The 57671-nt window shown below is 27.8% G+C and carries 58 protein-coding genes and 1 pseudogene (2 of these 59 cut by a window edge); 20 read left to right on the top strand and 39 right to left on the bottom strand.

Annotated elements, in window-relative coordinates:
- Positions 1–776: the 5' portion of a hypothetical protein gene (locus ACTG45_RS03820; RefSeq protein ID WP_479919861.1), read on the bottom strand. Its footprint begins 100 nt before the window's first position; only the first 776 of its 876 coding nucleotides appear in the window; its start codon is at positions 774–776; its stop codon lies off the left edge, out of view.
- Positions 777–1017: 241 nt separating this feature from the next.
- On the opposite strand from ACTG45_RS03820, the gene ACTG45_RS03815 reads away from it, so the two are divergent.
- The gene (locus ACTG45_RS03815; protein ID WP_021383499.1) at positions 1018–1497 is read left to right on the top strand and encodes an RNA polymerase sigma factor; all 480 of its coding nucleotides are present in this window, start codon (positions 1018–1020) and stop codon (positions 1495–1497) included.
- Positions 1494–2258: a hypothetical protein gene (locus ACTG45_RS03810; RefSeq protein ID WP_479919860.1), complete on the top strand. Its 765-nt coding sequence runs from the start codon at positions 1494–1496 to the stop codon at positions 2256–2258. Before ACTG45_RS03815 ends, ACTG45_RS03810 begins: the two co-directional genes overlap by 4 nt.
- Positions 2259–2680: 422 nt before the next feature.
- On the opposite strand, the gene helD is transcribed toward ACTG45_RS03810, so the two are convergent.
- From helD to ACTG45_RS03765, 9 genes are all read right to left on the bottom strand, one after another.
- Positions 2681–4918 carry an RNA polymerase recycling motor HelD gene (gene helD, locus ACTG45_RS03805; RefSeq protein WP_479919859.1) on the bottom strand — a complete coding sequence of 746 codons (2238 nt, stop codon included), beginning with the start codon at positions 4916–4918 and terminating at the stop codon, positions 2681–2683.
- Positions 4919–5150: 232 nt separating this feature from the next.
- Positions 5151–5648, bottom strand: a complete 498-nt coding sequence (locus ACTG45_RS03800) for a GNAT family N-acetyltransferase (protein ID WP_479920279.1) — start codon at positions 5646–5648, stop codon at positions 5151–5153.
- A gap of 264 nt (positions 5649–5912) precedes the next feature.
- Positions 5913–6671, bottom strand: coding sequence for a MarR family winged helix-turn-helix transcriptional regulator (locus tag ACTG45_RS03795; protein WP_479919858.1), 759 nt, complete (start codon positions 6669–6671; stop codon positions 5913–5915).
- 428 nt (positions 6672–7099) lie between these two features.
- The gene (locus ACTG45_RS03790) at positions 7100–7765 is read right to left on the bottom strand and encodes an SAM-dependent methyltransferase (protein WP_021383492.1); all 666 of its coding nucleotides are present in this window, start codon (positions 7763–7765) and stop codon (positions 7100–7102) included.
- Positions 7766–8898: 1133 nt separating this feature from the next.
- Positions 8899–9768, bottom strand: a complete 870-nt coding sequence (locus ACTG45_RS03785) for a Nif3-like dinuclear metal center hexameric protein (protein ID WP_479919857.1) — start codon at positions 9766–9768, stop codon at positions 8899–8901.
- A gap of 366 nt (positions 9769–10134) precedes the next feature.
- Positions 10135–10602: a VOC family protein gene (locus ACTG45_RS03780; RefSeq protein ID WP_021383512.1), complete on the bottom strand. Its 468-nt coding sequence runs from the start codon at positions 10600–10602 to the stop codon at positions 10135–10137.
- 462 nt (positions 10603–11064) lie between these two features.
- Positions 11065–11454 carry a BlaI/MecI/CopY family transcriptional regulator gene (locus ACTG45_RS03775; protein WP_479918186.1) on the bottom strand — a complete coding sequence of 130 codons (390 nt, stop codon included), beginning with the start codon at positions 11452–11454 and terminating at the stop codon, positions 11065–11067.
- A 1026-nt stretch (positions 11455–12480) separates the two neighbouring features.
- The gene (locus ACTG45_RS03770) at positions 12481–13887 is read right to left on the bottom strand and encodes a sensor histidine kinase (protein WP_479919856.1); all 1407 of its coding nucleotides are present in this window, start codon (positions 13885–13887) and stop codon (positions 12481–12483) included.
- 42 nt (positions 13888–13929) lie between these two features.
- Positions 13930–14637 (bottom strand): response regulator transcription factor, encoded by a 708-nt coding sequence (locus ACTG45_RS03765; protein ID WP_479919855.1) that lies wholly within the window; start codon positions 14635–14637, stop codon positions 13930–13932.
- 171 nt (positions 14638–14808) lie between these two features.
- Here ACTG45_RS03765 and ACTG45_RS03760 point away from each other — a divergent pair, with 171 nt between their 5' ends.
- From ACTG45_RS03760 to ACTG45_RS03730, 7 genes are all read left to right on the top strand, one after another.
- The gene (locus ACTG45_RS03760; RefSeq protein WP_479919854.1) at positions 14809–15723 is read left to right on the top strand and encodes an ABC transporter ATP-binding protein; all 915 of its coding nucleotides are present in this window, start codon (positions 14809–14811) and stop codon (positions 15721–15723) included.
- Positions 15723–16484, top strand: coding sequence for an ABC transporter permease (locus ACTG45_RS03755; RefSeq protein WP_479919853.1), 762 nt, complete (start codon positions 15723–15725; stop codon positions 16482–16484). The genes ACTG45_RS03760 and ACTG45_RS03755 overlap by 1 nt, the downstream gene beginning before the upstream one ends.
- A gap of 11 nt (positions 16485–16495) precedes the next feature.
- Positions 16496–17233 carry an ABC transporter permease gene (locus ACTG45_RS03750; protein ID WP_479919852.1) on the top strand — a complete coding sequence of 246 codons (738 nt, stop codon included), beginning with the start codon at positions 16496–16498 and terminating at the stop codon, positions 17231–17233.
- A gap of 325 nt (positions 17234–17558) precedes the next feature.
- Positions 17559–17735, top strand: a complete 177-nt coding sequence (locus tag ACTG45_RS03745) for a hypothetical protein (RefSeq protein WP_021383324.1) — start codon at positions 17559–17561, stop codon at positions 17733–17735.
- Positions 17736–17828: 93 nt separating this feature from the next.
- Complete coding sequence (locus ACTG45_RS03740) at positions 17829–18530, top strand: hypothetical protein (RefSeq protein WP_479919851.1); 702 nt, start codon at positions 17829–17831, stop codon at positions 18528–18530.
- Positions 18531–18789: 259 nt separating this feature from the next.
- Positions 18790–19302, top strand: coding sequence for a GNAT family N-acetyltransferase (locus ACTG45_RS03735; protein ID WP_479919850.1), 513 nt, complete (start codon positions 18790–18792; stop codon positions 19300–19302).
- A gap of 132 nt (positions 19303–19434) precedes the next feature.
- A complete protein-coding gene (locus ACTG45_RS03730; protein WP_479919849.1) occupies positions 19435–19704 on the top strand; it encodes a DUF3795 domain-containing protein in 270 nt (89 codons plus the stop codon).
- Positions 19705–19856: 152 nt separating this feature from the next.
- Here ACTG45_RS03730 and ACTG45_RS03725 read toward each other — a convergent pair whose 3' ends face one another.
- Positions 19857–20102 carry a helix-hairpin-helix domain-containing protein gene (locus ACTG45_RS03725; protein WP_479919848.1) on the bottom strand — a complete coding sequence of 82 codons (246 nt, stop codon included), beginning with the start codon at positions 20100–20102 and terminating at the stop codon, positions 19857–19859.
- 420 nt (positions 20103–20522) lie between these two features.
- On the opposite strand from ACTG45_RS03725, the gene tcdC reads away from it, so the two are divergent.
- Positions 20523–21221 (top strand): glycosylating toxin anti-sigma factor TcdC, encoded by a 699-nt coding sequence (tcdC, locus tag ACTG45_RS03720; protein WP_479919847.1) that lies wholly within the window; start codon positions 20523–20525, stop codon positions 21219–21221.
- Positions 21222–22231: 1010 nt separating this feature from the next.
- Here tcdC and ACTG45_RS03715 read toward each other — a convergent pair.
- The gene (locus tag ACTG45_RS03715) at positions 22232–22612 is read right to left on the bottom strand and encodes a BlaI/MecI/CopY family transcriptional regulator (protein WP_021383312.1); all 381 of its coding nucleotides are present in this window, start codon (positions 22610–22612) and stop codon (positions 22232–22234) included.
- Positions 22613–22953: 341 nt separating this feature from the next.
- On the opposite strand from ACTG45_RS03715, the gene ACTG45_RS03710 reads away from it, so the two are divergent.
- From ACTG45_RS03710 to ACTG45_RS03695, 4 genes are all read left to right on the top strand, one after another.
- Complete coding sequence (locus tag ACTG45_RS03710; RefSeq protein ID WP_479919846.1) at positions 22954–23532, top strand: hypothetical protein; 579 nt, start codon at positions 22954–22956, stop codon at positions 23530–23532.
- Between the two features lie 71 nt (positions 23533–23603).
- Positions 23604–24281: a cysteine hydrolase family protein gene (locus ACTG45_RS03705; RefSeq protein WP_479919845.1), complete on the top strand. Its 678-nt coding sequence runs from the start codon at positions 23604–23606 to the stop codon at positions 24279–24281.
- Positions 24282–24632: 351 nt separating this feature from the next.
- On the top strand, positions 24633–24926 hold the full coding sequence (locus ACTG45_RS03700) for a YciI family protein (RefSeq protein WP_479919844.1): 294 nt from the start codon (positions 24633–24635) through the stop codon (positions 24924–24926).
- 214 nt (positions 24927–25140) lie between these two features.
- The gene (locus ACTG45_RS03695) at positions 25141–26112 is read left to right on the top strand and encodes an arsenic resistance protein (protein ID WP_479919843.1); all 972 of its coding nucleotides are present in this window, start codon (positions 25141–25143) and stop codon (positions 26110–26112) included.
- Positions 26113–26368: 256 nt separating this feature from the next.
- Here the strand turns inward: ACTG45_RS03695 and ACTG45_RS03690 are convergent, their stop codons facing one another.
- From ACTG45_RS03690 to ACTG45_RS03665, 6 genes are all read right to left on the bottom strand, one after another.
- On the bottom strand, positions 26369–27103 hold the full coding sequence (locus tag ACTG45_RS03690) for an MBL fold metallo-hydrolase (protein ID WP_479919842.1): 735 nt from the start codon (positions 27101–27103) through the stop codon (positions 26369–26371).
- Between the two features lie 415 nt (positions 27104–27518).
- Positions 27519–28220, bottom strand: a complete 702-nt coding sequence (locus tag ACTG45_RS03685) for a DUF4405 domain-containing protein (RefSeq protein WP_479919841.1) — start codon at positions 28218–28220, stop codon at positions 27519–27521.
- 29 nt (positions 28221–28249) lie between these two features.
- Positions 28250–28846 carry a cyclophilin-like fold protein gene (locus ACTG45_RS03680; RefSeq protein WP_479919840.1) on the bottom strand — a complete coding sequence of 199 codons (597 nt, stop codon included), beginning with the start codon at positions 28844–28846 and terminating at the stop codon, positions 28250–28252.
- A gap of 93 nt (positions 28847–28939) precedes the next feature.
- Positions 28940–29482, bottom strand: coding sequence for a flavodoxin family protein (locus ACTG45_RS03675; RefSeq protein ID WP_479919839.1), 543 nt, complete (start codon positions 29480–29482; stop codon positions 28940–28942).
- A 35-nt stretch (positions 29483–29517) separates the two neighbouring features.
- On the bottom strand, positions 29518–30237 hold the full coding sequence (locus tag ACTG45_RS03670; protein ID WP_479919838.1) for a flavodoxin: 720 nt from the start codon (positions 30235–30237) through the stop codon (positions 29518–29520).
- Positions 30238–30250: 13 nt separating this feature from the next.
- Entirely contained in the window at positions 30251–31429 is a 1179-nt protein-coding gene (locus tag ACTG45_RS03665; protein WP_479919837.1) for an iron-containing alcohol dehydrogenase, read from the bottom strand.
- 460 nt (positions 31430–31889) lie between these two features.
- Between ACTG45_RS03665 and ACTG45_RS03660 the strand changes: the two genes are divergently transcribed.
- Positions 31890–32486 carry a GNAT family N-acetyltransferase gene (locus ACTG45_RS03660; RefSeq protein ID WP_479919836.1) on the top strand — a complete coding sequence of 199 codons (597 nt, stop codon included), beginning with the start codon at positions 31890–31892 and terminating at the stop codon, positions 32484–32486.
- A 3-nt stretch (positions 32487–32489) separates the two neighbouring features.
- On the top strand, positions 32490–33002 hold the full coding sequence (locus ACTG45_RS03655) for a DEAD/DEAH box helicase family protein (protein WP_479919835.1): 513 nt from the start codon (positions 32490–32492) through the stop codon (positions 33000–33002).
- A gap of 230 nt (positions 33003–33232) precedes the next feature.
- Here ACTG45_RS03655 and ACTG45_RS03650 read toward each other — a convergent pair whose 3' ends face one another.
- The 4 genes from ACTG45_RS03650 to ACTG45_RS03635 form a co-directional block, all read right to left on the bottom strand.
- On the bottom strand, positions 33233–34423 hold the full coding sequence (locus ACTG45_RS03650) for a hypothetical protein (RefSeq protein ID WP_021383339.1): 1191 nt from the start codon (positions 34421–34423) through the stop codon (positions 33233–33235).
- 12 nt (positions 34424–34435) lie between these two features.
- Positions 34436–36391: an alpha/beta hydrolase family protein gene (locus ACTG45_RS03645; protein WP_479919834.1), complete on the bottom strand. Its 1956-nt coding sequence runs from the start codon at positions 36389–36391 to the stop codon at positions 34436–34438.
- A gap of 381 nt (positions 36392–36772) precedes the next feature.
- Positions 36773–38809, bottom strand: coding sequence for an alpha/beta hydrolase family protein (locus ACTG45_RS03640; protein WP_021383325.1), 2037 nt, complete (start codon positions 38807–38809; stop codon positions 36773–36775).
- Between the two features lie 161 nt (positions 38810–38970).
- Positions 38971–39621, bottom strand: a complete 651-nt coding sequence (locus ACTG45_RS03635) for a GntR family transcriptional regulator (protein ID WP_479918170.1) — start codon at positions 39619–39621, stop codon at positions 38971–38973.
- An 819-nt stretch (positions 39622–40440) separates the two neighbouring features.
- Between ACTG45_RS03635 and ACTG45_RS03630 the strand changes: the two genes are divergently transcribed.
- From ACTG45_RS03630 to ACTG45_RS03620, 3 genes and pseudogenes are all read left to right on the top strand, one after another.
- Complete coding sequence (locus ACTG45_RS03630) at positions 40441–40917, top strand: GNAT family N-acetyltransferase (RefSeq protein WP_021383321.1); 477 nt, start codon at positions 40441–40443, stop codon at positions 40915–40917.
- A 131-nt stretch (positions 40918–41048) separates the two neighbouring features.
- Positions 41049–41636, top strand: coding sequence for a hypothetical protein (locus ACTG45_RS03625; protein WP_021383329.1), 588 nt, complete (start codon positions 41049–41051; stop codon positions 41634–41636).
- Positions 41637–41648: 12 nt separating this feature from the next.
- Positions 41649–41867, top strand: a pseudogene (locus ACTG45_RS03620) (CPBP family intramembrane glutamic endopeptidase); the annotation flags it as partial.
- A 29-nt stretch (positions 41868–41896) separates the two neighbouring features.
- On the opposite strand, the gene ACTG45_RS03615 reads toward ACTG45_RS03620, so the two are convergent.
- From ACTG45_RS03615 to ACTG45_RS03535, 17 genes are all read right to left on the bottom strand, one after another.
- Positions 41897–42067: a hypothetical protein gene (locus ACTG45_RS03615; RefSeq protein ID WP_021383332.1), complete on the bottom strand. Its 171-nt coding sequence runs from the start codon at positions 42065–42067 to the stop codon at positions 41897–41899.
- 237 nt (positions 42068–42304) lie between these two features.
- On the bottom strand, positions 42305–43006 hold the full coding sequence (locus ACTG45_RS03610) for a Fic family protein (RefSeq protein WP_021383308.1): 702 nt from the start codon (positions 43004–43006) through the stop codon (positions 42305–42307).
- A gap of 293 nt (positions 43007–43299) precedes the next feature.
- On the bottom strand, positions 43300–44658 hold the full coding sequence (locus tag ACTG45_RS03605; protein WP_021383313.1) for an MATE family efflux transporter: 1359 nt from the start codon (positions 44656–44658) through the stop codon (positions 43300–43302).
- 289 nt (positions 44659–44947) lie between these two features.
- Entirely contained in the window at positions 44948–46132 is a 1185-nt protein-coding gene (locus tag ACTG45_RS03600) for a cation diffusion facilitator family transporter (protein WP_021383336.1), read from the bottom strand.
- Positions 46133–46783: 651 nt separating this feature from the next.
- Positions 46784–47242, bottom strand: coding sequence for a hypothetical protein (locus tag ACTG45_RS03595; protein WP_479918169.1), 459 nt, complete (start codon positions 47240–47242; stop codon positions 46784–46786).
- A gap of 387 nt (positions 47243–47629) precedes the next feature.
- Positions 47630–48313 carry a TetR/AcrR family transcriptional regulator gene (locus ACTG45_RS03590; RefSeq protein ID WP_479918168.1) on the bottom strand — a complete coding sequence of 228 codons (684 nt, stop codon included), beginning with the start codon at positions 48311–48313 and terminating at the stop codon, positions 47630–47632.
- A 305-nt stretch (positions 48314–48618) separates the two neighbouring features.
- Positions 48619–48924, bottom strand: coding sequence for a hypothetical protein (locus tag ACTG45_RS03585; RefSeq protein WP_479918167.1), 306 nt, complete (start codon positions 48922–48924; stop codon positions 48619–48621).
- Positions 48925–49163: 239 nt separating this feature from the next.
- A complete protein-coding gene (locus ACTG45_RS03580) occupies positions 49164–49376 on the bottom strand; it encodes a helix-turn-helix transcriptional regulator (protein ID WP_079746906.1) in 213 nt (70 codons plus the stop codon).
- The gene (locus ACTG45_RS03575; RefSeq protein WP_021383304.1) at positions 49377–49784 is read right to left on the bottom strand and encodes a DUF2178 domain-containing protein; all 408 of its coding nucleotides are present in this window, start codon (positions 49782–49784) and stop codon (positions 49377–49379) included.
- An 87-nt stretch (positions 49785–49871) separates the two neighbouring features.
- Positions 49872–50360 (bottom strand): DUF3841 domain-containing protein, encoded by a 489-nt coding sequence (locus ACTG45_RS03570; protein WP_021383333.1) that lies wholly within the window; start codon positions 50358–50360, stop codon positions 49872–49874.
- A gap of 237 nt (positions 50361–50597) precedes the next feature.
- On the bottom strand, positions 50598–50732 hold the full coding sequence (locus ACTG45_RS03565; protein ID WP_021383306.1) for a MerR family transcriptional regulator: 135 nt from the start codon (positions 50730–50732) through the stop codon (positions 50598–50600).
- Between the two features lie 377 nt (positions 50733–51109).
- Complete coding sequence (locus ACTG45_RS03560; protein ID WP_021383326.1) at positions 51110–51280, bottom strand: hypothetical protein; 171 nt, start codon at positions 51278–51280, stop codon at positions 51110–51112.
- 351 nt (positions 51281–51631) lie between these two features.
- Positions 51632–51895 (bottom strand): MATE family efflux transporter, encoded by a 264-nt coding sequence (locus tag ACTG45_RS03555; RefSeq protein ID WP_479918164.1) that lies wholly within the window; start codon positions 51893–51895, stop codon positions 51632–51634.
- A 431-nt stretch (positions 51896–52326) separates the two neighbouring features.
- The gene (locus ACTG45_RS03550) at positions 52327–52944 is read right to left on the bottom strand and encodes a class I SAM-dependent methyltransferase (RefSeq protein ID WP_479918163.1); all 618 of its coding nucleotides are present in this window, start codon (positions 52942–52944) and stop codon (positions 52327–52329) included.
- Between the two features lie 761 nt (positions 52945–53705).
- Positions 53706–54596 carry an SPL family radical SAM protein gene (locus tag ACTG45_RS03545; RefSeq protein WP_479918162.1) on the bottom strand — a complete coding sequence of 297 codons (891 nt, stop codon included), beginning with the start codon at positions 54594–54596 and terminating at the stop codon, positions 53706–53708.
- 144 nt (positions 54597–54740) lie between these two features.
- The gene (locus ACTG45_RS03540; protein ID WP_479918161.1) at positions 54741–55820 is read right to left on the bottom strand and encodes a DNA alkylation repair protein; all 1080 of its coding nucleotides are present in this window, start codon (positions 55818–55820) and stop codon (positions 54741–54743) included.
- Between the two features lie 655 nt (positions 55821–56475).
- On the bottom strand, positions 56476–57000 hold the full coding sequence (locus ACTG45_RS03535) for a PadR family transcriptional regulator (RefSeq protein WP_021383300.1): 525 nt from the start codon (positions 56998–57000) through the stop codon (positions 56476–56478).
- A 125-nt stretch (positions 57001–57125) separates the two neighbouring features.
- On the opposite strand from ACTG45_RS03535, the gene ACTG45_RS03530 reads away from it, so the two are divergent.
- On the top strand, positions 57126–57671 hold the 5' portion of the coding sequence (locus tag ACTG45_RS03530; protein ID WP_479919833.1) for an MATE family efflux transporter. Its footprint extends 819 nt past the window's final position; the window shows 546 of its 1365 coding nt (coding positions 1–546); the start codon lies at positions 57126–57128; its stop codon lies beyond the right edge, outside the window.

The raw sequence follows: 57671 nt of genomic DNA, 5'->3' as shown, positions 1-57671 counted from the left end.
TTTTCTTCTGTATTATTTTTCTTAGCATCTTCTTTGTTTTCAGCTTCTATTTTTTCACCTGCATTTTGATTTTCAAATCTTTCATGTTCTCTATATTCATTATCTATTTTACAATCTTTAGTACCAAATTCTTCATGCCCTTTGTGCTCCATATGGTTCCTTTCATCACCCCTTGGTTCAAATCCTTCATGACCTTTTCTGCAATCTCCTTGACCATATCCTCTTGGCTCATATCCTACATGCCCTCTAAATTCTCCTTGTTCATTGCCTCTTGACTCATATCCTTCATGACCTCTACACTCTCCATGTCCATGCTCTCTTGGGTCACATCCTCCATGACCTCTGAATTCTCCTTGTCCATATCCTCTTGACTCATATCCTTCATGACCTCTGAATTCTCCTTGTCCATATCCTCTTGGCTCATATCCTCCATGACCTCTGAATTCTCCTTGTCCATATCCTCTTGGCTCATATCCTACATGACATCTATACTCTCCATGACCATGTTCTCTTGGGTCACATCCTCCATGACCTCTATACTCTCCATGACCATGTTCTCTTGGGTCACCATGACCTCTATACTCTCCATGACCATACTCTCTTGGGTCACATCCTCCATGACCTCTGAATTCTCCTTGTCCATATCCTCTTGGTCCAAATCTTTCATGATACATCATTTCAAATAGTCTGCATCCTTCACACATATGATTCCATGGATTACTATGATGACCTTCAAATCCTCTAAAGTTTTCTTTTTTATCTCTGTAATAATTCATATTAACTCCTCCTAATTAATTCGATTTTTTTTAAATTTATTTGCTCATTTTTATTAAGGTACCTTATCTATTTCTAATTATAAAGGTACCTTAATAATTTGTCAACATTATTTTTAAGGTACCTTATTTTTATTTATTCAAATTTTTTTAAAAAAAGTGAACCATTTATAGTAAAATCTTATCTAATAAGTGAAAGGCAAAAAAGTAGCGCTACAATTTGCACAGAAAGGTAGGAATTCATTTGAATAAAACTACATTTATAAATAATATCCTTGAATCAGAACAGACTTTGTATCGTGTATCTAAATCTATTCTAGGAAACGACCAAGATTGTGAAGATGCCGTCAACAATGCTATTTTAAAAGCATATGAAAAGTTAGATTCTCTTAAGGAAGAACAATATTTTAAAACTTGGTTGATTAGAATAGTGATAAATGAATGTAATTCATTAAGACGTAAACAATTGAAGTTTCTATCATTTGAAGACGTATTTAAAAATAAAAAAATCGATGAAAAAGAAGATTATAATGATTTGTATATTGCTATTCAAAGTCTCCCTAAAAAAATTAAAGTTCCAATAGTACTTTACTATATTGAAGGTTATTCAGTAGATGAAATTAAGGAAATATTGGATATACCTCAAGGAACTGTGAAAAGTAGATTATCAAGAGGAAGAAAATTATTAAAAACTAAATTAGAAAATATGGAGGTAATCATATGAATAAAAATAGCTTAAATAATTCGTTTCCAAAAGCTCCAGAAAGCTTTCATAATAGTTTAAGTAAAACACTAAATAGTTTACCAGAAAGGGAGGAAAATTATAAAATGAATAATAAAACACATAAATTACCATTTAGAAGAGGTTTAGTCGCAACTTTAGCTATAACTTTAGTATTAGGTACAACAGCTCTTGCAGTGGGAGAAATATCTAGTATAGTTGGAAAATCAAGCACTAAAGCTACCTATACATCTATTCCAACTACTGAACAGGTAAAAAAAGACTTTAACTTTACCCCTAATCTAATTTCCGAATTTAGTAATGGATATAAATTTAAAGGGGCATATACTATAAATGAAAAAGCACTTGATAAAAAAGATAATGTTTTAGGAGAATTAAAAGTACTTGAGTTTGATTATAAAAATGGTAACGATGAAATATCTCTTGAAACAGCAAATAATAAACTTGGAAAAAATTCTGATAAAATGAAAGTTGTAGATACTTACAAAGATATAAATATTTCTTATGAAAAATCAATGTACAAGTTTGTGCCAGAAGGTTATAAAATGACAGAACAGGATAAACTTGATGAAAAATCAGGTAAATATACATTTAGTGAAGGAACAGATAAGGTAGAAGTTAATGAATCTAAATTCTTAACTTGGGAACAAGATGGAGTTTACTACTCTTTTACAATTCAAGATTCAAATTTATCTATGAATGACTTAGTTAAAATGGCTCATGAAGTAATAGATGTAAAATAAATATACTTAGCAATAAGTTGTTTATGAGTTTATTATACATGATTTTAGTTTTCTTATTTGTAAATATAGTTGTATCTTCCATCTTTATATTTTCTTTAAATTTAATATATGAAATTTTAGATATTTAACTGCTCTGCAAATTTAACTACTCGCAAAAGTTATTACTAATATAAAAGGCCCTTAAAAACCATTCATATGGAATTTTAAGGGCTTTTACTTTATTATAAATTATTATATAAATTTTAGTTGTAAAGACACAATAAACTCTTTAGTTTAGTTTTTAAAATATTTAACTTATCATAAATCATTATATTAATTTTAGTTGCAAATATATGAGTAAACCCATACAAAATAGATAAATAAAGTAGACTATAAATATCTGCTACACTTAAAATAAAAGTTAGATTATAATCAAAAACTTGTTATTTTAATAAAGGTGTTATCTCACCTAAATAGTATATATTTAACACATGAAGAGCTCTTGTACAACAAGTGTAAAGAAGTAACCTTTCATCTTCACTATTATACCTTTTATCACTTGCATCATATATTATAACTACATCAAATTCAAGTCCCTTAGATAAATATGACGGTATTACTAATACGCCATTCACATATTCATCATCATCTTTTACTATAGCCTCTACATCAATATTCTTTTCTTTTAAAAACTCATACACTTCCCTAGTCTCACGAGCTGTTTTTGTTATAATTCCGATAGACTTATAATTTTTCTGTTTATAAGTTTTTATATCTTCAATAAGCTTTTTATTCATATAATTTTTCTCTGTAAAACCAATTACCTTAGGCTCATCACCATGTCTCTCAACATACCCATCATCTATAGCTTTTGTAAGAAGTTGTCTTGAGAATCTAGTAATTTCCATTGTAGAACGATATGTTTTACTTAGATTTATTATACAAGTATCATTCTCCAATACATTAGGAATATTGTTATAATCTCCAACATTCATAAATGGGTTGATTGATTGGTTAATATCTCCTAATATAGTCATATTAGCAGACTTAAAAAGTTTATAAAATATTTCATACTGCAAAGGAGTATAGTCCTGTGCCTCGTCTATGATTACATATTTAATCTGTGATGTGTTTGGAATACCTCCAAGAGCTACCTTTAAATATAGAAGAATCACTTGGTCTTCATAATAAAGGTTCCTTACACTTAAGTTATCCATCGTATAAGTTTTTATATTATCTATAAGCTTTTTATCATACTCAATATTTGCCTTATCTAAAAATATTTCTAAATTCTTAAATAAATTTTTATAAGTATCTATTAAATCTAATTCTGTCATTCTTGAAATTTTAGAGTAAACTTCTTTTAGATGCTTTCTTACAATAAAAGTGCTTTTCTCCATCATTTCTTCTTTTTCTATATAATCTCCAGATGCTTGAAGTTTTTTAAATATTTCATCAATCCAAGATTTTTCATATGGCTCAATTAAAAATATTATCCTTGATTTTATTTTCTCTAATCTTTTCTTAATTGGTAAATTTGAATAGTCATTAGAAAACAGTGTTTGTAGCTCTTCAGATGAAATTATTAACTTCCCTCTTACAATAATATCTTCAAAACATCTATCATCTGTTTCTAAATAATTTAGATATTGTTTTAATATATTTGTGAACTCTAAAGAGGTTTTAAATTCTATATTTTCTATCCTATCCTTATATGTGATTTTCCCATTATTATTAAGAATGTACTCCATCATTTCAGTTGGGTTTTCTTTTTTAAAATCATCACCCAATTCTTTATACATATAGTCTTTAAATGTTGTCTGACAGATATTATCTTCCCCCAGTTTTGGCAATACATTTGAGATATAATCATTAAATATGTTATTTGGAGAAAATATCATTATATTTTCAGAAGTTATTTTATCTTTATGTTTATATAATAAATATGCTATCCTATGAAGTGCTATAGATGTCTTTCCGCTTCCAGCGGCACCTTGTACAATTAAGTTCTTGTATTTCTCATTACGAATTACTTGATTTTGCTCTCTTTGAATGGTAGTAACTATAGTTTTCATTTTTTCATCAGAGTTTTTACCTAAAAGCTCTTGTAATACATCATCATCTATATTCAGATTACTATCAAACATATACTCAATCTTTCCATCTTTTATCTTATACTGTCTTTTTTTAGTTATTTCTCCAGAGATTATGCCTTCTGGACACTCATAACTTGCTTGTCCAATTTCATAATCATAGAACATACTTGAAATAGGAGCTCTCCAGTCATATACAAGAAAATCATAATCATCATTAATAAGATTCGATAATCCAATATAATATTTTTGATACTCAGTTTCACAAGCTTCTGTAAAGTCAATTCTTCCAAAGTAAGGAGATTCAATCATTCTTTCATACTTATCTTTGAGTTTCTTAGTAAATTCATGGCTTCTTTTTTGATGTTTCATAGCATCCATAAATGACATAAATTCTGAAAGTTGCTCTAATCCATTTTCAATAGAAATAGAACCTAAGTCATTCCATAGTTCCCTTTGAGTCTCTATAGCATCTTTTTTTAGCTTATCTTCTTCATTACGCTTTTCCTCAAGTTGTCTATTAGCCTCTTTAAGAGTTTTTTGTAACCACTGATTTTCAAGATTTGACTCAAAATCATTTAGATTCATATTATAATCCTCCTCAATTGAAATTAACATTTAATCCACTATATCAATTATATAGAAATGAGGATATATTCACAGTCTTAAAAAAAATTTTTATTTATGATATAATTATAGTGGGAAGTAAAATAAAATTTTTTCTAAAACAGTATATTTAACTGAAAAACTTCTATTTTTAAACAATAAAATAGGATAGTATTTTTTACTACCATCCTATTAATTCCCAATAAACTTTATTTTATATTAGTGTAAGTTCCATTTGAATAACTTCTTCTTTTACAGGTCTATCGTTCCATGTAAATCCACTAGATATTGTATTTACCTCCACAAACCCTAAAGATTTATAAACATGAATAGCTCTACTATTACTTTTTAATACATCTAACTCAATTTTTTTATATCCATATTCTTTTGATAAATCAATAATTTGTTTTAAAAGGTTACTTCCAATACCTTTTTCTCTGTATTCCTTAAGAATACCCATACCCAAATAGCCAACTGTCTCAGCTTTAGGCAAAACGTCACACCAACCAATACAGATATCTGATTTTACGTCAATTATAAACAGTTGTGGAAATTTTTCAATCATAATATTCTTTATAAATTCAACTGTTTCTTCAAAAGGAAATGCTTCGTCCATAGCTAGATATTTCCTTTCTTTTGCAATATTATCAAAAGTCTTCCAATATGACCAAATATACTTTTCTTCTGGCTTTATAAATTTTATGCCCTCCATCAACTCAACATTTCCCCTTTTTTAATTTATGATTAAATCATGCTACATTATTCTAATTATAATAGTAGATAAATTACTATATATATTAACTTAAAATAGCTTTATATATTTCTATTTATATATGTCTCTATTAAAATAAATTTTTCAGTAGTTAAAATAATATAGATATCCTAGTCTTTTGATTCTATATTTCAACATCTCACAATTTAATTTGAAGTATAATAAAATATATAGAAAAACTTCTAAAATAATACTATAAAATTTTTAATCTTCATCAATATCTTGTTTGCTTTCATTAGTATCTTGTTTACTTTCATTCTTAAAGCTATTTTTTCTATCAAGTTCTTTTTCCGTAAAAAACTCTGGATGCTGTTTCATCAATTGTTCAATAAGCTCTGGATGTTGTTTGACCATCTGTTCAAATAGCTCTTCTCTATTAAAAAAATCTTGATATGCTTCACGTGAATTAAAGAAGTCTTGATTTCCTTCCCTACCAGCAAAACCACCTAGATATTGTCCATGATGAGGTCTTGGTGGTGGTTGCATAGGTATTCCATCAAAATTATTACCATCCTCACTTTTTATAGTTCTTTCCAGTTCATCAGTAATCTTTGTAAGAATATCACTTAAATTCCTTTTTTCTTCTGGCTCTAATACATTAAATATCTGATTAGTTGGGTCTTCTTTCTGTTCATTTTTATTAATTTCATCCATTCCCTTTGATGTCAATCTTACTACCATTACTCTACGGTCTTTTTCTGAGTGTGTACGAGTAATAAATTCTTGATTTTCCAATTTTGAAAGTAACTCACCTAAAGATTGAGGTCTCATATCAAGTAAGTATGATAGTTCTTTTTGAGTGATTTCTGGTTTTATTTTCAACATGGATAATACTCTACCTTGACCTCTGTGTGTTGCTCTAAAAAATCCATGTGATTTATGATTTTGAAGGTGAAATTTATGTAGCAATGATTGTACTTTATAAAATTGTTCTAATAAATTTTCTTCTTTTGTCTCATTCATTATTATACCTCCTAAGTTATTTATTTTATAATTTCATATTTTTATTCATTATATTATTTGATTTATAATTTCATATTTTGTTTATTTTGAATCCATAATTTAAAAGCTATTTTACTTGTATCGAGTATAAAAGTAAGCCTTTGATTTGTCAATGTTAGCTTATCATAGACATAATTCTCCTATAATTAATACCTCTTCTTTTATCTATATTATATCCTATTCAAAGTTTATATCCTATACTTATACTTTGTATCATACAGTTATATTTTACATTATGTATTTATTTCTTATATAATAGCGTTAGAAAATAAATAAAAAAACAGTTATATTTTTTAAATAAAAATACCCAATTGACATAAACAGTACAACTGGGCATAAACAATCTAAAAAATTATTTTAAATTTAAGTTTTTCATCTAAATTTTTCTCTTATTTAACTTTAGCTATCAAGGAAATTGTATTAAAGTACTTGCCATTCTCTACTTCCAGCATTTTTTTATCATTTTTAGCATAAGAATTATCGCAGTTTAGCCAATCATTCCAAGCTTCATCATGACAGCTTAAAGCCTCACATTTCTCTACAGTTACAGACTCAGATTCTGACCAAAGTTCATTCCACCATTTAATTGAATGGAAATTCATATTATCTTGCCAAAATGGAATAAGTTCATCTGGTATACAATTCACAAAATCTTGTTTTAATCCAGGCATTGCCATAGCAATTATTCCTCCCTCTTTTACAAGAGGTGATATGTGATTTTCTAAAAACCCTTCTTTATTTCCAAAATAATGGTAAGAATGTACACTTATTACTGCATCGAAAAAACCTTCTGCGTAAGGCAATTCATGTGCCTCAGCTTGTATAGGAAATATTTTATTATCCAATTTAAACTGTTTAAATCTTTCATAGTTTTCAGTTGGTTCTATCCACAAATCCGTTGCAAATACAGTAGCATCAAATTCATTAGCTAAAAATATAGAAGATATACCTCTTCCACATCCTAAATCTAAGATACGCATTCCTTTTTCTAGTTTTATCTTACTCGTTAATTCTTCCAATATTTTTATACAATTAGGTCCCATCATATTTTCCATGAGAAATCCCTTATCGTATTTATTGCTCCTTGTAAATATCATTCTATCTTTCCTTTCCATGTCAATTATTATTTATTAAATTTCATATATCTGATTTTCTATTTTTTAGATGATTAATAAGAAGTCATCTTTTTGTCCATTTTGAGATAGTTACTTGAATGAGCAATTATCTTTTTTATGTCTTTTTAGATAATTCTCTTTTTATATGTTTTAGATAATTACTTTTTGTGTTTTTAAATAACTACTTTTTTATGTCTTTTTAAACAACTACTTTTATAAGTGGTCATTTTTTGATATTTAATAAGTTCTAATTATTTCTACTTTAATCTATATACTAATTAACTTATTTAATTTAGTGCATATTTGACACTTTACCTTTTATTATACCATTTATTCTCATAAATATAATAATTCTATTTTTTTAAAATAAATACTTATAATAATTCGAAATAAATATTTATAAAATCTAATCAAGTATAAATAATATCAGAAAAAATATCGAAAAATAAACCTAATAAATAACAATCATAAGTTCATTTGTAAATGCAAAATATGATTATATACTTACTTATGAACCTCTTTTATCTTGGTAAAAGCATTATATTTCATTTCTATATGGTATAACTTTATTGATTAAAACATAAATTTACAAATATATAAAATACAGAAAGGCACTGTAAACAGAATCTTCCACACATCATACATCTTTGCAGTAATCAGTGGGCATTACATGGTAAGAGAATAAGAAAAGAACTTTTCAAACAATTAACTGGATGAGCAAAGGAAAAGCAAGTCATAAGACTATAACTAACTGTAATATTAGCAAATACGGTTACGAAATGCCTATATAAGAAGATATAAAAATAAGCAGTCAGTAGAGACAAACTCCTACTAACTGCTTATTTTTATGGTTTTATATACTATTGATTTTCTATAAATCTGCTAAATCATATTCTATAATCATATAAATCATATCCTATAATCATATAAATCATATTCTGTAATCCTGTAAATCATATCCTATAAATCTTCTAATTTATATTCTATAATCATATAAATCATATCCTATAAATCTGCTAAATCATATTCTATAATCCTGTAAATCATATCCTATAAATTTTCTAATTTATCCCCTATAAATCTGCTAAATATTTTTTTCCTTCCAAGAATTCTGATTCTAGACCTAGTTTTTTAAAATAATTAACCATAGACATACAGGCAAATTTTTCTGTAGAATAATGAGTAGCACCTATAACATTAAGCAAATTGTCCTTTGCTATTTTATGGAACTCTAATACTGGTTCAAAGTGCTTTAAAGGTTTAGTAAATCCAGTTATGTATAAATTTATACCAAGTTCGGCAACTTCACTTGCTACAAATGGATAACTTCCTCCTCCTGCTGCAATAGCAACTAAACCATCTTTTAATATAGCATCTCCATAATCATACAATTTAACATCATGACCAACAGTTTTTTTGACTAATTCCTTAATCTCTTCCACTGATTTTAAGGACGTCTTACATATAACTCCTGTCTTGATTTTATCATCATATTTACAAAATGGTTCGACTATTTCTAAGCCCAGAGCCTTTGCAAAACTGACAGAAGTTGAATACTCACTATAGTTGTCTAATGGCGAATGTAATACGTAAAAAGAGATTCTACGAGTTCTCATATCTTCCATATAAGATAATGGTATATCATGGAATGGAAAACATTCATCTGATGCTATGTACCCCATTGCATGATGTGAAAAAATTAAAACATCTTTTTCATCTTTATCTATAACCTGCTTAATTATCTCCTTGTCAGGAAAAGTAGTTGTATATACTTTATTGATATTTTGAGCATTATCTAATACTACTCCTATGTATTTCGTTTTAAATTCTGGAGTAATAAAATCATTTTCAAAATTCATAAAACTCCAATCATCATCAATATTTTTAATATCAAACTCCAACTCTAATTTTTTATAAAGTTCAACTGCTTTGATAATACCCACTCCTTTACAACAATATTTGACTAATACATATTAATATAATAATTTTACAATAACTTTTTTGTATCTAAATACTCTGACCTTACTTTTTCTTAATGTTGTCAATATTCAATTTTATCAAAGTATTTCTAGGCTATTTTCATTTCTTATATATTATTTTATTCATTTTATATTAATATTCTATTCATCCTAATTTACTTTATAATTCTTGTCAAATATTAATCCTATAAATTCTCTTTAGTTCATTCCATCATAATCAATCTTAATTCAAGTAATTACTACTTGAACATATTAAACATAATTTTATATAGTTGCATTATCATGTAACTTAAATTTTAAAATATAATAAAGGAAAAATAAAAAAAAACATTACTTATTACTTTCAAACTGCTTTACAAATTCAATTGGATGTTGAATTATTTTAGAAGTTTCTTCTACAGAATAGCCTTCAGATAAATACCTTCTAGCTATGACTTCCATAGATTCTCCTATCTCAATAATATGCTTATCAGGGTCGTAAATACGGACTACTCTCTGTTGCCACTCATATTTTAATGGCTGATGAACAAACTCCACATCTTTATAAGAGTTGAGTTTTTCAATAAATTTATCAAAATCATCAACCTCAAAATAAAGTTCCATATTATTTGATTTTTGTATAATTGTATCTGGATTAATCCCTGTAAGCCATCCAAAATCTTCTTGTATAGCAAATCCTCCACTAAAGCTTACATTTTTACCTAAATCCAATTCAACTTCTTGCTCAAATAGCTCTTGATAAAACTTTTTTGATACTTCAACATCATTTACTGCTAATAGTGAAACTTGATATTTCATAAATTCCCCTCCTAATTTTTAGTACTTTTTTAGTTTGTTCAATATTTTTTATTATCTCTTTATTTTATCAGTTTAAATAAGAAAACTGTATGTCATATTTACAAGGCTTATACATCTCATACATTCTAAAATTTCATATTTCATATTTAAAAAGCTAACTTATTATATTTGAACAGCACCCTATTTATTAGACACAGTAAACAAGATACTGTAAAATTCTACTAAATGGGGTGCTGTTCAATTTAAAAAAGCTACCTTAATTACACTTATCTAGTTGATAAGTAAAGGTAGCTTTTTTAATCGAATTAATAAAATATCCATTATTATTTACACTCATGCTTAATCTGATTTGGATTAATCTAACAATACACTCATAGATTTTATCTATACTACTTAAGTAGTCATATAGATTATATAAATATACTATATGATTTAGATTGGAAGTCTAAAAAATATTCTACTTTATATGTTTTTTTCATCTTTTTTTAGACTCTCTATCCACTCTTCAATAAATAATAATTCTCCTTTACTCAAGTTAATATTATCATGTAATGCTAATAATAAACTTTTCATAGAGGAATCATGAACATTTTTAAAGAAATCTCTAGTTTCAACATTTACGTATTCCTTCTCTTTAATTAAAACTTCATAGTGTGTATATTTATCTATCTTTTGAGAATTTAGAAATCCTTTCACTACCAATCTAGATAAAAGAGTCAAAGTCGTTGTTTGCTTCCACTGATATTTTTGCTCCATTCCTAAAACAATATCTCTCGATGTTGCTTTGGAATCTAGTTTCCATATAAATTTCATTATCTTTAATTCTGATTTTGGCAACTTTTTTATAGGCATGATAAACCTTTGCTACTCAGAATATAGACAAGCAATATCCATAATAAAATTTTTTTAGTAAATAAATCTTATATTGATTTATATGAACTTCGATTTATAAGATATTTTTAAATTTTAAATTTAGCTACTTGTACACAGTAAATATATATAAATAGTGTCAAATTTCTTTTGTATTATATTGCTTAATTTTATGAAATATTTTGTACTCAGCTATCTACTTTTGGATACTTGTCCAGTAGCTCTCCTTCCTTATTATATTTTTTAATTTTAAACATTGTATTTCAATTTCCTTTAGCTTTTTATTTCCTAACTAAAAAAATAATGTTAATTGTAATTTTAAGATTTTACTTTCGGATTTAATTGTAATTTTCTATATAATTATATTTTGCTATTTCAGCAGTTTTTTTATCTATATCTACTTTTTTAAATTTTTACATTAATCATATTATAAATAATCAATATATTTCGATACATATATACACCTGTACAAGATATATACTAAAATAATACACAAAAACTCTACTTTAGTAGAACTTCAAAGCGCAAAATACGCTAATTTAATATATTTTTCTTGTTATAAATAAATAAGTAAGATAAAATATACTTAAAATAATTACATAAAAGCTACTATAATTACACAGAACATCATACAATTAAAACCTTCTTTAGCATATGATTATATTTTTCTTAAAATTAAAAAACACTATACTCTAATTCTATTTTAGTAGAATTTTTTTGTCAATAATAATATTGAATATTAGATAAAAAATATAAAAAAATGGAATTATATAAAGAGTTTAACAGTCTTACAATAATTCCAAAATATTATTTCTATGAAAATTTTGATACCACAAGCAACTCAACTTTAAGCGCATAAAGTAAAAGTTACTCTTTATTTAATAAAACTTGACAAGAAAAGAATTTATCATTATTCTACTCTAATAGAGCCTCTTTGTCAATAAATAATAAAATTATTTTCAAAATATTTCCATTCTTCATTCTTATCTGTTATTATTTTATAAAATATTACTTAATCAGTGGTAATTTTAGTATTGTTTTTATTCCTTGACAATCAGTACTCATAATATCTAACTTACCTTCATGTGCATTGATAATACCTGCCACTATCAAAAGACCTAGACCATGATTTTGACCTTTGGCATATGCTTCACTTAAGCCATTTTGAGATTTTAATAAATAATTAATCTTTTCTTGGCTCATCCCTTTTCCATCATCTTCAACAATTACATAGCAAAAATCCAAATCTGATTTAGAAATCACCTTTATATTACAACCTTGCTGATTATGAGTTATGCTGTTTTGTATTAAGTTACTAATAGCTCTCTTTAACAATTTTTTATCTGCATTGATGGTAATATCTTCATTCAATATATCAAGCTCTATATAAAAATCATTATCCAAATTATTATTTATAAATTCAGAAACAAGCTCTCTCAAAAACACAGAAACTCTAATCTTATTACAATTTAATGGTTGCATATTATACTCAAGTTTAGACACCAAATTAAGGTCATTTACTAATTCTCTAATTTTAACACCTTGATTACATATAATAGATGCTTGCTCTTGCTCTCTTTGAGAAAGACTACTGCTTTCTTCAAGTTCTCCAGAATATCCAATTATCATTGAAAGTGGTGTCCTTATATCATGAGATATTCCTGCAATCCAGTTAGTCCTAGCTTCCTCTTTCTTTCTAAGCTTTTCATTTTTCATTTGTAACTCTTTAGATACAGTATTAATAGATTTTGAAATATCGCTTAGTATTCCTTTCTCTTGAAGAAGTACTGGCTCTCCCTTTGACATAAGCTTTATACCAGTAATAATTGGCTTTATGGATTTAATCATTTTTAATCCTATAAATAAGGCTAGTAAAAATGTAATTATTGCATTAAACAGAAGCATACTTATTATCATCATAGGAAATTGACTTATTTCATCAATAGTATAGGTAAGGTTGAATTTAGTATATTTATCCTTGGGATACCCCGTTACTAAGGTTCCATTTGGATGTTCCCATACATACACAGGATAATCTTTTAAAAAGAACCTCGAAAACTTAGCTACATCTGTCAAAGTATAATGGTCTGGAATTTCTTTTGGCAAATCAAAGCCCCATATTCTATCTCCATTATCATCAATTAACATTGCCCATACTTTATTGCTATGTAAAACTTCCTTACTAGAATCATCTAGAGTAAACTTTCCATCTTTTAAAATTAATTTATCTTCAAGCATCATCAAGTTTGCTCTTATTTCCTTACTATCACTTTGATTTAAATCACCTGAATACTTAGATACAAATGTCATATATGAAAACATAAATAAACCTAATATATTTAATATAATAAAAAGCAATGAAATCAAGATACTTGAACCTATAAATCTCCTTAATATATACTTTACACTATCCAAAATTAAATCACTCCTCTTGACTTCCTTCATTCTTATCTAAAATTAATTAATTATCAACTTATATCCAAGCCCTCTTACTGTAAGAAGATGCTTAGGAGAAGATGGAGTCTTTTCTATCTTTTCTCTAACCCTTCTGATATGAACCATCAGGGTATTTTCATATCCATACATATCATCGCCCCAAATAGCTTGACACAGTGAGTCACTAGTAACAATTCGCCCTTTATTTTCATACAACTTTAAAAGTAGTGAATGTTCTTTAGCTGTTAAAGAAATCTCTTGTCCATCTTTTTCAACAGATGCACTATTTAAATTTACAACAACAGAATCTCCTAATCTAAATATTGGTAACTCATCTTCTTCTATAGACACATATACACGATTTAATATCCCCACAAGTCTTAAGGTAAGTTCCTTTGGTAAAAATGGCTTTACTATATAGTCATCAGCCCCTAGACCTAAACCAATCAATCTATCCTCATCTTCACCTCTTGCAGAAAGAAAAATCACTGGTATCTTAGATGTCTCTCTAATTTTTCTCATAATGGAAAAACCATCGCCATCTGGTAAAACAACATCTAAAATTGCACAATCTGGCTTTATATTTTTAAATACTCTAACAGCTTCCTCATAACTCGATGCTAAAAATATTCTACTAAATCCCTCTTTTCTTAGGATTTCATCTATCATTTTTAATAATTCCTTGTGGTCATCCACCACAAGTATTTTTTTATCTTTTATTGATTCCATAATTATCACCCTTTTTTAGTATATCATAGACCCTTTTTCATGACTTTACCTCAACAGACTATTTAAGGTTATTGTAAGGTAAACGTCAGCTATCTGAAATGTAACCAAGTTATTATACTAATACAAACTAAAAAAAACAATAAATACAGGTTAAAAAAGGGGATGAAATATATGGAAATGATAATTAGAACACAAAGACTTTCAAAGGAATACAATAAAATATTTAGAGTAAGGGATGTAGACCTAAGAGTTCCAAAAGGAGCTGTATATGGCTTTCTAGGTCCTAATGGAGCAGGAAAATCTACCACACTTAAAATGTTACTTGGACTTGCAAAGCCTACACAAGGAAATATTAATATTTTAAATAAGGAACTAAATGAGAAGAACAGAATATCAATTTTGAAGGACATTGGTTCATTGATAGAATCTCCATCATACTATGGACATTTAACAGGTCTTGAAAACATGACTATCATGCAAAAACTCTTAGATTTACCTAAAAGAAATGTAAATGAAGCACTGAAAATAGTAAGACTAGAAAACCAAAAGGATAAAAAAGTTAGTCAATACTCTCTAGGTATGAAACAACGTCTTGGTATCGCCATGGCTATAATGAAGTTTCCTAAATTATTAATACTTGATGAGCCTACAAATGGGCTTGACCCAGCAGGAATTGAGGAAATTAGAGAATTAATAAAGTCACTACCAGAAAAATATGGTATGACAGTCCTAATATCTAGCCATCTTTTGAGTGAAATTGACCAGATTGCCACATCAATAGGAATAATAAATCATGGTGAGCTTATTTTTCAAGATAGCATAAAAGAACTTCATGACAGAGGTCAAAGTCATATTGCTATCAAAACACAAAACCTTGTATCTACACAAAAACTATTGAACAATAAAGGATATATGTCACTTATACAAAATGGATACTTGACTATTGAAAATTTAAAGGACTCAGATGTAGCCAAAGTAAATAGTATGCTTGTCAACTCAAATATTGATGTATTCAGAATAGAAGAGCATAAAAAGAGCTTGGAAGACATATTCCTAGAACTTACTGGTAAGGCGGTGACGTTATAATGAAATATCTTGGTCTAGAATTTTACAAACTTAAAAGAAAAAAAATTATTCTGATGACCTTTTTATTTGTAGCTGTTGAAATAATGTGGTGCATCATGAATTCAAGCAGAGCTATTACACGTAACCCAGATATGCTAGGTGGATTTGAATATTCATATATGATTATGAGTTTTACAAGTTTAAATGGTTTATTCTTTCCTATTCTAATATCAATAATTACATCACGTATAAGCGATATAGAGCATAAGGGAGATACATGGAAACTTTTAAAATCTTCTGTAACATCTTTAAATAGCATTTATTCATCTAAATTTTTATGTTCTGCTACTTTGGTATCTGTGCCTGTATTGATGCAAGTATTATCTATTATACTATTCGGATATTTTAGAGGGGCTACTGAATCATTTTCTATATTTTTGATTTTAAAATATTCATTAGGAACAATTCTCGTAAATATTGCTATAATTGCACTCCACTTATGGATTGCAACTGTAATCCCAAATCAAATGATTGCAATTACATTTGGTATGGTTGGTAGTTTTATAGGTTTGACATCAGGATTGTTTTATCAAGGTATTCGTAGATTGTTTATATGGTCTTATTACCTAGAATTATCACCTCTGAGTTATGCTTATGATACTGTTTCAGGTTCATCTGTTTACAGAACTGATATGAATTTTTCTATTACAATTTTAATTTTCTTAATTGGAATGTTAATTTATTATATTGGAAGAAATCATTTATTAAAAAAAGAAGTATAGGAGGGGTTTAAATGTTAAGGAAATCAGTTTTGGGAGAAATCCTAAAGTTAAAAAATTCTTTTATATGGTATGTATTATTAGCTTTACCACTTATAAGTGTATTGATTGGTTGTGGTAACTTTTATCTAAATCAAGGTATACTCACAAAACAATGGTATAGTTTATGGACTCAAGTTAGTCTTTTTTATGGGGAATTTTTCTTTCCTATCTTAATAGCAATCTTTTGTGCTTATATTTGTAGGCTTGAACATATGAATCGTAATTGGAATAATATAATGACATTACCAGTTAATCTAAAAAATATCTTCTTATCTAAGCTTGCAGTAGTTTCAATACTTACAGCTATTACACAAATTGTATTTGTTATTTTTTACATAGTTGCAGGAAATATGTTTGGTTTTCCTGATAGTATACCTAAGGAACTTACTGGTTGGATTGCTAAAGGCTGGATTATTTCTATTTCAATAGCTTCTATACAGCTATATATGTCTATTAAGATAAGAAGTTTTGCAACTCCTATTGGAATCAGCCTTTGTCTTTCTTTGTTTGGTATGGGTTTAATAGTGGCTAAACCTTCTATTGGTATCTTTTTTCCTTATTCTATGCTAGGAAGTGCAATGGGAGTTATAAAACAATCTTCTTTAAATATTAATGATACTTTGGTTACAATATGTGTTGCATTTATTACTATTATAGTGTTTGCTGAAATTGCCAATAGAAATTTTAAGAAAAATGATGTTATTTCTTAATAGCTAATATATTAGAATCAAATATATTAATAGTAAAGATTTGATTTAGAATTAAAACCATCTATTATAATTCAAATACTTATTTTATCTAATTATATTTGAATTATAATTAGATGGTTTATTTATTATATATTATATTTATTTGCATATTGTATATTTATTTTTATAAAGCAATTATTATCTTAATGTTATACAATCTTATTTTTTATCATATTTTTTTGTATATTACTTTAAAATATTTAGTGTTAAAAAATGACTTTCACCACGTGATATGGTAAAATACAGGAAAAGCTTATATATATTTTTATGAGGAGGGCATATAAATATGTTTGCATTTGGATTTAGTTTAGTAATCCTTTTATTAGTACTGCTGTTAACAGTAGGTATATTTGTGGGTATTATAAAAAAAAATAAGCCAATATTAGTTACATCTTCAGTTACTTTATCAATAATACTTATTACTATAATTGTAATTTGGAATTTAATTCCTGATGCATGGTAATAAGCTTATTTATATAACTATATACTTAGGCATTAGTATTCAGACATAATTGTATAACTCAGAAAGAGTTTTAATACTATTTGGAGGAAAAATATGAATACCATAGATTATGAAGATAGCAAAATAACAACACTTTGGAATGAATATGCAAACACAAGAAATAGTGGCTTGAAAAAGTTAGCAAACAAAAAACTAGACCTTATGATTGAATACATACTGACATTACCTGAAAGTAAGCAGAAAAATTTTGTTACATATATTTGCAAGGAACGTTTTGATAAAAATAGTATAAAAACATTTCAGCAACCTCTAGTTGTTAAGTTAATTTTTCCAATAGTCAAAAAGGCTATTTTAAATGAGGAAATGCCTTTTCTTAGATGGGGATACCAGTTGGATATTCCTATTTTTTTGGATAATGAAGAATACTACTCTTCTGAGGATATGTTAAAAGACGCCTTAAGGTTAGATAACAAAGATATTAAGTCTGTAGAATTATTATTAAATAAGTATATAGATGGGCTCTGGTTTGCCTCTCACCATATACAAGAAAGTGTGATTCTAAGTACTAAAGAAAATATTAAGTATAATTTAGACGAATTGGACAAACTACTTACAAAATATAAAGAAAGATTAGGTTCGTATAGTGAATACTTAAAGGAAAAAACTTATTATCAAGAGTTGTATGACTTATGGTTTCAGTATGATAAAACTAATAAAGATATCTCATTCCCTGAATGGTTAGAAATTAGAGGATGCAACTATTATTGGTGTAATGCTTTTTATTATAAAAAATAATAGAAGCTTACTACTCTACTAACTATATACTTTTTATTTAGAGGCTATATATCTGTTACTTAAAGATTATATGCTTGATATATAATTAAAAGTATAAAGGTTCATAATAATAATATTATTATTTAAAATTATTTATTATTATACTAAAGATTTAATGTAAATCTGACTACTATATTATATAATGAAAGTTAATTAAATATAGCTAAAAAATTATTAAATATGGTGAATAAATATTTAACTTTTGTGAGGTGTAATTAAAATGATAATTAGACAAGAAAAAGAAAGTGATAAAAATAAAGTGCATGATGTTATTAAGTCTGCCTTTGAAAGTGAAGAAATTTCTGACCACGATGAGCATAATCTTGTTAATCGTTTAAGAACTAATGATAACTTTGTACCAGAACTTTCAATAGTAGCTGAGCATGATGGAGATATAGTTGGTCATATTTTATTTACAGAAATTAAGGTTGGAGATAGTGTCCTTTTAACATTAGCTCCTGTATCAGTTGTTCCTAATATGCAAGGTAAAAAAATTGGTACAAAGCTAATTGAAGAGGGGCATAAAGTAGCAAAGGCAAAAGGATATAAGGGTTGTGTTGTCTTAGGGCATGACAAGTATTATCCTAAGTTTGGTTATCAAGTGGCAAGTAAATTTAATATAAAAGCTCCATTTGAAGTTCCAGATAAAAACTTCATGGCTATAGAATTATTAGAAGGTGGATTACAAGGAATCTCTGGTGTTGTAGAATATGCAAAGGAATTTTTTGAGTAGTCTTTATAAATTTAGGATAAAAGCAATAGTAATCTTATGTATAACATTTAGATGACTCTCTAATTTCAAATAATTGATTTTTAGTCATCTAAATTTATTTTTTAATACTAGTACTAGAAAGGATGTTTGAATATGTTTGAATCAAGATGTGGTGTCTGTTGTAACAACTGTACAAGAAAAGAGCAAGTGAATTGCACTGGCTGTCCAAATATGGAAAAACCATTTTGGGGTGGCGAATGTAAGGTTAAAACTTGCTGTGAAGATAAGGCGCTTAATCATTGTGGGGAATGTGATACTTTCCCTTGTGATATGCTTTTAAATAAGGGTAAAGACCAAGGTTTTGACCCTATGGTAAATATTGAGCAGTGCAGAAAATGGCTTGAAGAGACAGTTTCTAATTAATTATATTAACATATTTTATTGAGTAATATATTTAGTTAGATGGATAGATTTACATAAAATTTACAACTAAAAAAGAGTCAACTATTCGTTTTTATCATTATTTAAAATGAATAGTTGACTCTTTTACTGATTCCTAAATTTCTCTAAGTTTTTTAATCTTTCCAATACCACCATTTTAGTTTTTCTGATTCTGGATTTTCAGTTGATGCAAAATATACTGCACAACGATATACATATAACTGACATCTGTCTATATGTTGTCCACGCATTAAACATTCTTTTTCATACATTTCTGTTGGATTTTCATCTTTAAGTGATTCGATTGTTGTATATCCCAACATCATTAAAGATTCTTCTGTTGCTTTCCCTACCCCTGGAATTTTCTGTAACTCACCCATATTACACCTTCTTTCTGGTATATTATTTTTGTCTTATGGTTAGTATCAGATATTTTTTTATTATAGTTAATATTTAATTTTTTATTATATCAATTTATTTATGCTCTTTTACTTATCTATATTTTACCACCTCTAATGTACTGAGTCATTTAATTATTACATAATATAGTTTTATACAAATAAAATAGTTTATGTTTTATTTAATATATCAAATTCACCTTCAAAAAAATTATAATCATAATCTGACACTTTCACCTTAATTATTCAAAATATATTGAATTTTTTTACTTTATTTTGTAAAATTATGCTTAGGGGAAATATATTTTAGAAAAATATGAATATATAATTTTTTAGTCAACTAGTTATTTTAAGTTTTTAACTTTTAAAATAAAATATATCTAATAAAAGGGAGATTGTATTATGTTTTCTAAAAAAAATGGGGGTAATGAATTTAGTGACGAAGGAAAAGGAAGTTCTAAGAAAATAATTAAGTTCTTTAAAAGTACAAAGGGTATTGCTTTATTGACATTTATTTTGGGTGTGTTTTTTGGTAACATATCCTCACCAACTTGTTCTGAAGGCCATGAAAATGTCATTTCTAATCAAACATCAGTTATAGCTTCTCAAAAAACAGAAATAGAAACTTTAAATAGTGAATTGTCTGATGCTGAACCATGGTTCAAAATGAAAGACGATGAAAAGAAAGCTATCGAAGCTGAAAATGAACGTAAAGCCGAAGAAGCTAAGAAGGCTGAAGAAGCAAAAAAAGCTGAAGAACAACGTAAAAAAGAAGAAGAAGAGAAAAAAGGATATGATACTGGTATTACTTATGACCAATTAGCTAGAACACCTGATGACTATAAGTACAAAAAGGTAAAATTTGAAGGTAAGGTTATTCAAGTTATTGAAGATGGTGACGAGGTACAAATAAGATTAGCTATATCTGGAGATTATGATAAGGTTGCACTATGTAGTTATGAAAAATCAATAACTTCTTCAAGAATATTAGAGGATGATTATATAACTATAAGAGGTATAAGTGCTGGAACTATAACTTATAAATCAACTATGGGTGGAAATATAACTATACCAGGAATAGCTGTAGAGAAAATAAATTAATATTGTTTTAGTTATAGTTAATTATTTTAAAAAAATGGTTTTGTAATTGCAAATAAATAATTATGAGACTGTAAATTAATTTTTATTCTTAAGCACATTATCTATGCTTTAGTAATAATTAATTATTTAGTATTAATATTTCCATATATAAATTTTATTCTAAAAAATAGTGAAAATAATATAATGGAACATTTATAGATTTTTCATGAACCATATACACTATGGTATGTTTCAAAATTTAATTTTTTAAAATTTCTATTCTATTATCAAAGAATATTATTGACTGATTATAGATACTGTCTAAGTTTCTATATCTCATAGTCCATTTTTTCATTGTATTTTCATGTGTTAAAAACAACGTTTTTAACAGTGAATTATCTGATGGAAAAGTGGACTTTGTTTTTATAACTTTTCTAAACTGACTGTTAAGACATATTTAACACCTCGATTTTTTGAGTCAGTTAAAACTCCAAACCAAAACTTAGAGGTTTCTTTTTTATCTATCTATACTCCACTTTCTTTATAAGCTTTATTCTTTATATCAAGCTTTCAAAATAACTTTATCAAAATAACTTTCCTCTTGAGGTAATCTACCTTTTTAAAAGAAAACACCATCCAATTTGTTCTAATAAGTAACTATTGACTATCTTTCATTTTACTATTTATATAGTAATACATATCATCATTTATACAATTATATATAACAAAATTTAAATCGAGTATTTTATTTTAAATGTCAAATATTATTTAGATTTTTAGTTAAAGATACCCTTATATTGCTTTATTAATAATTGAAATATACCATTTCATTTTTAAACTATAGTATTTCATTTTGAAATGCAATATAGGAAAATAAAATACCATTACTAATACTACTTAAGAAAAGGTTTCTATAAACTCTTATTGAATCGATTCGGTTCTCAATTAAATTGCAATAAATTACACAGTTAAAAAGAGTCTTATAATTGTAAATAAACCATTACAAAACTCTTTTTAGACTATGAATTATATTATATGTAGGCTTCTTCCCAATTTACTACCCAGTTTTCCAATGAGTCTATCTTCTCTGCCGTTAACTCCTCTTCATGAAATGACACTAATAAATTCTTTATAAAAATATTCTTCAAAAGGCTTTGTACATTTCTTGATATAAATTCAAAGTACGTATTTTCTTTGATTGCAACTGTATAATACATACATTTACTCGTTTCTTGTACATATAAGAATTTTTTCTTTGACAATCTTGATAAAGTTTTTAAAGCTACTTTCTCTGGTAAATTATGCTCTTCCTGCATATAATCAATAACCTCATATGAATTTGTTTTTATATCTAAATTCCAAATAAATTTCATAATAACTAACTCTAATTTTGATAATTTTTTTAAACACATAGTTATCACTCCACTTCCTTATCTATATAATTAGATATTACAGTAATAATTTCACAAAATCAATTACAATAATTATTATCTATCGTAAAAATAATAAAAAAATATTTATAGTGTAATAAAGTTCACAATTATTATATTTTTCAACTTAAGTATTATAAAACTTTCAAATTGTAGTATATAAACTATTGTCTAAAATACTTGTAATGCTATATTTCATATCTAAATCAAAGATACAATTTAGAATAAATTATATCTTTTACTATGTTTACTTGACAGTATTTTTTTTAGAGCATAAAATAGTACTTGTTAGATAACAATTACTATTTTAAGGAGTTGAGCTTATGCCACCTAAAATAAAAACAGATAGAGATGCAATCATAAATGCAGGATTTGAAGTAGCAAAAAATGAAGGTGTTACTGTCATCACTGCTCAGAAAGTTGCACTAGTACTAGGTACATCAGTTGCCCCAATTTTTCGAGAATTCCAGACAGTTGAAGATTTGCGTGTTTCTGTAGAGGAAAAAATCCATACATTTCATACTCAATATATCAGTGATTATCCTTCTCAATATATCAGTGATTACTCTTTAGATGATTCTGATTTTTTAACTTATGGACTTGGATATATTAACTTTGCCAAAGAATACCCAAATTTGTTTGAAGCTATTATGCAACACAGTACTATAAATTATAACTTAGATGAACAAGCATCTAAACAACTTGATTTTGTGGTGAATAGTGCTGCTAGTGAAGGTTCGCTTAGTTTTGAACAGGCAAAAGAATTATTTTATAATATATGGATTTATACTCATGGCATTGCTTGTTTAGTCTACAAAGGAAGTCTAACTCTTACATTTGAAGAAGAAAAACAACTACTTATTACTGCTTTCAATGCTTTTCTTACAAAGTACAAAAAGTAAGAGTACATATCATTAAAAATAAAAGTAAGATTATCTCAAGATTAAAAATATAAACTAAAGGAGACTTATTTATGAAAGCTTTCTATACTTTTGTACAACTATGTAGTGTTATCATATTTGCTGCATTGTGTTCTTTTACGCCCACTGCCATATCATACTTTCTTCTTATAATTTTGATTCTTAGAATGATTATATTTATACGCCCTACAAAAGGAGAAAAAATACAAGATTTTCAAGAACCTCAAAAGATTTTGTTGGTTATTGATATGCAAGAAGCTATGTGTGGAAAAGATGGAATTTATCCTCAAAAAAAGGAATTTGTAAGTAGTGTAAATAGAATTATCATTGAAGCTAAAGAACAAGGACAAAAAATAGTATATATCTGTCAAGAATTTCATCACTTTGATTTTCTATTTTGCTTTATTTCAATGGGTGGTTGCCTTTTTCAAGGGTCAAAGGGAGCTTCCATTTGTAGTGATTTAAATGTCGAAAATAATGAAGTGTTTGTTAAACATCAGCAAGATGCCTTTACATCCAAAAGTTTTAGTGAATACCTAAAAGAAAATAGAGTTGATACAATCTCAATTGTTGGATTAGACTCATCGGCTTGTGTTTATAAGACAGCATTAGGAGCAATAAACAGAGGGCACCATGTTAATATCATAAAGAATGGTGTTCTTGGTAAAAGTGTAAATTCTACAGAAAAGGCTTTAAAAAAATTATCAACAAAGGGTGTTTCAATTTATTAGCCCAGAAATAGTAAGTTTTAATTAATGGCAATTAGTGAACTAAACTAATTGTCATTAATTCTATAAAATCATAATTAAACTAATTTATTAACTCAAAATACTAATATAGCATTATACCACATTTCCTAAAGCTTACCTGCCTTAGTTGCAAAATGTGTTACACCTAAACATCCAATGGCTTTGACCAATACTTCTTGAATAATTACCTTTTTTATCACATTATAATTTGTTTTATTTTTTAATAAAATTTAACATCATACAATCGTATTACATTAGCTTTATATTTGACTTTGTAACTTAAAAGTGCTAGTTTAAATGTATTAAATATGCTTTGTCTAAGGAGATGTACGTATGGTAATAGTAAACATAACATATACAGCTGAACTAAATAAAATTGAAGAAAAACTAGATGCACATATAGAATTTTTAAATAAATATTATGCAAATAATAAATTCATATGCTCTGGAAGAAAAAATCCTAGAATAGGTGGAATAATTTTATGCAATGCTGATAAAGAAGAAGTTAATAAAATTATCCAAGAAGACCCTTTTTATATTAACAAACTTGGTGATTACGAGATTATTGAGTTTAAACCATCAAAGATTAATAATAAATTAATAGTTGAAAAGTTAAAAGATTTATAGATTACATAAATGAGTAAATTAATTTAATATTAAAATTAACTACTAAAATGCCCTTATAATTCTAATGAATGATTATATGGGCATTTATTTTGTGCAAAATCCACAATACGTAATTATTTTTTAAATGAGTTTTTAAAAATCAATTATCGTGTTATAATTTAATAATTGATATGAATTTTCAATTAAAATCAATTTTCGAATAAAGGAGGTCTACATGGAAGAAGTAAATAAGTTTCAGAGTTTTATTATTTTAGGAATGGTACTTCTAGGTATCTTAATGGGTCAAATAGAATTCATACGAATATATTCAGATTACTTGATAATGCCCTCATTAACAATAATGCTTTTTCTTGTCTTTCTACAAGTACCAATAAAAGAAATAGGAAGTTCGTTTAAAAACTTTAAATTTACACTTACATCAATTACTATAAACTTTATATGGACTCCAGTACTTATATTTGTTTTGGGTAAATTATTTCTAAATCACAACCCAGAGCTTTTAATTGGATTTGTCATGCTTATGGTTACACCTTGCACAGATTGGTACTTAATATTTACTGGAATTGCTAAGGGAAATGTTGCTTTAGGGTCATCTGTTCTTCCTTTAAATTTAATTTTACAGCTATTATTATTACCTGTATATATATTATTGATTGGAGGTTCAAGTATAAATATAGACTTTATGAATTTAACTCAAGCAGTTATTTTTAGTCTAATGATACCTCTTTTATTTTCTATTGTTGTTAGACATTTAATTATAAAAAAAATAGGAATTAGTGAATTTGAAGAAAAAATAACTTCAAAGGCATGTGATTTCCAAGGATATTTTTTAAACATAGCTATAGTTGCAATGTTCGCATCTCAAGGAAAAATACTACTAGAAAATTATCAAATCTTATTTATTTTACTAGTACCAATATTAATATTTTTTATTATAAACTTTATTTTTGTTAGAGTTATAAGTAAAGCAATTAATCTAAGTTATGAGGATAGTGTATCCCTAAATTTAACTACACTTGCTAGAAACTCTCCAATAGCATTAGCTATTGCAGTAGCTACTTTTCCAGATAAACCTTTAATATCGTTAGCACTTATAATCGGTCCTTTGATAGAGTTACCTATATTATTTTTAGTTACTAGAATTTTATTAAAAATAAAAGGTATGAACAATGTGATTAGCAGCTAACTTCGACTTTACAGATATGTTTGTAATAAATTTAATATCCTTAGAACTTAAAAATTTAATATCAAAATTAATATCCTTACAACTTAATAACATCTTTAAAACTTAACAATATCCTTAGAATTTAAATAAATAGATTCTAAGGATTTTTTTATTATTTATCTTTAATTTTCCTGCTTCATATTCAAACATGATTTTAAGTAATTTAAGAAATTATTGTAGATTATTTTAAATCACATAATACTATTTGATAATAATACTATTCAATAACTATATTTTTTAATGCCTCAGTTACATTTTTTTGAAACAATCCGCCATGACTAAAAATTACTTCCTCTATATCATAATTGCTTATATTTTTGATAGCATCTGCCAACTCTTGTTTGTTGCTATGCATCACATCAACTGGCTCGAGTTCCCCATCCTTTATTTGTAACAAATCTCCAGCAATAAGTACTTTAGATTTCTTTAAATAAAGGCATATATGACCTCTAGTATGCCCACCTGTATGTATAACTTCTACTTCCTCACCTAAATTTAAAACTTCATGGTCATCCAAAGACACATCTACTTTAGTGTATGATGACTTAAATCCAAGTCCCATAACATTTAACATACTAAGCATCTTATTATCAATATTGTCCACCATTTGCTCTAGCATATAAAGTTTATAAGGCGTTTCTTCCCCTGTTATATAGCTAACTTCACTTTTGTATGCGTATACTTTGATATTATTCTCAGACTTTTCTCTTAAGTAATTTATATTTCCTATATGGTCTATATCATGATGAGTGATTATTATATTTTTTAATTTATTGAAGCTTGTATTACTTTTGTTAAGAGCCTCCATTATCAACTCCCCTTGCCCTGGCAGACCAGTATCAACAAGAGTTGCATCATCTTCTGTATAGATTAAAGGAATATACATAACTTTATTTTCGCCCAATACATGTGATGAAATTTTTAAAACATCTAATCCTTTTGTTAAGTTCATAATATTTCTCCTTATAATTACTTAATTAGAGGTCAATTTGATTAAAGAAATTGAAAAAACATAGATTAGCCTCTAGTTATATTTTATTAATTAAAAATTATTAATACCTAGTATATCACTTAAGTTGAGGGATTACTCGACTTGATTTTTTTGTTATTTTGTGGTATAGTAATTAGTATAGAAGTAAGTGATTACAAGCTTTACAACTACTTTTATTTTTTCTTATTATTCTTTGATTTACTCTCGTATTTATATTATTAAAACTAAAAGTACATTAAAAGAATATGAAAAAAGATTACACTACATTATAGATGATTATTTATAAAGCACAGAATATTATTTAATTAATAAAATTTAATTAATAAAAAACATTAGCCATATGACTAATGTTTTTTTAATTTATATGCATGTTGATTCATTTATATAACTCCTTAGATTTCTGTCTTAATAAGGTGATTTTTTGAAAATAATTTGAAATACAGCTCACAATACACACAATCATCCCCATAATTGACAAATAATCAATGAAAAATAAAATTATTGGGCGTTCTTTATCAAAGAATACAAACTGATTAACAAGAAATATATAATCTATAATGTTTTGCTGTACAAATGCATAAACACCATAAACAACTACCACAGTAGAAATGATTCGCAAAATCCAAACTCTGACTTTTGAATTTTTAATATAAAACACACTACTTACAGTATTTATCATGATTCTCCAGTGAAGACCAAGATGTATTGACATCAACACAAATCCCCAATAAGAAGCAAGTAAATGTACTATTCTAGCTAATGATATCCCATTATGTATTGGTAGAAAAACAAAAACATGATTTGATAGAATTATTCCACTGAGCATTAAACATACCATACAAACAAGTAATAGAATATTTACTATCAGTAAGATAATTCTAGTACATGAATACCTACCTTTTAGTATATTTTTATACCATCTATAATTTAAAATATTATGCAGAATGAATATAATAAATATCACCAATCCTAGCCATTCATGTGTAGACTCACCCACCAGTTCATATGCCATTATAATTGGTAACATTCCAATCATTCCAACATCAAGAAGGATTTGCAAGGTTCTTTTTGGGGACATATTTAAGCACTCCTTTAAAGTATATAACTTTACATCTTTTCTATAGTAACTCTAACTCCTTTGCCCATATTACTCAAATCTTCTAACCCAGATTCAAAATGCCCCATAGGAATCAATCCATTGGCATAAGGCTGGTCTTTGTAATATATTGCTAGATTGCCCCAAGGACCATAACATGTAATATCTCCAACATCTGGGTTATAGCCACTAGGTGCTTCTTTTTGAGAAAGTTCTGTTGGAGTATAGGCAATTTTTTCTGCACCTGCAAAGTCATCGAAGGAAACGGTTATTGGAAGCTGAACAATCAAACTTTGTGTAGTTGGATTATTTTTAAGCACAGCAATTGCTTCTTTATCATCAAATGTTAACTTAATACGGATTTCATGTTCATTTATTTTATCAGGACTACTTGCTTTATTAGTAGTATTTACTTTATTAGTAGCATTTACTTTATTAGTAGTATTTATTTTATCAGTGGCATTTGTACTTTGATTATTTGGAACTTGAGATAGAGCATTTAAATCATCTGCCTTTGTTTTAGCTGATGATGTATTGTTACATGCTGATAAAACAAAGCTACTAGTTAATATAGCTAAAAATATAATCCATTTTCTTATTTTACGCATACAAAATCCTCCTTTTATCTATAAGTAAGTCTCGTTTGTCAATCAATGAGGTTCATGTTTTTCAACAATTTATTTTCTTATATGTTAGTTTTATTAAATAGATTTCCCCATTTCGTAAGCCTTTTTCAGTATATTTGCATCATTTTTAATTGCACCAATTTGGTCTAAGCCAGTCCCTCTTACTACACCAGCCAATCTTGCTTTTTCAAAACAGTCAATCCATCCCTGCAACCCTTTAAGTGCACCATCCATGGCACTTTCATTAACATCTGCTGCTGTTGCAAGTAGATAAATATCACTAAAAGCATACTCAGCTGGAAAAATTGGATTTGTTCTATCCAAAAGTGTTTTCATCTGTCCAGTCATCTCATAAAAATATATTGGACTAGCAAATACAAGTACATCAGAATTACACATCTTTTTAATAATGTCATTTGCATCATCTTTTAGTACACATTTACATGTTGTTTGGCAAGCAAGACATCCAGTACAAAACTGAATGTTTTTATCATATAGAGTAATCTTTTCCACTTTATTACCTTCTTCTCTTGCCCCTCTTGCAAATTCATCTGCTAGTTCTTCAGAGTTCCCATTTTTTCGTGGACTAGTAGATATTATACAAACATTTTTTCCCATAATTTTATTCCCCTTTTCAATTACTTATTATAAATTTATTTTGTTAATCCAAGATTAGACAACCATGTGTTTATCTCATCTTCTGTACCATCTGGAAGTGTTTGACTAATAGCTAGACCATCTTTAATTGTTGCTTGTGGCTGTTCTTTTCTGATGTTCTCAATACTGTTTGAAAATCCACTACCACCACTAGTACAAAATGGTATGATAATTTTATTTGAAAAATCATACTCTTCTAAAAAGCTATACACTGCCATTGGCATGTCACCCCACCAGTTAGGATATCCAATAAAAATTATGTCATAAGAGTCTATATCACTTCTATTAGTTGAAAGTTTTGGACGAATGTTATCATTTCGTTCATCACGCCCTTGAGTTTCAATAATACTATAATCAGATGGATATTTATTTTCCATCTCTATAAGAGATATATCACCACCAGTTTTACTTTGAATCATCTTTGCAACAATTTCAGTATTTCCTTCAATTACATTGTTTCTAATATTTACACTTGCAGAGGATACAACTTCTGTTTCATTTGGAGTATCTGAGTTCCCAATACGAGAAAAATAAGCAACTAAGATACGTGCATCTTCTATTTTTATTGCTTCACTATCAGGTTTTAATGATTCACTCATTTCAGATGTTTTACTTTGAGCAGATTCTGATTCTTGTTGTTTTTCACATGCAACAAGAAAGAATATCAATGTAGAGCAAAGAACCACACCTACCAGCTTTTTGTAATATTTTATCATTATATATCACTCCTTAATCGTATGCTTTTTCAAAAATTGCAACACATTCTTCATGACTCATTTCACAAGGATTTGCAAGGAATAGACCACCCATAGTATCACGAGCATTTCTTGCTAAAACATCAAGTTCTTCATAAACAATCCCATAATCACTCATCTTCAAGTTATCAACACCACATGCTTTTTGTAAGTCTACTAATGTTGTGATGAAATCTTCTGGCTTTGAGGCATTCTTCATCCCCATAGCCTGTGCCATTCGTATAAATCTTTCATCACAGGCATGTTTATCAATAAAAAATTCATAAAATGCTTTTGATATCATAATTAAACCTGCTCCATGAGGAAGATTCTGATGATATGCACTCATAGCATGTTCCATTGAATGTTTGGCTGTAGTGCTGGTGATTACCATTGCTTGACCAGATAAGGTATTAGCAAAAGCAACATGTTCTCTTGCTTTTATATCTTTTCCATCTTTCACTGCACGAGCAAGATAGTTTGCAATATTTTCGATAGCAGTTAAAGCAATCATGTCACTCATAGGATTCGCAAATTTGCTAATATAGACTTCTGTTGAATGAAATAGTGCATCAAAACCTTGATATGCAGTATACTCTGAAGGTACAGTTGTCATAAGCTCAGGGTCTACAATTGCTAATACAGGAAAAAGTCTATCATCTCCACCAAAACCTATCTTCTCATTTGTTTTATCATTGGTAATAACTCCCCATTGGTCAACTTCTGAACCAGTTCCAGCAGTAGTTGTAATACATACAAGTGGAAGAGGATTTTTTACAAGCAGTTTTTCTCCACCTGTACCACCAAATATATAATCCCATATATCTCCATCATTTGTGGCCATTGCAGCCATTGCTTTTGAGGCATCCATTACACTACCACCGCCTAAAGCAATTATAAAATCACAATTATTGTCACGTGCTATTTTAGCGCCTTCCATAATAGTAGATTTAATAGGATTTGCCTGTACTTCATCAAACAATACAAATTCTACTCCAGCAATTTTAAGCTGTTCTTGTGTTCGATTAAGAGCTCCACTAGTATGTGTAGATTTTCCATTTGAAATGACAAGTAATGCTTTTTTCCCAGGTAAACTCTCACTATGGAGTTGATTTAGTTGCCCACAGCCAAATTTTACACGTGTTGGTATAAAAAAATTAAAGTTAGTATTCATTTTATTCACCTTTCCTTTTTGTATTTTAATTTTTATTTTCGGTGTTAAAAATCAAGTAACAAAGTCTTTGATTTTTATTAATTTTCCTAAGAAACACATATCTATAATTTAAGGAGCATATACTTATAATTTGATGATAGAATATGCTCATTTTAAATTTTAGATAATAAAACTATATTGATTTTGTTTATCAATTATAGTATCATCCCTTTCAACTACATTATAGAATCTGGCTATTCAAATATCAAATACCTATATTAAATCTATTATTATGCTTTATAGGCATATCTTTTATTTCTGTTTAATTATCACTCACTTTATCACCCTTTCACTTTTGATGAATCATGACATAAAAGTAACCTAATCAAAGCTGGAAAAATGACTAGGACATGAAATCGTAGTATAATCTATTACAAGGAGTTCGCTAATAAATTTTAATTTTTAAAGGAGAATAAGGAATATGATATTTAAAAATACTCCTGAACTAAAAACAGAAAGACTCATATTAGGAAGGTTTACTGAGAATGACATAGAAGCTTTGTTCACAATTTACAGTGATAAAGATGTAAATACTTATTTGCCATGGTTTCCCCTTAAATCACTAGAAGAAACAAAGGTGTTTTTTGAAAAAAAGTATGTAGAAGCATATAAAAAGTCTAATGGATATAACTATGCTATTTGCTTAAAAAACGGCAATATACCAATAGGTTATGTCAATGTAAGTATGGACGACAATTATGATTTTGGTTACGGACTGTGTAAAGAATTTTGGCACAAAGGTATTGTGACTGAAGCAAGTAAAGCAGTTGTCGAACAATTAAAAAGAGATAGTATCCCTTATATTACTGCTACACATGATATTAAAAATCCACGTAGCGGTAATGTAATGAAGCAATTAGGGATGAGCTATCAGTATTCTTATAAAGAACAATGGCAACCAAAAGACATATTAGTTACATTTAGAATGTATCAACTGAATCTTGATGGTAAAAATGATAGGGTATATAAAAAGTACTGGGATAATTCAACGGTTCACTTTGTTGAGAGAGGTGTTTAAATTATGATTATTTTAATTGCGGGTGCTTTTCATACTGGAAAAACTTTATTTGCACAGAAAATATTAGAAAAATACAAATATACATATCTATCTATTGACCTATTAAAAATGGGACTTATACGAAGTGGAAATACTAAGTTAATACCAGAAGATGATGAAGAGCTTGTACCCTATCTATGGTCTATCGTTAAAGAAATTATAAAAACAGCTATCGAAAATAATCAGAATCTTGTAGTTGAGGGATGTTATATTCCATTTGATTGGAAAAAAAATTTTGATAGTAAGTATATAAAAGAAATTCAGTATTATTGCCTTATTATGACTAAGAATTATATAGAAAAACATTTTTCAGATATTAAAAAATATGCAAATGCCATTGAAAGTCGATTGGATGATTCATTCTGCACAATGGAATCTACTATTGAAGAAAATACTAAAAATCTACAAATGTGTAAAAAGTATGACTGTGACTATGTCTTAATAGAAGATGAATATACTGTGGATATTAGTTTTTAAGATTATGTTCTTATTAATTTTAAAATATAACGAAATGAAAAAGGAAAAGCGGTATAACATAAAGAAGATGTTATACCGTTTTTCCTTAAAAAGAGACATTCTTATTGTCACAAACTAAGTAAGTATTTATCATAGACTAGCTAATTACTTATCACGAACTAACCAAATATAAAATTTATTTACATCCCAATATTTAATTCCCTCATTTTCTTTTTAATTACAAAACCCATCTACAACATAGGTACCATAATACCAGCCACTACAATGGAAATCATGCAAGCCATACCACCAACTACTAACTTAGGCATTATTTTAGACATCAAATATGCTTTTTCTTCTTCCGTTTCTCCAATAGCATTACACACTTCATTTGAAATCAAATATGTAGTTGGGAATCCCAACATCTGACAGAATCCTACTCCAAAAGCAAGAGGCTTAGAACCAATGATTTTCCAACCTGGAAGTACCTTCATCACAAGGAATATCCCAATAATAGAAACTGCGAACATACCTACAATTGGTACAAACAGACTAATTAAATCTCCCAAAGAAACTTTTGCTAAAGAAGGAATAACAGCTGCAAATACAACCATGTTGATAAAACCTTTGATTTTCCCTTTTTCTAAAATATCTTTTGGCACAATACCAATACGAGTTACAAGCACACCAACTATAAGACATACAATAGAATAATTCACATGGATAACCTCTGAAAGCTCATATCCCAAATAAGAAAATATAGCTATAAAAAATATACAAACATTTGTAGAATAATATTTATCATACTTCTCACAGAATACTTGCTTTACTTTTTCTCCTGTTCCCTCTGCTTCTTTCTTATCATTATCGACATTGGCTAAATCAATCCCCTTTGCTTTTGCTTCATGATATTCCACTAAAAGACGGTTTGCTTCCTGTAATGCAGCTCTAGAGGCAATTGGTGTACCAACAAACTTTTGGATTGCAAATACAACTGTTGCTGTAGCCGCCGCAAGTGTCAATCCTTTTTCTAATGCTGCTTGTGTCATAATAGTAGTAGCAGGTAATGCCCCATTTATAACTGGTATACTTGTCAACACTGTTGCTTTTCCAAACAAAGGAATACAAAGTGAAACACAAACTATAACTGCCACAATTCCAAGCCATGCTGTCAACACAGTTCTCCATTCATCTATAAACTGTCTAACATTCAACATCGTTCCCATACTAAACATAATCATTGGAACACTCCAACTTGCAGCTGCTGTCATACCTGCTCTTTCAATAATATCCCCTGGTATTACCTTTGTAACAAACAGAATCAAAAATAAAAGTAATGTCACAAATACAGCTGAAACCTTTGCTTTTGTTTTACTTGCAATCAAATCCCCAATGGCAAATAAAACTAATACGACACTAAACCATAATAACATATCACTCATAGAATAACCCCCTTATAAATATCTTTCAAACCAATCTACAATGGCATTGGCACGTACAACTCTATTAGATGGTCTTCCGTTTCTAGACAATCCATGTGTATCTCCGTGGAACAAATACATTTCCGTATCTACACCAAGCTGTTTTAATGCAGTGAACATCTGGAAAGTATCTCCCATAAAACATCTATAATCCCTATCACTGTGCAAGAATAAAGTTGGTGTCTTTACATTTTTTACATATTTAATTGGAGAATGGTTCCAAAGAACTTCCTCATGATTCCAAGGTGTCTTATCTCCACAAGTTTGCTTCATAATTCTATCACCAAAGTCAATAATTAAGGAAGCTGTAATCAAGTTGCTAATACCTCTTTGAGAAGCAACTGCTTTGAAACGGTCTGTATGACCAATTATCCAGTTTGTCATATAACCACCATAACTTCCACCTGCAACACCTAAGCGGTCTGCATCAATTCCAGGATATTTCTCAATGCAAGTATCTACAAATTCCATAATATGGTCATAATCAACATATCCCCATCTTTCTACCATTTCCAAGAATTCTTCGCCATAACCATCACCACCATGAGGATTACAATAAATAACATACATTCCTTTTGCGGTTACACATTGCTTTAAGTGCGTAAACATATAACCATATGCCCATTTAGGTCCACCATGAATGAACAATACAGCAGGATATTTTTCACCTTCTTTGGCATCTATAGGTGGTATAACAAAACCATCAACTTCTTCTTTATTCTTTGCTACAAATGTCAATTTCTCAGGTAGTGAAACCTTATGACTATCCAAGTATGGTTTAGAGAAAGAAGTCATTTTTTTCATTGCACCTGTAGCAATATCAATGCTATATATTTCTGCCAATTCATAATCTTTCAACATGACTGTGTACATAGTGTTGTCGTAAATATCAAAAGATGTAAAAGCATCCACTTTTGTGATGATACGTATATTACCTGTTTTTGTGTCAAACTCATCAAACTCTGTCATAGTTCTACAAATCCTTGCTCCAATAAACTTATCTCCTATAACTTTATTACTACGTCCACCACCATATACTGCATCTACGTCCAGTAATGTAGCATACATGCCGTCTGGACTAGCAATCATATTCATTTCACCAGTATTCAAGTCAAGCATAAAAATATCATGATTTTGTGTAATAGAACGGTCCAATATAGAAGCTTGTAACATTACTCTATCTTCACCAATATATTTAACTAAGCTGATTTGATATTTTCCTTGTGGTATAAGTTCTCTTGTTTCGCCACTATCTACATGGTATTCCCAAAGACCAGAGAAAGGTGTTGCACAATCTTCATAAATCTGACCAGAATATAAAATTCTTTTCTTATCAGGAGAAACATCTATACCTGCTACCTCACAATATTTTGGTGTAATGGCTTTTGTTTCTTTTTCTCCTTCTTGATACAATTCCAATGTTACACGTCTTCTTTGAGAGAAATTTTCCCCATCTCTTATAAAAGGTTTATCTGTAAATGTCCAATAATCTACTCCTTCTACTGCTCTGTCTGGTTCTATTTTTTTAGCATCTGTTGGATTTTTTGTTGTAAATAGCCACAATTTATTTCCAAGTGATATAGGTACACTACAGGCTTTTGGAATAGAAAATGCTTTTTTTGCTTCTCCTCCTTTTATAGAAATAGTGTAAAAATCTGTTGTACCTGCCTTGGGTTTATCTCTTTTAGATGTAAAAAGAAGTTCTGTATTAGAAATCCAGCTAAATGATGTTACATCTTTTGTTTGTGTCATATGTATTTGTTTTTCTGTTTTAGTATCCATAGCATATAAGTCATGTTCATAGCAGTCTTTTTCCTCATTGATATTTGATATAATATAAGCAATATGTTTTCCATCAGGTGAACAAGAAATATCATGTGGAAATATATATTCAAAAATATCTGAACTTTCAATCTTTAGTTTTTCCATTTTTGTATTCTCCTTTCTTTATTTTCCTTTTTTCTGTATTATTTTTTTTAGTTACTATATTTATATAGGAGTATTTTTTAATTCACATTATTATCTTTCCCTATACGTATTATTGACTTTCCTTAATGTACATTATTATCTTTCACTATACATATTATTGAACTTTCCTTAATGTACATTATTATCTTTCACTATACATATTATTGACTTTCCTTAATGTACATTATTATCTTTCACTATACATATTATTGACTTTCCTTAATGTACATTATTATCTTCACTATACATATTATTGACTTTCCTTAATGTACATTATTATCTTTCACTATACATATTAGTGAACTTTCCTTAATGCACACTATTGTCTTTTATTAATACACATTACTTTTCTTCTTTTATGTACATTGAAAACCAATCCATCATTTCAACTAGTCTTTGTAGTTTTTGTTTTGGTCTACCTGAGCGAGATAACTCGTGATTTTCGCCTTCAAAGAGACAAAGTTTTGTAGGGCATCCATGAATTTTTAATGCAGAAAACATTTGGAATGCTTCTTGCATATAGCATCTGTAATCTTTTTCACCATGTAAAAATAAAGTTGGGGTAACACACTTATCGGCATAGGCTAAAGGAGATTGTTTCCATTGCAATTCGTGGTCTTCCATGTGAGAAGCACCTGTTTGTCCTTTGCAGAAATAATAACCAATATCTGTTGTACCTTCCATACCACTCCAGTTTGCAATAGAACGTTGAGCACAAGCAGCAGCAAAACGGTTTGTATGACCAATAATCCAATTTGTCATAAATCCACCATAACTTCCACCTTCCACAGCTAGTTTTGTTTCATCAATGTCTGTGTATTTTTCAAGTACTGTATCTGTAAATTCCATAAAATCTATATAATCAATATCCCCAAACTGTTTTCTAATATCTGCAAAATCATTGCCACGACCTTCAGAGCCCCTTGGATTACAGAAGAAAACAAAGTAACCTTGACTTGCAAATACCTGTATCTCATGCATAAAATATGGTCCATATGTTAGTCTTGGTCCACCATGAATCGCTAATATAGCTGGATATTTTTCCCCTACCTTATAATCTACTGGTTTGTATACATATCCTTGTATTTCCCAGTCAGCACTTCCTTTTGACTCGATATATTCTGGTACAGAAATTTTATATTCATCTAAAATATGGTCATTTAAATGTGTTTTCTTACACAATGCTCCATTTTCTACTGTATAAACTTCAGGTAATCCGTTTTCTGAACAGCCTATACATACAATGTTTCCATCTTTCACATCTATAAAGTCAACTGAACCTGTTTGTGTAACTTTTTCCTGTCTTCCTGTTGGAATATGTATTCTTTCAATAATGCAATCCATATTTACTGTAGAAGTATAATAAATATATTCACCATCTACTTTTGTTGTCTGACCAGCACCTATTTTAATATCAGATGTTACTGTATTTCCAATACAATGATGCTGATGTTCTGAAAGTAACTTCATTTCTTTTGTATCAATATCTATTGTATAAAAATCTCCATTTTCTCCATTCCCATAAGATAAAGCATCAGTTAAATTTAGTATTGCTTGATTTTTATATAATTCAAAACCTTTTACAATATACTTATCTTTTTCTAAGATACAAACATTCTCATTAGTATTTGTATCAAATACATAAACGCCATTTTTTAGACCTTTTACATCTTCAAACTCTTGACCTACATATAAGATTTTGCCATCACTTATTTTCATACCTACAACATTAAACATAGGTGCTGTAATTGGTTTTAAATCTTTTGTGTTGCTGTTGTATAAGTATAGACGTTTTCTTTTTCTACTGATATATCCTTCACCATTGACAGCATAAGGAATTTCTTTGAAATGCTCATAGTGTCTTTTATTATAAGCATTTATTTTTTTCTGTTGCTCTTCTTCTGACAATCCTTCCACAACAGGTCTGTCATTATCATAAGAATCAATAACTGCATACAAACCTTTTCCTATAGGATTTAATTTTCCACCTTTGATAGGGAGTGTAAAAAGTTCTTCTGCTTCTCCGCCATGTAAGTATAAAGTGTAATAACTCATACATTGCTTACCATTTTTGATAGCTTCTTTTACTTTTTCATTTCTTAAAGCAGGAAACACAATAGTATTTTCATCTTCCCAAGCATATGCTCCTACAGAGTTTATAGATGTTATTTGTTTTAGTTCACCACTCTTATTGTCTAACACATAAATTTGGCTTGTGTAACCATTCTCTTTGATATCAGCTTTTTTTACAACTAATGCTGTATAGCCTCCATCTGGTGACAACTGGCAATCACTCACAAATTGATATTCCAAAAATGTTTCACTTGTAAATAGCTTCTTCATAGTCTTTTCTATCCTTTCTGTAATAATTTTATTCAAACTCCCTACCACCTCTTTCATTTTTTATTTTAAATTTAAAATAAAAAATTTTAAATTTAAAATAAAAAATTTTATAAAGGCTATTTTTTTAGGAAGCCTTATGGCTTCCCTGTAATATTTCTGATTTACACTATATAAATATATAGAAACCTCGAAATACATTATTCATCTTCACAGAATCGTTTAATAGTTCCTTGAATATGATTTCTTAATTTCTCCACTGCTTTTTTTGTATCTCTGCTTTCAATAAATTTCAATATTTCAAAATGGTCTTGCACTGTTCCTTCGTAGTTACGATTTTTTAATGGGCGTATCAGATAATTTACTACTACAAATCTTCCTTGTATACCAACATATACATCATTTAAAATCTCATTATTAGCACCTTCAACAATAGCTTTATGTAATTTTAAATCTGTAAGTGCAAGTTCTACAGATTTTTCTTGTTTATAGAACTCTTCACATTTATCAGAATATCTTTTTATCACTTCTAGCTTTTGTTGGAATACCTCTTCTTCCTCTTGCATCATTTTTTCTAGAGCATATGTTTCAATCAGTGTTCTTGTTTCACAAACTTGCTTTACCATATCGTATTCATACTCTGGTACATATACTTTACCATTTGTCATAATAGTAAGCACACCATCTTTATTTAACATTTTTACTGCTTGTACTACTGGTGTTCTGCTTACTTCAAATTTTTCACAAAGGTCATTTAGTAATATTTTTTGACCTACAGAGTATTCGCCACGAATAAGACTTTCAATAATCTTATGATATAAAATTTCATCTAAATTTGATTTTACTTTCACTACTATCACCTTATTTCTATTCTTTTGCCATATTATAATAAAACCATAATTTTTAAAATATCATTAGACAAATTAAACTATAAAAGCTTATTATGTCTTAATAACTGGAATAATATGTTACAAAAAGTATAGCATCTTTTTATTCTTTCCGCAATAAATAAAAAATAAAAAATTTTAAATTTAAAATTTTTTATTTTTTCACTTCTTTGGATAATAGTAAAAAAGTATAATAATAGTTAAGTTGTCTTACATTTCTATTTTTAATTTGGATTTTTAATATATTCAGATTACTGTTAATATATTTTAAATCTTATACTATATAAGTTTTATATTTATGATTTTTATCGTTTTATTAATAGAATTTGTAGTTATTAGTTTATTAATAGCATTATCATTTTTTATTATGTATTTATCTTAGTCCATTTCATTTAAGGGAGAGTTTGTATTTGTTTTATATGTACATTAATAATCACTCAAATTTATTTTACTTTATATAATCAGTTATTCCTAATCTGTTTCCAAATGGGTCTTCAAATTTAATAGCATTTCCTGTTCCAATTTTAAATGGTTCAGATAAGAAATATATAGAAATAATGGTGAATAAAAAGAAAGGATGATATGAGACTATGTTTCTATAACCTAAATCTAAAATTACACTTAAATAAGTCTTTGCTCATTTTAATATTTTTATTTGATTTTCTGATGAAAATTTTTTATAATAAAAACTTGTAAGTTATGATTATACTCTACTTTAAGTCTACATACAAAAGAAAAATAGATACATAAATATTAAAATTTGCTTTGAAATTAGGAGGATATATGAAACTAAATAAAGCTATATTTACAGAAGAACATGCTATAGAAGTTACTAATTGGAAATATGAAGGGGAATATTCAATATACAATCTACCTTCATGGGATGAGATTAAAAAGAATAATTTCTCACTAACAAAAGAAGATAAAAGAAAAAATTTTATAAGTTTTATAGATGACAATAAAGAATTGATAGGTTTTATAAACTTATTAGATAAAGGAAGCTCTGTATTCTTTGGCATTGGTATAAAGCCAGATTATTGTGGAATGGGAATTGGTAAAGCAATAATTAGTTTAGGCTTAGAAGAATGTAGAAATAAATATAGTACTAAACCTATTGTATTAGAAGTAAGAACCTGGAATACGAGAGCTGTAAAATGTTATGAGTCTCAAGGATTTAAAATAGTTGAGACTAAGATACAAAAAACGTACTTAGGGGATGGAGAATTTTTTGTTATGAGGTATCAAGAGTTTCAAAATTAAGTGACCTATTTTTACAACTCTAAGATACTGAATATCTAACAAATTCTTTTAAATTCATTATATATTTTTATTTCTAGGTGAAATCTGCTACTATATATATAATTATAAAGTTTAAGATAAGGAGAATTAATATGTCAAATGATATTAAATTAATAAAAAAAGAAATAAATTATTTTTTATTAATAAACTTTTTACTAATTGCTTTTATATCTATATTTTTATTTTTATCAGTATCAAAACCAAATAATAGCGAATTTATATCAAACTTTTCATTATTATTTATGTATATTCCTGCATTTTCTGCTATTGTTGTCCTAAAAAGAGTTTCTAATTATAAGTTTAATTCAACAGTGGATAAATTTTTAAAGTTTTTTGCTATAGTTACAGTTGTGAGAATAGTAATACCTATAGCTGAAATATTTTTAATTAATAACAGTATTATTTCTGCAACAATAGATACATTAACATCTTTTTATCTTCTAGCTGTTGTTCTTTACAATGAATCTCAATTTGAAGTTTTAAATTTATCTTTAGGTAAAAATTTTAAAAAGGTTTTAAGTGTGATATTAATATTCTTGATATTAATTATAGTTAGAATTATTATTAGTAATGAAAATTTATCAATTGATATTATCAATAAATTTCTTATAGCATTTGTAAATATAATTATAAATTTATGTTTGGGTTTTAATTTATTTTTTGGAGAAGAATTTGGATGAAGATACTTTCTTCAACCTAGACTACAAAAGATTTATGGAAAAAAATTTGGTGTAATAGTTTTAGGTTTTATATGGGGAATTTGGCATTTGCCCCTTTGTATTACTTTGTACAGTCCGGAAACTCCATTTTATTGTGTTATTTCCCATATATCATATTGTACCTTTATAGGAATATTTTTAGGATATACTTATCTGAAGACCAAAAACCTTTGGGCACCAATATTAATCCACTTAGTAAATAACAATGTTTATGTTATACTTCAAGGAGGTAACGAATCTATATTTACATTAGAATCACTATTTTGGAGTATTGTAGTTGATGCTATATTGTTTTTGCCATTCTTATTTACTAAAGAGTACAAAACTAATAACCCTGATGAAAGTTCTAAATAGTCTATAAATATGCTTTTTCCGATATTTAATTTTTCCATTATTTTTATTACTGTATTCTCATTTTTTAAATATGATTCGATTGCTTTAAATTTTTGCTCTGATTATACCTTAGTTTTGAACATAGCAAAACCCTCTTAGCTTTAGACAGTTTTATATATTTTAATGTCTACTAAGAGGGGGGCATATTTCATGATAAGAATGTCTAAGAACTTAATGTTAAATTTCTTAAGAAAAATATAATTATATAAAAAGTCATCATTTTTTACTATAAACAACTATTTCCATAATATTTTATATGCTTCTCTAAAATCTTCTAAACTTGATAGATATTCAATCAAAGGTTCATAATTCCCTATGCTACATGAATTTAAGGAACTTCTATATAAATCTTCACTATCCCAAGATACAATTTTTATAGGAAGATTATTTTCTAGCATCTGTTTTAACATAACGAATCTACCTATGCGACCATTACCATCTTGAAATGGATGTATCAATTCAAATCTATAATGGAATTCAGCTATAACTTTAATAGTTATTTCATTTTGATTGTAGTACCATTCAATTAACTCATCAAGCTTTGGTTCTACTTCAAATGGCTGTGCTATATTTACATCAGTTCCTAGTATCATATTTGGTATAGTTTTATATATACCAGCCATCCCTCTAGAATGTAAAGTTGTATTAAACATTAAACTTGAATGTAAATTTCTTAAGAAACTATGTGTTATTTTTTCTTTCAATGAATCAATTATTGCGTCAAATGCATAGCTAGAATTAACAGTTTCTTGTACGTCATCTAAGGTATGTCTTCCTGTAACGACATTCTTATCAAGCAAAAGTGCTAGTGCCTCTGTAGTAAAAGTACTACCCTCTATCTTATTGGAATGATAAAGGAAATGATGTTTTAATACACTATAAAGTGAGTTTTTAAGTTCTTTTGTCTCAAGCAATTTATCTAAAAATGTATTGTTCATGTTATCACCTCAATTATTTTGATATTTTTAAATCATTATGTAATTTTATAATAGTTATTTTGAGGTATACAAGATTAGAATTTATGAGCAGTTTGGAATTTTATTATAGTCATAATTTATAAGAATGGTCTATCATTTTATAACTTATTTAATGATTATCCACTTATTCCACCCATATTTACTTTCAATACCCCTCCATTTTCTACTCAATTTACTAATAAATATATACAGCAAATTTCATAACTCATATCCCTCTTATTATATCACTTTACACAACATCTCATCGCAATATTCTATATTCTTTCTACTGACAAAGCTCTTATCTCTTTCTTCAATTTCACTGCCAGAATTGCAGCAGATATAACCATAAACAAATCAGCAATCGGTTGAGCAAAAATCACGCCATTAATCCCCATAATTGATGGCAACAATAATATAGTCGGTATAAAAAACAACCCTTGTCTACTTACACTAAGAAAAGCACCTTCTTTTGCTTTCCCAAGTGCAAGAAATAGTATAGAATAAACTGTACCAAATCCAAAGAAAATAAACATTACACTACTTATTCTAAGAGCAAATGTACCAATTTCTATTACAGAATTATCATTGGTTGAAAACAAAGATATAATAGGTTCTGGAAATATAATTAAAACTAATGACATCAATAAACAAAAAGTAGTTGTCCACTTTAAAGTAGTACTTATAGCCTCGTTTAATCTCATATATTGCTTAGCTCCATAACTATATCCAGCTATTGGTTGAAATCCTTTTTCAAAACCAAACACTGCATAAGAACCCATTGACATTATACGTGTAACAATTCCCATAGCTGCTATTGCTGAATCTCCATAACCTTGAGCACCTTTATTGGTAAGCCCTATAGCTACACTTGTTAAAATCTGAAATACAAGAGTTGGTATCCCTACTTTAAGTATTTGTAAGTAAATTTCACGTTCAAATCTAAACTCCCTTATAGAAAAATTGAAAATACTTTTTTTCATTAATAGATAAACTACATACATTAAACTAGTTATTGCCTGTGCTATGGCAGTTGCAACTGCTGCACCTGAGATACCCATATCTAATCCATATATACAAATAGGTGCTAATACCAAGTTTAATCCTGCTCCTAATAACATGCTTATCATAGATATTTTGGTTGACCCCTCACTGGTTGCTATATTGTTCATAGTTACATTGAATACATTAAAAATTGAACTTGCTACATAAATCACTGCATACTGTTTTGCATATGGAAAAATGGTATCTGTAGCTCCTAGTGCAAATATGATTTTGTCAATGAAACACTCAATCAATACAATTGAGATTATACCAATAAATATACTTGAATACAGTGCAGTTGATGCTGCATGATTAGCTTGTGAATTATTTCCTTCTCCTAATAATCTGGACAAGTATGATGATACTCCTCCACCAAATAATAGTGCTATCCCGACGATTACTTGTCCAAGTGGGAATGCAATTGAAACAGCTCCCATCTGACTAGTACCAAGCCCCCCAACAAAATAAGCATCTACTAAATTATAGAATCCTGTAACTAGCATACCAATCATTGTTGGGATTCCCATTTTTAATAAAAGTTTTTTTATAGGTGTCTCTTTAAGTAGTTTTATACGTTGTTCGTTATCCATGATAAATCCTCCTTCTAAATGTTCTTTTATGTAGTTTATATAACTATCATTTGATTTAACTTACACAATTCTTATTTAAGCTAACTTACACAATTCTTATTTATTCTAACTTATACAATTCTTATTTAAGCTAACTTATACAATCCTTATTTAATCTAACTTATACAATTCTTTTTTAAGCTAACTTATACAATTCTTTTTTAATCTAAGTAAACATTCATATAAAAGCGATAATAATAAAATTCTCTAATTAAACTCATATATAAGCCTTCTTATTCTAAAGGATACTTTAAATGTAAGTTTTCTTATTCTTACGTGAAATAACAAGTCTAATCATTACATGATAGCTCCCATCCACTGGAGCAACAGCCTTCTCCATTACTTTTCTAATTTCACTTTCAATCTTTTGAAGTTTATTTGACCCTGCAATTACTAAAATCACATTTGTATGCAGACCAGACTTGATTATACGCAAGTCATTTATTGTGGCATATGAATCAATTTTATGTATTTCTTTTGTAGCTCTTTTAAATATCTCATCAACTATAATTTGGTCTGTAACTAAAAAATCTGTCTGTATGGTAGCATTACATCCCATATCAATATAAAGTCTATAAGAGATTTCATTCGCAACATCATTTAAAACGCTACTGCCTATACCCTCTTTGCCTTCAATGTGCATTGAAATTACAAAATGACCAAGCCCATAATCATGGATAATCAAGTCATTTATCCCTTGTACTTCCTCATACTGCATTGCTATTTTAGTTATTTCATCTACCATTTCTTTATCTGGAGATTTTCCTAATAATCTTCCTCCTATCTCAAACATAGATTTCATACCTGAAACAATGATAAATACAGATACCAATAATCCACACCAGCCATCAATCGCCCATCCTGTAAAATACTCTGTAAGTAAAGATATTACTATTGCTGTTGTTGCAACCATATCACTGATACAGTCTATGGCTGTTGCTTTCATTGCAGTAGAATCAATTTTCTTTGCGATTTTTTTATTGTAAAAAAACATATATAGCTTAACGATTATAGAGCAAATAAGAATAAAAAGAATTGTAAAACTGAATTCTATACTTTTAGGTGAAATGATTGATACAACTGAATTTCGAGCTAATGTGCTTCCCATAATAATTACAGCAATTGAATACAAAACTCCCATAAACCATTCATATCTTCCATGACCAAAGATATGATTTTCACCTGCCCCAATCCCTGCAATACAAAAGCCTATGAATGAAGCAAAAGAAGTACCTGCATCAGCTAAATTGTTGAATCCATCTGTAATAATTGCTGTTGAGCCACTTACAGTTCCACACAATAATTTAACCATAAACAATAGAATATTTAAGAATATGCCTACACTGCTACAAAGCTTTGCATAAGCCTGACGCACTATTGGAGATGATATATTTTCTTTATCTTTTATACACAATCTAGCTAATAATGATATCATTTATACTCCTACCTTTCTTTACATGTGTTTTTTTGATTAGTCATTTTACATGATGAATAACTTTTTTTCATTAACCAAATAATTATTTATTTTGCACGATTAATAACTTTTTTCATTAATCAACTAACCAACTATTCAATTCAGTGAATAAATTCATTCATTAATGTAGTTCAATAATAAATCAATTTTTTTAATTTGTCAACAAGGAATGAATAAATTCACTCACAAAGATATTTTATATCACTTTTTTATTTATTAAATGGCTCAAATAGATACAGGGTAAATGTTTGATTATACATCTTTAAAACACTTAAATAGGCATAAAACAGTAGGCAATCTCATAGATATAACGACTAAATGAAAAATATAAAATTTAAATAAAAAAATAGTTACTGTTTTAAAATAAAATACAGATGATTAAATTAGATACAATGAAACAGTTAATCTTATAACTCTTAACTACTAAATTAAACTAAAAAAGAGAGTGTCTCAAAATGAACTGTTTAGTTAATGAGGCACTCTTTTTTGTATTAAATCAAATATATTTTTATCATTTCAACAACGAAAAAGAGGCTTATCTCTATTCTGAGATAGCCCCTTTAAAAATCGGAATTTTAGATTTTGATGATTAACATTTGATTATAACTCTTATTATAATGTAATTGTTAACCTTTCAAACGCAGACTTTGCCTCTTTTTCTCCAGACAAGCTACCTATTACTACACCTGTATTTGAGTCTTTGACCCAAAGAACAAAGTTATTTTCTGTACCTGCTTCACCCTCAAATTCATAAAAGAAATACTTATTTTCATCTTTCTCTTTATCTTCAAGAACCTTTACTCCTTTATCAGTCTTTATACTTTGATACTTTTCATAACCCTCTTTTGTAGTAAATATTCCTTGTAATACCTCTTCATCGCCCTTTTTCACAGTAAACTTTCCATCTTTCTGTGTCAATGAATATCCATCCGAGGTGTCTAATCTTACCTTTATCTTATCACCAGTTTCAACCTCAAATGTATATGACATTGAAGAGCCAGAACAAGAAGTTAACATTATAGTAAATAAAAACATCAAAAACAAAAGCTGTATCTTTTTATGTAATTTCATATTATACTTACCCTTCCATTAGAATAAATCTAAATTATTTTTAAAAATTTGAACTGTATAAAATCTAAAAATATCTTTATCTATCCTAATATTTATTTTATTAATAAAACAGACTTTAAAAACTTTCTCTATTAGTTTTGTACATCCTACTTATTTAAAATAACTTGCTCAAGTGTAAAATTTAGTAAGAATATACTCTGACTATATTTGATTTTATAGCAAAAATATCGTTACAATTATAGTATCTTTTTCCAAATTCCGATTTGGTTGTATTGTAGCATACTCATATAGTAAAGTCATTTTTTTATCTTAAAATATACTCCTAAGCAAATAATTTATCAATATTTCACACTACTTAATTATAACTTATAACTAAAATATAAGGGTCTACAAATTAATCCATCCCTCACCAATCTTATCTATATCTTCAATTTTTAAGGTACAGATAAACGCATCTTTCATGAAGTTAAGGAAGGATACTATATACTCTTTAATATTTTCGTTTGGCATCTCTTCATGAAAAGTATGGATAATACCAAACACCAAAAACTTAGTATCAAGAGTCACATTTGTACAGTGAAATACGTTTTCTCTTACACCCTGCTCTATAATTGGAATCATAACATCAACCAGTTGCTTAGCAACATTGTCTAGTCTACTTGCCCTTATCTCAGAATTTTCATTATACCTTGCTTCAAATTCATGGTGCTTCATTTCATATTCAAACATACGTTTTATGATAGTATTCAACTTATCAATTGCAGGTAAATCCTCTGATATAGGGATTTGTATTTGCTCCACAGCCTTCATTGCATAGTATTCTGAAGTAGCGGCAAATATTTCTATTTTAGATTTAAAATAGCGATAACATAGCCCTTGCGAAACATTCATTTTTTCTGCTATGTCTTGAATAGTTGTATTTTCAAACCCTTTTTCAGAAAATAATTCTAAAGCAGTTTCAATTATTTCTTGCTTTCTCTCTTGAGGTTCTTTTGATATTCGTGTACGTTGTTTATTATTTATTTCTTCATGATTTATATTACTATCTATTATCTTTTTTGTTTTAGCCATAATAATACTCCTTTTAAATTAATCTTATATCCAGTGAATGAATTCATTATCTCTTATCTTAACATTCTTGTCAAGATTCTTAGGAGTTTAGACATAAGAATTCGCATGTTGTCTAGTATATTTTATCCTATAGAATATATTATAACTTTCATTTCTAAAAATTATATTATACATAAAAAAGAAACCACATTCTAGTTTTATACAGAACATAGTTTCTCTAAAAATAATCAAATTTGGATTTGAAATAACCAAAAACAAAACTTTACATGTTTTTAATCTTCCAATTTTTATAGTAGATAATTTAGTTAATTAACTCTTAAATGTTTATCTTCTTTAACAAATTTTCTTCTTATTAAGAAATATGCAACTATTACAACAAGTTCTATAGCTAAAAACATGCCATAAGTGGCTATAGAATCTATGCTCTCTATGCCATTTCTAAAGAAAATTAAAGCCACTCCTGCTGCTAGAATACCTACAGCATTTTTTCTTACAGCATTTTGACCAAATCCATAAAAAGAAGGTAAATTTCCCTTTATCTCAATGAATGTCAAAATTAATCCAATAGCTATAAACAATACTCCTACAACTTCCATAATCATACTAGGCATTTTACATCCTCCTTATTAGAAAATTAACTACTACTATAAAAATATTCATTATTTTTATAATTATATTATATATGTGACTAGATAATTTTGGAAGTATATTTAAAATTAAATTTATATTTTATTTTATCCAATTTCTTGTAGCAAAACTTCTCTAATTGTCATATGAATCTTAATACAGATTTTCAACTTTATAAAACCGTTCATTTTCTAATGTACAAGCAACCTGCAAAATTTAAATACTATTCTCCTTCAACAAACTCAAATAGCTCTTCCACAGTTGTATTAAATATCTTAGCAATATCCATTGCCAATTTTAAAGAAGGATTATAACGACCATTTTCTAAATGTACGATAGTTTCACGTCTTACCCCTACTGACTTTGCAAGTTCGCCTTGTGTCATAAGATGCTTTTCTCTATAGTATTTAATTTTTGTCTTTAACGATACTGACACCTAATTGTATATCCCCTTTCTATCAAAATATATAAATAAAAATAACTTTAACAAAGATTGAATAAACAAAATAACTAATAAAAACATCCCTAAATTTAAATTCGATACATTTATATCCAGTGTTGCAAGGGATACAGAGATTATAACCATAGAATAAAACAATACTTTTATCGCAATCCCATTAACTCTTGATAGTATGTATTTAGATGCTTCATCGACCAAATCATCATTCTTTTGGTCATAAATCCATTGACATACTACAGCTACTACCCAAATAATTATAGGAATATACTCAATATTACTTCCTTTAAAAAAATACTTGTTTACCAACGTTGCTCCAAGACAATAGGCAACTGCTATTGTTTCTGAAATAAGTGTTGATTTAATACCAATTTGTTGTTTAGACATATAAAATCACCCCTTAAAAAAGTTATATATTTATAACACCTCTTGTTATAAATATATAACTTTTTGGAATAAATTTCAATATAAATATCATTTTGCAACAAATTCTTTTATTAATTTGACATTAGATAGGGAAACTTTAGATGTTACTCCTTGAAGAGTCAAGTCTTCTATACTCACTTCATTTAATTTTGAGCATAATTCCAAGTCAAATATTCTTTGCCAACTTGCCTCCTTTTCAATCTGTTCATCTTCATAAAGCTCTACAGCAATATCCATTAAAGGTAAATGCCATAAATCAAAATCAGATAACAATACATTATCTTTGCTTATTTCAATTTCGAGTAAAACACCTCTCGTACCTTTTTCTAAGTATGCACTACATCTTAAATCAGGTCTATTCAACCAAACCCATATCATACTATCATCAAATTTAGGTATTCTATTTATCATTTGAGTATACATCCATTTATATGGAATATCAAAACCTTCTAATATAAGAGAATAATTATTTAATAGATATTTATTATTTTTATTGTTATTCCAAAACTCTAAAGTCTGTATAGTATAAAACTTCATATATAATACAACTCCTTTTCAATATTGTTATACTATTTGATTATACATACTTTTTAAAAATATAAATATATCTAATTCTTTTTTAATTGTATGAATGTAGTCAAAAGTACGATGTTTACCAATTCCCGAACTTCTGCTAACAGCTGACTTGATAACCATCATACCAGCATTTCATATAATACTATTTGTAAATTGATATCCAAATATATATCTACAGATTTTCAACTACAATATATGTTATTCTCCAAACTCATGATAGTTATTTTCTTTTCGTTTAGCTTTTGAAATATATACAACCTCTTCATAAAACCTAATAGTATTTGAATTAATATTAAATATCCTTGCTAATTCAATGGGTTTGTATTTTTTCAATTTTAACCTCATAAGAATCTTTATTTAATTTATAGATATTTTTTATACTCATAAGTAACCTAAATGCTTTTGTTTTATTGATAAATACTTTTATAATCATAACTAACTTAAATATTTTTGTTTTATTTATATATCCTTTGATACTTATAACTAACTCAAATATTTTTGTTTTATTTATATATTCTTTGATACTTATAACTAACTCAAATATTTTTGTTTTATTTATACATTCTTTAGTACTTATAACTAGTTTTAAAATTTATTTCTGTTTTAAACCATTGCTGATAAATTACAAAATGTAAAAGCGAACAAATAGATTGTTCGCCTTTACATTTACTTTCTTAAATTTAATAATATCAACTATTTATTATCTCAATCTACATATATCTAGCCCAATAATAAATCACATATATCCAACTCATTAGACCGTGGAAAATAGCCCACGGGATAGACTTCCATGCAGTATAAGAAATAATCATTGCTAAACAAGAGCCAAAAGAAATTCCTTTTTTAACAGTCGACTTTATAGCATTATTATTTGATTCCATAACTATTCCTCCAAAACTCAAAATAAACAAATTATCATATAACTTATCTGAATTTAACACAATGTAATCGTTGCTAACTAAATTATATTCTTATTATACATAATTTATAAATTATAATTCCAATAACTATATAAATAAAATTAAATTTATATAATTATCTATTTATAAATACATTATACACTTATATACTTTGTTTTTGTAGAAATAAAAATGAGACAAGTACTTTGAGAGATTAAAGTAGCAATAGAAGCTCCTTGAAATCCAGTAATATTTTTTAAAAAAGGGTCAAGTACAGCATTCAATATTGTACATACTAGCATTGCAACTGCCTGAAACACAGTATTGCCAAAACTACGTAATACAACAGTAAAGATATAATGCAATATACCCAAGTAAATATATTGATAAATAGCTATATTCCAATGAATATGTTTCTGTTGGAGTATTTAATATTCTCAATAGAAATGGTAATGAAAATTCACTAATCACAGTAACTATTAATGCAAATATTACTGATGTCAATAATGAAGTGGAAATCAAGCTTTCTATTTTGTCGTTCTCTTTTGCACCAATAGCTTGAGAAATTAAAATTGAAATACCATTTGTAGCTCCCATAGCTATTGAAGTTAGAATTAAAATTATTGGCGTTTAAATTGTAAGTGTTGCCATAGCAGTCTCACCTAATAAATTCCCAATCCATATACTATCCACTAGATTATAAGCCATGTTCAAAAACATAGCTACTATCAGTTATAAAGACATCTTTACAAGGCATTTTTTTGTATCTCCTGATATAAAATCAGTTTTTGTACCCATATCACCCTTTCATGAATGAATATCATTCATTTATAAACCAAAAAAATATTCATTATTTAATTTATTATTTTTTTAATATCTACTCTATCTCTATACTTATCTTTATTTCCATTTTAATGACATCTACTCCACCTCTATACTTATCTTTATTTCTATTTTAATGACATCTACCCCACCTCTATACCTATCTTTATTTCCATTTTAATGACATCTACTCTATCTCAATAACATTAATACTTTTTATTTTTAGCTGTTACAATATATGATGTATGATTTACATTCTTCCACACAATATCATTAAAATCTACAGATAACAATTCGCTTATTTCTTTTTCTGAGTACATTTTTACATCTCCATCTTTACTGTACTTCATAAAGACATTCATTATATCTCTAAGTAAAAATGGTTGCCAACAATCACAAATTATTAAAACCCCTTTTGGTTTCAATACTCTGCTTAGTTCTGATAATACTCTATCTGGTCTAGGATAATGATGAAAAGAATCATTACAGTACACAACATCAAAAAAATCATTTTCAAATGGAAGGTACTCAGAATCTCCTAAAATTAAAGTAGCACTTTCTTTTAATTTATCTCTTGCTACTTTCAACATGTTTTCAGAAATATCAATTCCATATGCCTTCTTTTTACAATCTTTTTTTAAAATCGCTTGTAGTACAGCTCCTGTTCCACACCCTAAATCTAAAATAGTGTCATATGAAATTTTTGAAAGCTCTTCAAGTAATGTTGGATAAAGATTTCTCGCATGTTGTCCCTTTATATCTTTGTCATAAGTATTTGCTTGATTATTAAATGCTTGTTTTGATTTTGTTTTTATATCTTTCATGTTCAAACCCCCTTATTCTTGCTCATAGTATAGCACATGACTTTTTTTATGTCAATGAATGATATTCATTCATTGTTTTGCTTTACTTTATTTTTGTCTATATTTTATGTTTATCTATATTTTATGTTTATCTTCATTATATTTTAGGTCATTATGACCTTTTTATTTTTTAAAAGTCAATTTGACCCTAATAATTTTCTATTTATTTTATCTATTATAATTATTTCTTATTTGTCTTGTCTATTATAATCTTTTTATTTATCTTATCTATTATAATTATTTCTTATTTATCTTATCTATTATAATTTTTTTATTTATCTCATCCATAATCTAAATCTTCACTGACTTAAATCTTCACCAATAAAACAAAGTATTATGATAAATACTCACATCTATCACAATACTTTATTTTGCTATCTATTTAAAACTAATATACCAATATACAAAATAGTCACTAACCTTATACATATTAAATTAAACTCAATAAACTTATACCATAACATCATTATATCTATCTAAAGATACTGTCTTATCTGAAAATAGTATGATAAATACAGCATATCAAAAGGTCAATTTGACCTTTTTTGTTTTTTCTCTAGTTTTTCTTTCTATCATCAATCTTCTCCTCGTTTTATGTAGACCCTTATTCTAACAAACTTATATAATCCTTATACAATACATATATAGTTTATTTTAACCATAATATTTGATACTGCTTATCTTTAAAATATAAACGCTATTATATCTATCTAAAATCAACCTTAGAAAAATTTTATTTGAGTATATGATTCAGACCTCTTGTAAGCTTTTATAATATCTTTCATATTCGTCAAAATACCATAACGTCTACATTCTTCATTTAATAACTTTTCACAATAATCTTTATTTGGAATATTACATACATAGTTCAGACCATATATTTTTTGATACTTAAGTGCTAATTCTGGAGATATATTTTTTAAATGCTTATAAAAAAACTCTCTCTGACCACTACGCATTGTCACTCCATACATACAATAAATAAATTTTGCATTAGCCTTATATGCTTTCTCCACAATCGCTCGTATTTCATCTTTATTATCAGTCAAAAATGGTAACATCGGAGTCAATAATATACCACAAAAAATTCCGGCATCATTAAGTTCCTTTACTGCTTCAAATCGTACAGAACTTGGATTTACGTTGGGTTCTATTTTTTTTGATAACTCATCATTTGCCGTGGTTATAGTTACCTTTACAATAGCAGAATTATTTGTTTTGATTTTCTGTAAAATAGGTATATCCCTAACTACTAAGCTACTTTTGGTATCAATAGAAACACCAAAATAATTTTCTGCAATTAGATTCAATGCTTGTTTAGTAATACAAAGCTCCTTTTCAAAAGGATTATATGTATCAGACATGGAACCAATACCTACTACCCCTTTTTTCCTTTTTGAACGCAATTCTTTACTTAAAATTTCTATCACATTTTCCTTATATCTAACTTGGTCAAAATTTTCTATGTTGTATATTGTACTACGACTATCACAGTATATACATCCATGAGAACAACCACGATAGAGATTCATATTATAATCAATTCCAAACCATCTTGTATTTTCAAATTTAACTTTTTGTAAAATTTGTTTTGCTGGTATACTCTCAATCATTCTCTTATACCTGATTCCTTTATATAATTTTTTAATATAAAAACCATAGTAGTTTTCAGATTATCTTTTATAAGTTATTAAACATACACTAATAATTTCCTGCTAATTTTTTGTAGTAGTTACTGTCTTTTTACTCAATTAAAATTATACATCTAGTTTAAAATCCAACGTACCTTGTTCTACACCATTAACAATAAGTATAACTGAATGTATACCTGGGTAATGTCTCCTTACACTTACATTTGCAAATGAATGTTTTCTTCTGTATAACTTCTTCTCATTTTCTTTTAATGAAACTTCTGATATTTTAAATATCTTTCTATTCCTTTTACCATTGGATTTCACATAATCAATTCCATATTCGAGCCTTGTTTTTGTAGCTTTCTTTGCTAAAATAGTAAATGAAAAAATTAAATCCTCTCCAATAGAAAGAACTGGTGTGTCTAATGCAAAGTCCTGAATATCTATTGAAGTAGTATCATCGTATCCAAAAAGAGCTAATACATCACGATTACCTTTTTTTAATAGAGTTCTACAACCATGTTTTAAAATCCAGTTAGTGTATTCATTTTTTCCATACCAATCCTGTGCAAGATTGATAACTAAATCTGGATGTGTTTTGGATATATCGTTTATATTATTAGCAACACTTTTTCGTACATATAGCGATGTATCAGTCTTGAGTTGTTCCAATATAGGAAGAATAGGTGTAGGGTCTTTTTTAAAACTGGTTAGTGCTTGTCCCCAAGGCAACTGAGGACGGCAACCTTCACTTGCAAGTCTTCTGATATGTTCATTTTCATGCTTAGACCATTTATACATCTGTTCCATCATACGTCTTTCATCCTTGATGATAAATACTCTTACAGCAAATTCCGAAGACCAGTATTCAGTATTTCTTTCTAGTACACTTATAGACAAATCCCAATCTGCGTCGTCCTGCCCATAGACCTCAACAAAATCTGGAAGGAAAAAAGCAAAAGAAAATCTTCTGACGGATTTTTCAAGAATAGAAATAGCCTCTTTATAGTTTGATGGTAAATACTTACCCAAATTCATACTTATTTTTCTACATCTAGATTTTAACTCTAAATTATCCCATGTTTCATCTATTGTCGATTTTATAAACTCGTCCACTTGAAATGGATTATAAACCGATTGGATAGCCAATGCAACCTCATGAAGTGACTTGTGATTAAACTTATTTTTTAGTAAGTCTGGCATATAACTATTCCTCCTTCTATGTTTGATTTATTAATCATATACCACAGGACAAGACACCAGTGTGTCATATTACTAAATCTTCATCATAAAATATAAATAATCCTCACTATTGTTATATAAATAATATTTCATTATCTTTTATGCTAATTTTTATTCAATAAATTAAGTCCGATTTTCTAATTATTGTCCATATTTTATTTAGAATAACTTTTGTCCTATGATTAAACCAGTTTCTCTAATTAGTTTACATACTTTCTTTTATACTAGATTTTATTCAATAAATTAAATCCTACTCTCTAATTATTGTCCATATTTTATTTAGAATAACTTTTGTCCTATGATTAAACCAGTTTCTCTAATTAGTTTACATACTTTTTTTATGCTAGATTTTATTCAATAAATTAAATCCTACTCTCTAATTATTGTCCATATTTTATTTAGAATAACTTTTGTCCTATGATTAAACCAGTTTCTCTAATTAGTTTACATACTTTCTTTTATACTAGATTTTATTCAATAAATTAAATCCTACTCTCTAATTATTGTCCATATTTTATTTAGAATAACTTTTGTCCTATGATTAAACCAGTTTCTCTAATTAGTTTACATACTTTTTTTTATGCTAGATTTTATTCAATAAACTAAATCCTACTCTCTAATTATTGTCCATACTCTCTTTTAGAGAATCTATCCACGTTTCTAACGCCTGAGCTAGTACTAACTGTTGGTCCAATACTGCTTTTGCTATATCTGGTACATTCGTCTTTATACTTATGTTTTCCTCAATAGTTTTCTTTAGCTCTTGTATATTTTCCTCAATGTTTTTAATACATAATTTCTGTTTTTCTGGTGTAAGACTATTTAAATTTACTATGACAGCATTAAAATCTAAAAGCATATTTATTGGCTTAGAAGCTGTATCAAACATTAAATCTAAAAAATGTTTTTCACCTAATTCAGTTAATGAGTAAACTGCTTTCTCTGGCATTTTCCCCTTCTTGACAGATGTACTTTCAATATATCCCTTCTCTTCTAATTGAATTACTTTTTTATAAATTGATGGTGTACTTATTTTAACCCAACGTGATATTTTTCTATATTCTACCGCTTTTTGAATATCATAAGCACTCTGAGGCTCTTGCTTTACTATACCTAATACGATTAAATCTATTGTAGCCATAAAAATTCTCCTCTCATTTTCTTTCTATTGACAAATACTATAATTTATAGTACTATTTTTCATACTTACTATAATTTATAGTATTATAATTTAGAGTTGATGTCAATAGAAAAGGGGTGTTTAACATGAAAGAAAGCAACAAAAAAATTGAATTATTGGGGTCTGCCCCAATACCAAAAGCATTACTTGCTATGGGATTACCTACTATGATAGGTATGATGATAACTGCATTGTACAATTTAGTAGATGGATACTTTGTAGGCGGACTTGGAACGAGCCAAATGGGTGCTATATCTGTTGCATTTCCATTAGGTCAGCTTGTTGTGGGATTAGGGCTATTATTTGGAAATGGAGCTGCTTCATACATTGCAAGACTTTTAGGTCATGGTGATAATGAGAAAGCAGGAAAAGTAGCTAGTACATCTATTTACAGTAGTATTATAGTGGGTGCATTAGTCATTATCGTTATTATGATTTTTCTAAATCCCGTTTTAAAATTATTAGGAGCTACAAAAAGTATTATGCCTTATGCCATGGCTTATACTAGCATTTATATAGTATCCTCTATTTTTAATGTATTCAACGTCACTATGACTAATATTGTCACAAGTGAAGGAGCTGCTAAAATAAGTATGTGTGCGATGTTATCTGGTGCATTGCTTAATATGATT

Source organism: Clostridioides sp. LIBA-7602 (assembly GCF_056688945.1).
This window is presented reverse-complemented; position numbering and strand designations above follow the sequence as displayed.

Coding starts and splice junctions, on each gene's coding strand:
- ACTG45_RS03810 (WP_479919860.1), top strand. CDS start 1,494: ATGAATAAAAATAGCTTAAATAATTCGTTTCCAAAAGCTCCAGAAAGC.
- helD (WP_479919859.1), bottom strand. CDS start 4,918: ATGAATCTAAATGATTTTGAGTCAAATCTTGAAAATCAGTGGTTACAA.
- ACTG45_RS03800 (WP_479920279.1), bottom strand. CDS start 5,648: ATGGAGGGCATAAAATTTATAAAGCCAGAAGAAAAGTATATTTGGTCA.
- ACTG45_RS03795 (WP_479919858.1), bottom strand. CDS start 6,671: ATGAATGAGACAAAAGAAGAAAATTTATTAGAACAATTTTATAAAGTA.
- ACTG45_RS03790 (WP_021383492.1), bottom strand. CDS start 7,765: ATGGAAAATATGATGGGACCTAATTGTATAAAAATATTGGAAGAATTA.
- ACTG45_RS03780 (WP_021383512.1), bottom strand. CDS start 10,602: ATGAAATATCAAGTTTCACTATTAGCAGTAAATGATGTTGAAGTATCA.
- ACTG45_RS03775 (WP_479918186.1), bottom strand. CDS start 11,454: ATGCCTATAAAAAAGTTGCCAAAATCAGAATTAAAGATAATGAAATTT.
- ACTG45_RS03765 (WP_479919855.1), bottom strand. CDS start 14,637: ATGGAATCAATAAAAGATAAAAAAATACTTGTGGTGGATGACCACAAG.
- ACTG45_RS03760 (WP_479919854.1), top strand. CDS start 14,809: ATGGAAATGATAATTAGAACACAAAGACTTTCAAAGGAATACAATAAA.
- ACTG45_RS03755 (WP_479919853.1), top strand. CDS start 15,723: ATGAAATATCTTGGTCTAGAATTTTACAAACTTAAAAGAAAAAAAATT.
- ACTG45_RS03750 (WP_479919852.1), top strand. CDS start 16,496: ATGTTAAGGAAATCAGTTTTGGGAGAAATCCTAAAGTTAAAAAATTCT.
- ACTG45_RS03745 (WP_021383324.1), top strand. CDS start 17,559: ATGTTTGCATTTGGATTTAGTTTAGTAATCCTTTTATTAGTACTGCTG.
- ACTG45_RS03740 (WP_479919851.1), top strand. CDS start 17,829: ATGAATACCATAGATTATGAAGATAGCAAAATAACAACACTTTGGAAT.
- ACTG45_RS03735 (WP_479919850.1), top strand. CDS start 18,790: ATGATAATTAGACAAGAAAAAGAAAGTGATAAAAATAAAGTGCATGAT.
- ACTG45_RS03730 (WP_479919849.1), top strand. CDS start 19,435: ATGTTTGAATCAAGATGTGGTGTCTGTTGTAACAACTGTACAAGAAAA.
- ACTG45_RS03725 (WP_479919848.1), bottom strand. CDS start 20,102: ATGGGTGAGTTACAGAAAATTCCAGGGGTAGGGAAAGCAACAGAAGAA.
- tcdC (WP_479919847.1), top strand. CDS start 20,523: ATGTTTTCTAAAAAAAATGGGGGTAATGAATTTAGTGACGAAGGAAAA.
- ACTG45_RS03715 (WP_021383312.1), bottom strand. CDS start 22,612: ATGTGTTTAAAAAAATTATCAAAATTAGAGTTAGTTATTATGAAATTT.
- ACTG45_RS03710 (WP_479919846.1), top strand. CDS start 22,954: ATGCCACCTAAAATAAAAACAGATAGAGATGCAATCATAAATGCAGGA.
- ACTG45_RS03705 (WP_479919845.1), top strand. CDS start 23,604: ATGAAAGCTTTCTATACTTTTGTACAACTATGTAGTGTTATCATATTT.
- ACTG45_RS03700 (WP_479919844.1), top strand. CDS start 24,633: ATGGTAATAGTAAACATAACATATACAGCTGAACTAAATAAAATTGAA.
- ACTG45_RS03695 (WP_479919843.1), top strand. CDS start 25,141: ATGGAAGAAGTAAATAAGTTTCAGAGTTTTATTATTTTAGGAATGGTA.
- ACTG45_RS03690 (WP_479919842.1), bottom strand. CDS start 27,103: ATGAACTTAACAAAAGGATTAGATGTTTTAAAAATTTCATCACATGTA.
- ACTG45_RS03685 (WP_479919841.1), bottom strand. CDS start 28,220: ATGTCCCCAAAAAGAACCTTGCAAATCCTTCTTGATGTTGGAATGATT.
- ACTG45_RS03680 (WP_479919840.1), bottom strand. CDS start 28,846: ATGCGTAAAATAAGAAAATGGATTATATTTTTAGCTATATTAACTAGT.
- ACTG45_RS03675 (WP_479919839.1), bottom strand. CDS start 29,482: ATGGGAAAAAATGTTTGTATAATATCTACTAGTCCACGAAAAAATGGG.
- ACTG45_RS03670 (WP_479919838.1), bottom strand. CDS start 30,237: ATGATAAAATATTACAAAAAGCTGGTAGGTGTGGTTCTTTGCTCTACA.
- ACTG45_RS03665 (WP_479919837.1), bottom strand. CDS start 31,429: ATGAATACTAACTTTAATTTTTTTATACCAACACGTGTAAAATTTGGC.
- ACTG45_RS03660 (WP_479919836.1), top strand. CDS start 31,890: ATGATATTTAAAAATACTCCTGAACTAAAAACAGAAAGACTCATATTA.
- ACTG45_RS03655 (WP_479919835.1), top strand. CDS start 32,490: ATGATTATTTTAATTGCGGGTGCTTTTCATACTGGAAAAACTTTATTT.
- ACTG45_RS03650 (WP_021383339.1), bottom strand. CDS start 34,423: ATGAGTGATATGTTATTATGGTTTAGTGTCGTATTAGTTTTATTTGCC.
- ACTG45_RS03645 (WP_479919834.1), bottom strand. CDS start 36,391: ATGGAAAAACTAAAGATTGAAAGTTCAGATATTTTTGAATATATATTT.
- ACTG45_RS03630 (WP_021383321.1), top strand. CDS start 40,441: ATGAAACTAAATAAAGCTATATTTACAGAAGAACATGCTATAGAAGTT.
- ACTG45_RS03625 (WP_021383329.1), top strand. CDS start 41,049: ATGTCAAATGATATTAAATTAATAAAAAAAGAAATAAATTATTTTTTA.
- ACTG45_RS03615 (WP_021383332.1), bottom strand. CDS start 42,067: ATGGAAAAATTAAATATCGGAAAAAGCATATTTATAGACTATTTAGAA.
- ACTG45_RS03610 (WP_021383308.1), bottom strand. CDS start 43,006: ATGAACAATACATTTTTAGATAAATTGCTTGAGACAAAAGAACTTAAA.
- ACTG45_RS03605 (WP_021383313.1), bottom strand. CDS start 44,658: ATGGATAACGAACAACGTATAAAACTACTTAAAGAGACACCTATAAAA.
- ACTG45_RS03600 (WP_021383336.1), bottom strand. CDS start 46,132: ATGATATCATTATTAGCTAGATTGTGTATAAAAGATAAAGAAAATATA.
- ACTG45_RS03595 (WP_479918169.1), bottom strand. CDS start 47,242: ATGAAATTACATAAAAAGATACAGCTTTTGTTTTTGATGTTTTTATTT.
- ACTG45_RS03590 (WP_479918168.1), bottom strand. CDS start 48,313: ATGGCTAAAACAAAAAAGATAATAGATAGTAATATAAATCATGAAGAA.
- ACTG45_RS03585 (WP_479918167.1), bottom strand. CDS start 48,924: ATGCCTAGTATGATTATGGAAGTTGTAGGAGTATTGTTTATAGCTATT.
- ACTG45_RS03575 (WP_021383304.1), bottom strand. CDS start 49,784: ATGTCTAAACAACAAATTGGTATTAAATCAACACTTATTTCAGAAACA.
- ACTG45_RS03570 (WP_021383333.1), bottom strand. CDS start 50,360: ATGAAGTTTTATACTATACAGACTTTAGAGTTTTGGAATAACAATAAA.
- ACTG45_RS03560 (WP_021383326.1), bottom strand. CDS start 51,280: ATGGAATCAAATAATAATGCTATAAAGTCGACTGTTAAAAAAGGAATT.
- ACTG45_RS03555 (WP_479918164.1), bottom strand. CDS start 51,895: ATGGGAGCTACAAATGGTATTTCAATTTTAATTTCTCAAGCTATTGGT.
- ACTG45_RS03550 (WP_479918163.1), bottom strand. CDS start 52,944: ATGAAAGATATAAAAACAAAATCAAAACAAGCATTTAATAATCAAGCA.
- ACTG45_RS03545 (WP_479918162.1), bottom strand. CDS start 54,596: ATGATTGAGAGTATACCAGCAAAACAAATTTTACAAAAAGTTAAATTT.
- ACTG45_RS03540 (WP_479918161.1), bottom strand. CDS start 55,820: ATGCCAGACTTACTAAAAAATAAGTTTAATCACAAGTCACTTCATGAG.
- ACTG45_RS03535 (WP_021383300.1), bottom strand. CDS start 57,000: ATGGCTACAATAGATTTAATCGTATTAGGTATAGTAAAGCAAGAGCCT.